Source organism: Amycolatopsis keratiniphila, from assembly GCF_000400635.2.
Lineage (GTDB): Bacteria > Actinomycetota > Actinomycetes > Mycobacteriales > Pseudonocardiaceae > Amycolatopsis > Amycolatopsis keratiniphila.
The window spans coordinates 4,566,609-4,622,799 of sequence record NC_021252.1 but is presented as its reverse complement, the minus strand read 5'-3'; the positions used below and the strand labels follow the sequence as shown (position 1 = coordinate 4,622,799).

The 56,191-nt window shown below is 69.5% G+C and carries 54 protein-coding genes and 1 pseudogene (2 of these 55 only partly in view); 23 read left to right on the top strand and 32 right to left on the bottom strand.

The window, feature by feature from the left end; genetic code table 11:
• Window positions 1-853: the 5' portion of a sensor histidine kinase gene (locus AORI_RS62070; RefSeq protein WP_016334560.1), read on the bottom strand. 347 nt of this gene lie to the left of the window's left edge; only the first 853 of its 1,200 coding nucleotides appear in the window; its start codon is at window positions 851-853; the stop codon falls past the left edge of the window.
• Window positions 854-928: 75 nt separating this feature from the next.
• Between AORI_RS62070 and AORI_RS62065 the strand changes: the two genes are divergently transcribed.
• Window positions 929-1,255: a putative quinol monooxygenase gene (locus tag AORI_RS62065; protein ID WP_016334559.1), complete on the top strand. Its 327-nt coding sequence runs from the start codon at window positions 929-931 to the stop codon at window positions 1,253-1,255.
• On the opposite strand, the gene AORI_RS62060 is transcribed toward AORI_RS62065, so the two are convergent.
• On the bottom strand, window positions 1,239-2,102 hold the full coding sequence (locus tag AORI_RS62060; protein WP_016334558.1) for an alpha/beta fold hydrolase: 864 nt from the start codon (window positions 2,100-2,102) through the stop codon (window positions 1,239-1,241). The two genes, AORI_RS62065 and AORI_RS62060, sit on opposite strands and share 17 nt — an antisense overlap.
• A gap of 109 nt (window positions 2,103-2,211) precedes the next feature.
• Here AORI_RS62060 and AORI_RS62055 point away from each other — a divergent pair, with 109 nt between their 5' ends.
• Window positions 2,212-3,120 (top strand): AurF N-oxygenase family protein, encoded by a 909-nt coding sequence (locus AORI_RS62055; RefSeq protein WP_016334557.1) that lies wholly within the window; start codon window positions 2,212-2,214, stop codon window positions 3,118-3,120.
• 1 nt (window position 3,121) lies between these two features.
• Window positions 3,122-4,627 carry an FAD-dependent oxidoreductase gene (locus AORI_RS62050; protein ID WP_016334556.1) on the top strand — a complete coding sequence of 502 codons (1,506 nt, stop codon included), beginning with the start codon at window positions 3,122-3,124 and terminating at the stop codon, window positions 4,625-4,627.
• A 208-nt stretch (window positions 4,628-4,835) separates the two neighbouring features.
• Here AORI_RS62050 and AORI_RS62045 read toward each other — a convergent pair whose 3' ends face one another.
• The 7 genes from AORI_RS62045 to AORI_RS62015 form a co-directional block, all read right to left on the bottom strand.
• Window positions 4,836-6,059 (bottom strand): cytochrome P450 family protein, encoded by a 1,224-nt coding sequence (locus AORI_RS62045; protein ID WP_016334555.1) that lies wholly within the window; start codon window positions 6,057-6,059, stop codon window positions 4,836-4,838.
• An 86-nt stretch (window positions 6,060-6,145) separates the two neighbouring features.
• A complete protein-coding gene (locus AORI_RS62040) occupies window positions 6,146-7,099 on the bottom strand; it encodes a PDR/VanB family oxidoreductase (protein ID WP_016334554.1) in 954 nt (317 codons plus the stop codon).
• Between the two features lie 15 nt (window positions 7,100-7,114).
• A complete protein-coding gene (locus tag AORI_RS62035; RefSeq protein ID WP_016334553.1) occupies window positions 7,115-7,864 on the bottom strand; it encodes an SDR family NAD(P)-dependent oxidoreductase in 750 nt (249 codons plus the stop codon).
• Window positions 7,861-8,355, bottom strand: coding sequence for an aromatic-ring-hydroxylating dioxygenase subunit beta (locus AORI_RS62030; protein WP_016334552.1), 495 nt, complete (start codon window positions 8,353-8,355; stop codon window positions 7,861-7,863). The genes AORI_RS62035 and AORI_RS62030 overlap by 4 nt, the downstream gene beginning before the upstream one ends.
• The gene (locus AORI_RS62025) at window positions 8,348-9,643 is read right to left on the bottom strand and encodes an aromatic ring-hydroxylating oxygenase subunit alpha (protein WP_016334551.1); all 1,296 of its coding nucleotides are present in this window, start codon (window positions 9,641-9,643) and stop codon (window positions 8,348-8,350) included. The genes AORI_RS62030 and AORI_RS62025 overlap by 8 nt, the downstream gene beginning before the upstream one ends.
• 5 nt (window positions 9,644-9,648) lie before the next feature.
• On the bottom strand, window positions 9,649-10,020 hold the full coding sequence (locus AORI_RS62020) for a hypothetical protein (RefSeq protein WP_016334550.1): 372 nt from the start codon (window positions 10,018-10,020) through the stop codon (window positions 9,649-9,651).
• 37 nt (window positions 10,021-10,057) lie between these two features.
• Window positions 10,058-11,197, bottom strand: coding sequence for an acyl-CoA dehydrogenase family protein (locus AORI_RS62015; protein ID WP_016334549.1), 1,140 nt, complete (start codon window positions 11,195-11,197; stop codon window positions 10,058-10,060).
• Between the two features lie 159 nt (window positions 11,198-11,356).
• On the opposite strand from AORI_RS62015, the gene AORI_RS62010 reads away from it, so the two are divergent.
• The 5 genes from AORI_RS62010 (at window position 11,357) to AORI_RS61990 (ending at window position 15,544) form a co-directional block, all read left to right on the top strand.
• On the top strand, window positions 11,357-12,844 hold the full coding sequence (locus tag AORI_RS62010) for a PAS domain-containing sensor histidine kinase (RefSeq protein ID WP_016334548.1): 1,488 nt from the start codon (window positions 11,357-11,359) through the stop codon (window positions 12,842-12,844).
• Window positions 12,845-12,914: 70 nt separating this feature from the next.
• The gene (locus tag AORI_RS62005) at window positions 12,915-13,415 is read left to right on the top strand and encodes a flavin reductase (protein ID WP_016334547.1); all 501 of its coding nucleotides are present in this window, start codon (window positions 12,915-12,917) and stop codon (window positions 13,413-13,415) included.
• Complete coding sequence (locus tag AORI_RS62000) at window positions 13,412-13,672, top strand: hypothetical protein (protein ID WP_016334546.1); 261 nt, start codon at window positions 13,412-13,414, stop codon at window positions 13,670-13,672. The genes AORI_RS62005 and AORI_RS62000 overlap by 4 nt, the downstream gene beginning before the upstream one ends.
• Window positions 13,673-13,677: 5 nt before the next feature.
• Window positions 13,678-14,889 carry an amidase gene (locus AORI_RS61995; RefSeq protein ID WP_043848859.1) on the top strand — a complete coding sequence of 404 codons (1,212 nt, stop codon included), beginning with the start codon at window positions 13,678-13,680 and terminating at the stop codon, window positions 14,887-14,889.
• Window positions 14,890-14,902: 13 nt separating this feature from the next.
• Window positions 14,903-15,544 (top strand): response regulator transcription factor, encoded by a 642-nt coding sequence (locus tag AORI_RS61990; RefSeq protein ID WP_016334544.1) that lies wholly within the window; start codon window positions 14,903-14,905, stop codon window positions 15,542-15,544.
• Window positions 15,545-15,615: 71 nt separating this feature from the next.
• On the opposite strand, the gene AORI_RS61985 is transcribed toward AORI_RS61990, so the two are convergent.
• A complete protein-coding gene (locus AORI_RS61985; RefSeq protein WP_016334543.1) occupies window positions 15,616-16,164 on the bottom strand; it encodes a nuclear transport factor 2 family protein in 549 nt (182 codons plus the stop codon).
• Entirely contained in the window at window positions 16,161-17,483 is a 1,323-nt protein-coding gene (locus tag AORI_RS61980; RefSeq protein WP_016334542.1) for an MFS transporter, read from the bottom strand. The genes AORI_RS61985 and AORI_RS61980 overlap by 4 nt, the downstream gene beginning before the upstream one ends.
• 160 nt (window positions 17,484-17,643) lie before the next feature.
• On the opposite strand from AORI_RS61980, the gene AORI_RS61975 reads away from it, so the two are divergent.
• The 3 genes from AORI_RS61975 (at window position 17,644) to AORI_RS61965 (ending at window position 22,475) form a co-directional block, all read left to right on the top strand.
• Window positions 17,644-19,050: an amidase gene (locus AORI_RS61975; protein WP_016334541.1), complete on the top strand. Its 1,407-nt coding sequence runs from the start codon at window positions 17,644-17,646 to the stop codon at window positions 19,048-19,050.
• Window positions 19,051-19,162: 112 nt separating this feature from the next.
• Window positions 19,163-19,903 (top strand): ABC transporter ATP-binding protein, encoded by a 741-nt coding sequence (locus AORI_RS61970; protein ID WP_043848137.1) that lies wholly within the window; start codon window positions 19,163-19,165, stop codon window positions 19,901-19,903.
• A 4-nt stretch (window positions 19,904-19,907) separates the two neighbouring features.
• Entirely contained in the window at window positions 19,908-22,475 is a 2,568-nt protein-coding gene (locus AORI_RS61965; protein WP_016334539.1) for an FtsX-like permease family protein, read from the top strand.
• A 17-nt stretch (window positions 22,476-22,492) separates the two neighbouring features.
• Here AORI_RS61965 and AORI_RS61960 read toward each other — a convergent pair whose 3' ends face one another.
• Window positions 22,493-23,842: a DUF2252 domain-containing protein gene (locus tag AORI_RS61960; protein WP_016334538.1), complete on the bottom strand. Its 1,350-nt coding sequence runs from the start codon at window positions 23,840-23,842 to the stop codon at window positions 22,493-22,495.
• 51 nt (window positions 23,843-23,893) lie between these two features.
• A complete protein-coding gene (locus tag AORI_RS61955; RefSeq protein WP_016334537.1) occupies window positions 23,894-24,751 on the bottom strand; it encodes a DUF1206 domain-containing protein in 858 nt (285 codons plus the stop codon).
• Between the two features lie 49 nt (window positions 24,752-24,800).
• On the opposite strand from AORI_RS61955, the gene AORI_RS61950 reads away from it, so the two are divergent.
• Window positions 24,801-25,160, top strand: coding sequence for an antibiotic biosynthesis monooxygenase (locus tag AORI_RS61950; RefSeq protein WP_016334536.1), 360 nt, complete (start codon window positions 24,801-24,803; stop codon window positions 25,158-25,160).
• Between the two features lie 96 nt (window positions 25,161-25,256).
• A complete protein-coding gene (locus tag AORI_RS61945; protein WP_043848136.1) occupies window positions 25,257-26,204 on the top strand; it encodes an Acg family FMN-binding oxidoreductase in 948 nt (315 codons plus the stop codon).
• Here the strand turns inward: AORI_RS61945 and AORI_RS61940 are convergent.
• The 5 genes from AORI_RS61940 to AORI_RS61920 form a co-directional block, all read right to left on the bottom strand.
• Complete coding sequence (locus tag AORI_RS61940) at window positions 26,138-27,505, bottom strand: DJ-1/PfpI family protein (protein ID WP_016334535.1); 1,368 nt, start codon at window positions 27,503-27,505, stop codon at window positions 26,138-26,140. The genes AORI_RS61945 and AORI_RS61940 overlap by 67 nt on opposite strands.
• Window positions 27,506-27,507: 2 nt before the next feature.
• Window positions 27,508-27,906: a hypothetical protein gene (locus AORI_RS61935; protein ID WP_016334534.1), complete on the bottom strand. Its 399-nt coding sequence runs from the start codon at window positions 27,904-27,906 to the stop codon at window positions 27,508-27,510.
• A gap of 391 nt (window positions 27,907-28,297) precedes the next feature.
• Entirely contained in the window at window positions 28,298-28,939 is a 642-nt protein-coding gene (locus AORI_RS61930; protein ID WP_016334533.1) for a response regulator, read from the bottom strand.
• Window positions 28,936-30,039 carry a sensor histidine kinase gene (locus AORI_RS61925; RefSeq protein WP_043848857.1) on the bottom strand — a complete coding sequence of 368 codons (1,104 nt, stop codon included), beginning with the start codon at window positions 30,037-30,039 and terminating at the stop codon, window positions 28,936-28,938. The genes AORI_RS61930 and AORI_RS61925 overlap by 4 nt, the downstream gene beginning before the upstream one ends.
• A gap of 48 nt (window positions 30,040-30,087) precedes the next feature.
• Window positions 30,088-31,086: a LacI family DNA-binding transcriptional regulator gene (locus AORI_RS61920; RefSeq protein WP_016334531.1), complete on the bottom strand. Its 999-nt coding sequence runs from the start codon at window positions 31,084-31,086 to the stop codon at window positions 30,088-30,090.
• Window positions 31,087-31,247: 161 nt separating this feature from the next.
• Between AORI_RS61920 and AORI_RS61915 the strand changes: the two genes are divergently transcribed.
• The 6 genes from AORI_RS61915 to AORI_RS61890 all read left to right on the top strand — a co-directional run bounded on the left by AORI_RS61915 (window position 31,248) and on the right by AORI_RS61890 (window position 39,349).
• The gene (locus AORI_RS61915; protein WP_016334530.1) at window positions 31,248-32,315 is read left to right on the top strand and encodes an ABC transporter substrate-binding protein; all 1,068 of its coding nucleotides are present in this window, start codon (window positions 31,248-31,250) and stop codon (window positions 32,313-32,315) included.
• A gap of 2 nt (window positions 32,316-32,317) precedes the next feature.
• On the top strand, window positions 32,318-33,793 hold the full coding sequence (locus AORI_RS61910; RefSeq protein ID WP_016334529.1) for a sugar ABC transporter ATP-binding protein: 1,476 nt from the start codon (window positions 32,318-32,320) through the stop codon (window positions 33,791-33,793).
• Window positions 33,794-33,827: 34 nt separating this feature from the next.
• A complete protein-coding gene (locus AORI_RS61905; protein ID WP_016334528.1) occupies window positions 33,828-34,784 on the top strand; it encodes an ABC transporter permease in 957 nt (318 codons plus the stop codon).
• A complete protein-coding gene (locus AORI_RS61900) occupies window positions 34,781-35,773 on the top strand; it encodes an ABC transporter permease (protein ID WP_016334527.1) in 993 nt (330 codons plus the stop codon). Before AORI_RS61905 ends, AORI_RS61900 begins: the two co-directional genes overlap by 4 nt.
• Window positions 35,774-35,783: 10 nt before the next feature.
• Complete coding sequence (locus tag AORI_RS61895) at window positions 35,784-38,507, top strand: AbfB domain-containing protein (protein ID WP_016334526.1); 2,724 nt, start codon at window positions 35,784-35,786, stop codon at window positions 38,505-38,507.
• 89 nt (window positions 38,508-38,596) lie between these two features.
• A complete protein-coding gene (locus AORI_RS61890) occupies window positions 38,597-39,349 on the top strand; it encodes a LysR family substrate-binding domain-containing protein (protein WP_016334525.1) in 753 nt (250 codons plus the stop codon).
• A gap of 98 nt (window positions 39,350-39,447) precedes the next feature.
• On the opposite strand, the gene AORI_RS61885 is transcribed toward AORI_RS61890, so the two are convergent.
• Genes AORI_RS61885 through AORI_RS61870 form a run of 4 tightly spaced genes read right to left on the bottom strand, consistent with a single transcriptional unit; the run spans window position 39,448 to window position 41,615 of the window.
• On the bottom strand, window positions 39,448-39,804 hold the full coding sequence (locus tag AORI_RS61885; protein WP_063751880.1) for an SCO4402 family protein: 357 nt from the start codon (window positions 39,802-39,804) through the stop codon (window positions 39,448-39,450).
• Between the two features lies 1 nt (window position 39,805).
• Window positions 39,806-40,183 carry a DUF5997 family protein gene (locus AORI_RS61880; protein WP_063272525.1) on the bottom strand — a complete coding sequence of 126 codons (378 nt, stop codon included), beginning with the start codon at window positions 40,181-40,183 and terminating at the stop codon, window positions 39,806-39,808.
• 23 nt (window positions 40,184-40,206) lie between these two features.
• Complete coding sequence (locus tag AORI_RS61875) at window positions 40,207-41,223, bottom strand: DUF1648 domain-containing protein (RefSeq protein WP_016334522.1); 1,017 nt, start codon at window positions 41,221-41,223, stop codon at window positions 40,207-40,209.
• On the bottom strand, window positions 41,220-41,615 hold the full coding sequence (locus AORI_RS61870; protein WP_016334521.1) for a GntR family transcriptional regulator: 396 nt from the start codon (window positions 41,613-41,615) through the stop codon (window positions 41,220-41,222). The genes AORI_RS61875 and AORI_RS61870 overlap by 4 nt, the downstream gene beginning before the upstream one ends.
• Window positions 41,616-41,685: 70 nt before the next feature.
• Between AORI_RS61870 and AORI_RS61865 the strand changes: the two genes are divergently transcribed.
• Entirely contained in the window at window positions 41,686-42,036 is a 351-nt protein-coding gene (locus tag AORI_RS61865) for a hypothetical protein (protein WP_043848856.1), read from the top strand.
• On the opposite strand, the gene AORI_RS61860 is transcribed toward AORI_RS61865, so the two are convergent.
• A complete protein-coding gene (locus AORI_RS61860) occupies window positions 42,033-42,527 on the bottom strand; it encodes a hypothetical protein (RefSeq protein WP_016334519.1) in 495 nt (164 codons plus the stop codon). The two genes, AORI_RS61865 and AORI_RS61860, sit on opposite strands and share 4 nt — an antisense overlap.
• 211 nt (window positions 42,528-42,738) lie before the next feature.
• On the opposite strand from AORI_RS61860, the gene AORI_RS61855 reads away from it, so the two are divergent.
• Window positions 42,739-43,875 carry a serine hydrolase domain-containing protein gene (locus tag AORI_RS61855; protein WP_016334518.1) on the top strand — a complete coding sequence of 379 codons (1,137 nt, stop codon included), beginning with the start codon at window positions 42,739-42,741 and terminating at the stop codon, window positions 43,873-43,875.
• A 27-nt stretch (window positions 43,876-43,902) separates the two neighbouring features.
• Here the strand turns inward: AORI_RS61855 and AORI_RS61850 are convergent, their stop codons facing one another.
• From AORI_RS61850 to AORI_RS61840, 3 genes are all read right to left on the bottom strand, one after another.
• Complete coding sequence (locus AORI_RS61850) at window positions 43,903-44,652, bottom strand: isocitrate lyase/PEP mutase family protein (RefSeq protein ID WP_016334517.1); 750 nt, start codon at window positions 44,650-44,652, stop codon at window positions 43,903-43,905.
• Window positions 44,649-46,034: an MFS transporter gene (locus tag AORI_RS61845; RefSeq protein WP_016334516.1), complete on the bottom strand. Its 1,386-nt coding sequence runs from the start codon at window positions 46,032-46,034 to the stop codon at window positions 44,649-44,651. Before AORI_RS61845 ends, AORI_RS61850 begins: the two co-directional genes overlap by 4 nt.
• A 74-nt stretch (window positions 46,035-46,108) precedes the next feature.
• Complete coding sequence (locus tag AORI_RS61840; protein WP_016334515.1) at window positions 46,109-47,128, bottom strand: sigma-70 family RNA polymerase sigma factor; 1,020 nt, start codon at window positions 47,126-47,128, stop codon at window positions 46,109-46,111.
• Window positions 47,129-47,511: 383 nt separating this feature from the next.
• Here AORI_RS61840 and fusA point away from each other — a divergent pair, with 383 nt between their 5' ends.
• Entirely contained in the window at window positions 47,512-49,551 is a 2,040-nt protein-coding gene (gene fusA, locus AORI_RS61835) for an elongation factor G (RefSeq protein WP_016334514.1), read from the top strand.
• Between the two features lie 252 nt (window positions 49,552-49,803).
• Here fusA and AORI_RS61830 read toward each other — a convergent pair whose 3' ends face one another.
• From AORI_RS61830 to pdhA, 6 genes and pseudogenes are all read right to left on the bottom strand, one after another.
• Complete coding sequence (locus AORI_RS61830; protein WP_016334513.1) at window positions 49,804-50,577, bottom strand: PE-PPE domain-containing protein; 774 nt, start codon at window positions 50,575-50,577, stop codon at window positions 49,804-49,806.
• Between the two features lie 78 nt (window positions 50,578-50,655).
• Window positions 50,656-50,931: pseudogene (locus AORI_RS61825) on the bottom strand (VOC family protein); the annotation flags it as partial.
• The gene (locus AORI_RS61820) at window positions 50,840-52,228 is read right to left on the bottom strand and encodes an MFS transporter (RefSeq protein WP_016334511.1); all 1,389 of its coding nucleotides are present in this window, start codon (window positions 52,226-52,228) and stop codon (window positions 50,840-50,842) included. The gene AORI_RS61820 and the pseudogene AORI_RS61825, both read right to left, overlap by 92 nt.
• 81 nt (window positions 52,229-52,309) lie before the next feature.
• On the bottom strand, window positions 52,310-53,503 hold the full coding sequence (locus AORI_RS61815) for a dihydrolipoamide acetyltransferase family protein (protein WP_016334510.1): 1,194 nt from the start codon (window positions 53,501-53,503) through the stop codon (window positions 52,310-52,312).
• Window positions 53,496-54,494 carry an alpha-ketoacid dehydrogenase subunit beta gene (locus AORI_RS61810; RefSeq protein WP_016334509.1) on the bottom strand — a complete coding sequence of 333 codons (999 nt, stop codon included), beginning with the start codon at window positions 54,492-54,494 and terminating at the stop codon, window positions 53,496-53,498. Before AORI_RS61810 ends, AORI_RS61815 begins: the two co-directional genes overlap by 8 nt.
• On the bottom strand, window positions 54,494-55,582 hold the full coding sequence (pdhA, locus tag AORI_RS61805) for a pyruvate dehydrogenase (acetyl-transferring) E1 component subunit alpha (RefSeq protein WP_016334508.1): 1,089 nt from the start codon (window positions 55,580-55,582) through the stop codon (window positions 54,494-54,496). Before pdhA ends, AORI_RS61810 begins: the two co-directional genes overlap by 1 nt.
• A gap of 135 nt (window positions 55,583-55,717) precedes the next feature.
• Between pdhA and AORI_RS61800 the strand changes: the two genes are divergently transcribed.
• Window positions 55,718-56,191, top strand: the 5' portion of a protein-coding gene (locus tag AORI_RS61800; RefSeq protein ID WP_016334507.1) for an Lrp/AsnC family transcriptional regulator. Its footprint extends 9 nt past the window's final position; only the first 474 of its 483 coding nucleotides appear in the window; its start codon is at window positions 55,718-55,720; its stop codon lies off the right edge, out of view.

Below are 56,191 nucleotides of genomic sequence, written 5' to 3'. Positions count from 1 at the left end.
CGGCGCCGTCGAGGCCCCGGTCGCTCAGCAGCGGCGGATGGATGCTGCGCACGACGGTCCGGAGTTCGGCGAGCGCGCCGGTCGCGGTGTCCTGCGCCTTGCCGAGCAACTCGCGCGCCCGCTGCGGATCCTTGTCGAAGAGCGAATCGGCGATCCCCAACTGCAGGACCACCGCGGCGATCCTCGCCTGCGTCCCGTCGTGCAGGTCGCGTTCGAGGCGCCGGAGCTCGGCGCCGTGCGCCTCCAGCGCCGCGGCCCGCGACGCGGCCAGTTCGACGACGCGGTCGGTCAGCACCACCCCGGGCGCCGGCGCGAGCAGCCTGCGCGCGATGGAAGCCTGCCAGCGGGCCACGCCGGGGAACAGGAAGATCAGCGCGATCATGCCGGCGCCGGTGATCGCGCTGAGTGCCGCCAGCGGCCACGACGTGACCATGAATCCGAGGGAGCTTTCCACCCCGCCGGGGACCGTCGGCCAGACGAACGCCGTGACTATCTGCCGGAGCCCGCCGAGCGGCAGGGCGATGGCGAAGATGCCGATGACGAAACCGGTGGCGCCGTGGAAGACGAGCCAGCCCAGATCCCGTCGCGAGGCCGGGTCGGTCACCGGGTTCCCGGACCGGTACGGCTCGGGGATCGGCTCACCGAGCAGGCGGGCGGCCCGGCGGCGTTCGAAGTTGACCGGACGCCGGATCAGCTGGAGCGCGACGGGCAACGCCGGGATCCCGACGCCGAACGGGCACATCAGCAGCACGAACAGCATGCCGACCAGGACGAACCAGGCGAACATGGAGGAGGCCGCGCCGACCGCCAGGTACCGGATCGCGGACCAACAGGACCGGAGCCGGGTGATCACCCCGTCAGTCTTTCATCCCGCCCTCTGCGGTGTCGGAGCGGAGCGCGTGAAGACCCGCTTTGCGATACTCGGGCCATGATCCTGATCGTTCTCAAAGCACAGATCCGCCCCGAGAAGCGCACCGAATGGCTCGCGGGTATCGAGCGCTACACGCAACAGGTGCGCAGCGAACCCGGGAACATCTCGTTCGACTACTACCAGAACGCCGGCGACGAGAACGAGTTCGTCCTCGTCGAGGTGTTCGCCGACAGCGCCGCCGGTGACGCGCACGTCGCCACCCAGCACGCCCAGGACTTCTTCCCGTTCATGTCGACCGTCGTCGCCGAGAAGCCCCGGATCAACTACCAGAACCTCGACGGCGACGCGTGGTCGGAGATGGCCGAGGTCACGCCGGTCGACTGACGGCGTCCGTGGCGGTGCGGTCGATGATGGCGGCCAGGGTCGTGGCCGCCTCTTCGGGGACCCAGTGGCTGACGCCGGTCAGGATTTCGAGCCGGTAGGCGGCGTCGACGTACTGGCCGGCGAGTTCGGCGCTGCGCCGGGACAGGGCGGTGTCGCCGTCGCTCCAGACGTGGGTGGTCGGCACGGTCACCCGGGCACGGAGGGCGGCCGGGTGCTGGAAGAGCATCGCGCGGTACCAGTTCAATCCGCCGGTGAGGGCGCCGCCGTCGATGATGTCCTGGCGGACCTGGCCGATCTGGGCGGGTGTCATGCCGGTGCCGGCCAGCGTGCGTTCCAGTACGCGTGGCCGGCTCCGGATGGCGAGTTCGGGCAGCCAGGGGAGCTGGAACAGGAACATGTAGTACGACCGGAGGAGCTGGTCGCTCCCGAGCATCGCGCGGAGGAACGCCCCGGGATGGGGGACCGACACGGTGGTCAGGGACCGGACCAGGTCGGGTCGCCGGGCCGCGGTCGACCAGGCGGCGACGGCACCCCAGTCGTGTCCGACGAGGTGGACCGGCCCGGTGCCGAGGGTGTCGATGAGGGCGACGGTGTCGGCCACGAGACGGCCGGCCCGGTAGGCGAAGCGGCCTCGCGGGCGTGCGCGGGGTGAGTAGCCGCGCTGGTCGGGCACGATCGTGCGGTATCCCCGCTGGTGGAGCAGGGCGGCGGTGTCGGCCCAGGACCTGCCGGTCTGCGGGAAACCGTGCAGCAGGACGACGACGTCGCCGTCGAGCGGGCCGGTGTCCCGGACGTCGAAGACGAGTCCGTCGTGGTCGAAGGTGGCGATGCGGCGGGGCGCGGTCATGGGCGGGTTCCCCTTCTTTCGTGGGCTGCTCCTATATGTTACCTTGAGTAACAGTGAATCGCGGTAACAGGTAGCCGCGCACTCTGTCGACGTCGTCAGGGAGGTCCGTATGACCAGCACCGATGTGCCACGAACGGCCGGGGCAGGCCGCCACGAGACCGCGCAGCGGCTCCTCGATTCGTCCGCGATGCTGTCCTACGACCCGGCCACCGAAGTGGACTGGGAGACGCCGCTGGACAAGGACTTCCACGGTGCCAGCCCGGAGTGGAGCACGCTCTACGGCACGAGCTACTGGGCCGAGATGAGCCCGGAGCAGCAGAAGGAGCTCACGCGCCAGGAAGCCGCTTCGGTCGCGAGCACCGGCATCTGGTTCGAGATGATCCTGCAGCAGATGGTGCTGCGCGACTTCTACGCCAAGGACCCGACCGATCCGGCGTTCCAGTGGGCGCTGACCGAGATCGCGGACGAATGCCGCCATTCGATCATGTTCGCCCGCGGTGCGGCGAAGCTCGGCGCGCCGCCGTACCGCCCGCGCAAGCTCGCCGTCGAACTCGGCCGGATCTTCAAGGCGACGGCCAGCGGCGAAGCGGCGTACGCGGCGATCCTCGTCGCCGAAGAGGTCCTCGACGTCATGCAGCGCGACTGGATGCGTGACGAGCGTGTGGTCCCGTTCGTGCGCACCATCAACAATATCCACGTGGTCGAAGAGTCCCGGCACATGAAGTTCGCCAGGGAGGAGACGCGCGAGCAGCTGGAGGGCGCGGGCTTCCTGCGCCGCCGGATCAACGCGCTGGTCATCGCGATCGCGTCGTACTTCATCGTCAGCAGCATGATCAACCGCGACGTCTACAAGCACGCGGGGCTCGACACCAAGCGCGCGTTGCGGGAGGCGAAGGCCAACGAGCACCACAAGTCGATGATGCGGTCGAGCTGCGCCGGGCTGATGGAGTTCCTCGGCTCGTGCGGTCTGCTGACCCGCCCCGCGCTGGTGTTCTACAAGCGGGCGAACCTGATCTGACATGGCCTTCGCGATCACCCAGACCTGCTGCAATGACGCCACCTGCGTGTCGGTCTGCCCGGTCAACTGCATCCACCCGACGCCGGACGAGCCCGATTTCGGCACCACTGAGATGCTCTACGTCGATCCGGCCACGTGCATCGACTGCGGGGCCTGCGCGGACGCCTGCCCGGTGGACGCCATCTTCCCGGCGGATCTGCTGACCGGACCGCTCCAGGTGTACGCGGGAATCAACGCGGCCTTCTATGCCGACCGCGAGCCCGTCGCCTCGGTGGACCCGGCGCCGAACTTCCACCGGTGGGGCCCGCCGACGTTCGACCGGGCCATCCCGAGCGACTTCGCGCCGCCGGACATCGCCGTCGTCGGCACCGGCCCGGCCGGGATGTACGCGGTGGAGGACCTGCTTCTCCACACGAACGCGCGGGTCACGCTGATCGACCGGCTGCCGGTCGCGGGCGGGCTCGTCCGCTACGGCGTCGCCCCGGACCACCCGGCCACGAAGCGGATCGGCGAGACTTTCTCGCGGCTTCACGAGCATCCTCGGCTGAAGATGCGCCTGGGCACCGAGATCGGCCGCGACGTGTCGGTGGACGAGCTGGCCGAGCGGCACGACGCCGTCGTCTACGCGGTCGGCGCCTCGTCCGCACGTCGGCTCGGGCTGGACGGTGAGGACCTGCCCGGCAGTATCGCCGCGACCACCGTCGTCGCCTGGTACAACGGCCATCCGGACGTGCCTGCGAACGCGGTGGACCTGTCCGCGGAACGTGTCGTCCTGGTCGGCACCGGGAACGTCGCGCTGGACGTGGCCCGGATCCTCACCGCCGACCCCGACGACCTCGCCGGGACGACGATCGCCCCGCACGCGCTGGAACGCTTGCGTACCAGCAAGATCCGGGAGGTCGTACTGCTCGCCCGGCGCGGTCCGGAGGACGCCGCGTACACGTCGCCGGAGCTGCTCGCCTTGGCGGGACGCGCTGGTGTGCCGCTCGTCGTGGACGACGCCGACCCGCGCACCACGGCCGCGATCGATGCGGGCAGCGGCAAGGCGGCGCTGCTGCGGGAACTCGACCGCGAGGCCGTCGACTGGACCGTGCCTCCGGAGTCGGACGCTCGCCGGATCGTTCTGCGGTTCCACTCCGCGCCCACCGAGATCGTCGGCGACACCCAGGTGCGCGGCCTGCGCGTCACAGGACAGGACGGGACGGTGGAGATCGCCGCCGGTCAGGTCGTCCGCGCTGTCGGCTATCGCGGAGTCCCGGTGCCGGGGCTTCCGTTCGACGACGACCGCGGCACGATCCCGAACACGGCCGGTCGCGTCGATGGGCGCAGTGGCGCGTACGTGGTCGGCTGGATCAAACGTGGTCCTTCGGGCGGAATCGGCGCGAACCGCACTTGCGCGCGGGAGACCGTGGCGACCTTGCTGGAGGACATCACTTCCGGCGCGCTTCCGGTGCGGGGGCGGCGGTCGCCGGTGGCCGCGTTGGCGGCGCGGTTCCGCGGTCGGTGACGCGACGGTTTCCTTGCTGTCCTGCGTGGGGTGAATATGGGTCGTGAGCGGCGATTCAGATCAGAACCGTCAGGCGCGGCGTGCGCAAAGGCGTGACTCGCGTGATCAGGCACGTATCTCGCGTGATTGGAGGCCGCACTCGAGTGTTACGCCGCTGATCACGCGAGTTACGGCTTCAATCACGTGAGTGCGGTGCCGCGGCACAGGGCTACGGGGCTGACGCCGGGCGCTTGAGCGAGACCGGGAGCGATCGATGGCCGTTGGAGATGAACGAGTCGAGATGCCGTAAAGCGTCCGGCGAGGCCGCGAGGGTCATGTCCGGGAAACGCTCGAACAGGGCCGGAAGCGCGATCGCCGCCTCCAACCGGGCCAGCGGTGCGCCGATGCAGAAGTGCGCGCCGTACCCGAAAGCGATGTGCGCTTTGTCCTTCCGTTTGATGTCGAACGCGTCGGCGTCCTGCCCGTGCAGTGCCGGATCCCGTCCAGCGGCGGCGTAGCCGGCCAGGATCGCGTCGCCTTGCCGGATCACCACGTCGGCGACGGCGATGTCTTCGACGGCGTAGCGCAACGGCAGGTTCGCCACGGGAGCCTGCCAGCGCAGGGTTTCCTCGATCGCGTCGGTCCAGGAGGCCTGTCCGGCGCGGAGCAGCGCGAGCTGATCGGGATGGGTCAGCAGCGCGGTGATGGCCTGGTCGAGGAGATTCACGGTGGTTTCGTGGCCCGCCGAGATGAACAGGATCAGGGTGTCGATCAGTTCCGTTTCGTCGAGCCGGGCGCCGTCGTCCTGTGCGGCGATGAGCGCGGTGGTGAGATCCTCGCCCGGGTTCTCCCGCTTGGCGGCGACGAGTTCGGTGAAGATCGAGTGGATGTCCTGGTAGGCGGCCAGCATCGCTTCTTGGCTGGCCGAGGTCCGGAAGAAGACGTCGACCGAATGACGCAGTCTGCCGCGGGCCGCGTCCGGTACGCCGAACAGGTGGCAGATCACTTCGATGGGCACCGGATAGGCGAAGTTCTCCCGCAGGTCGACGGGTTCGCCCTCGGGCAGCGCCGCGAGCCCGACCAGCAGATCGGTGACGATCCGGGTGATCCAGGGCTCCAGCGTGGCGATCCTGCGTGCTGTGAAGGCCTGCGTGACGAGGGATCGGAGCCGTTTGTGGTCGGCGCCGTAAGCGGTGAACATGTTCCGCACGTTGACCCACACCAGCAACGGCCAGTCCGCGCTGACCTCGGCAAGCGCCGGCCAATGCTGCCGGGCGTCCTTGGAAACACGCGGATCGCTGAGCAGGTCACGCAGCAGCTCATAACCCGTCACCGACCAGGCCACGACACCGCCCGGCAACTCGACTCGGGTGATCGGGCCTCGTTCGCGCAGTCGTGCGTTCTCGGCGTGGATGTCTTGGCCGTTCGGGTCCAGAACCAGGGGACGCGTCACCGGGGATCACCCTTTCTCGGCGGAGCGGACCGGGTCCAGCCTGCCAGCGGTGGCCGTCGCCCGGCTATTCGCCAAACGGTGGTCGCTCAGTAAAGCTCGATGACGAGCCGGTCGGTCAGCGCGCGTGAGACGCACAGCGCCATTTGGCCTTCGCGGTCGGCGGCGGTCAGGCAGTTGTCCCGATGGTCCGGGGTGCCTTCGAGCACGCCGGACACGCACGAGCCGCAAATCCCTTCCTCGCAGGACTTGAAGACCTCGATGCCGTTGTCTTCGAGCACAGCCAGGATCGATTTTCCGGCCGGTACATCGAATTCCTCGCCGGTGTCGAGTTCGACGGTGAGGGGACGGTCGCCGGAGGTGTCCACTTCGGCGGCTTCGAAATGTTCGACGTGTACATGGTCGGCGCCGACGACCGGGCCGAGCACGTCGCCGACCTGTCGCATGAAACCGTCGGGACCGCAGGTGTAGACGTGGGTCGACGGGGTCAGGTCCTCGGCGATCGTCCGCAGCACGGCGGGATGTTCGGCGCGGGGGACGCCGAAATGCGGCCGGATCCGGTCGGCGAACTCGACCCGTTCTTCGAGAAGTGCTACGAACGCCGCGGTTTCCCGTGAGCGCGCGAAGTAGTGCAGCTCGAATTCGCTGCCCCAGGTGTAGAGCTCGTAGGCGATCGAGAGCAGCGGCGTGATGCCGATACCGCCGGCGACGAGGACGTGCCGGTCCGCGTCTTCGGCGACGGCCAGCAGATTGCGCGGCTCGCTGATCTTGAGGTGATCGCCGACGGAGACTTGGTGCATCGCCACCGATCCGCCGCGCGAGTCCGGTTCCCGTTTGACCGCGATCAGGATCGAGCGCGGGTCGTCGGGGGCGCCGCACAGCGAATACTGCCGCAGCACCCCCGTCGGGCCGACCACGTCGACGTGCGCCCCCGCCCGGTAACGGACGCGTAGCGGCTCGTCGTCCTGCCGGACCAGCCGCAGGGTACGGATTTCCGGTGTCTCTTCGGTGATTTCGACGACGCGGAAGAGGACGTTCGTCATCTGGATGCCTCCTGGTCAGCGCATGAACAGGCCGCCGTTCGCGTCCCAGCAGGCGCCGGTGACGGAGGCGGCTTCGGGGGAGGCGAGCAGCGCCACCATCTCGGCGATGAACGTCATGCTGCCCAGCCGTCCGACCGGGATGCCGGCCGTCAGCTTCGCGAGGTTCTCCTCGCCGACGATGCGGTGGACCATGGGGCTGTCCTGCGGTCCGGGGGAGACCGCGTTCACCGTGACTCCCCGTGCGGCGAGCTCGCGGGCGAACACCTTGGTCGCCGTGAGGATCGCGCCCTTGGAGGACGCGTAGTGCCCGCCGGTCGAGGTGCCGCCGTTCTGCCCGGCCAGCGAGGCCAGATTGACGATCCGGCCGTATCCGGCTTCGGCCATGTGCGCGCCGAACAGCTGACAGGCGTGGAAGGTGCCGTTGAAGTTCACCGCCATCACCTCGTCGAGCTCCTGCGGCGTGATCTCCAGCAACGGTCGTGCCTGGGTGCGGGCGGCGTTGTTGACCAGCACCTGCACCCCGCCGAAGTCACCGAGCACCGACGCGAGCAACTGATCGATGTCCGGGCGGCTGGCGACGTCGACGCGGTAGCTCTGGGCGTGCGACCCGGTCCGGTCCAATTCGGTCGCGAGCCGTTTCGCGGCCGCCTCGTCGAGGTCGGCGATCGCCACCCGGTGGCCACCGCTGTGCAGGCGCCGCGCGATCTGCTCGCCTAGCCCGGTCGCCCCGCCGGTGACCACGGCGACCGGCGCGTTGCCGCTCACAGCAGGAATCCCGCGGCGGGAACGGCTTCGTCGGCGTTGACCAGCCGGACGACCTTGCGGGCGAAGCGGTCTTCGCCGGCACTGGCGCCGAGGCGGACGACGTAGTCGACGTCCGCGGCCCAGAGGTCGTGACGGCCGCGTTTGTACGCCACGATGATCTGGGCGGCCTTGAGCGTGACCGACCGGTCGTCGACGTCCGTGGGGATGAAACGCGAGACGGTCCGCACGGTGATCGCCGAGTCCACCGCGGCGATCGCGTAGCCCTCGGTCATCCGCCGCACGCGCAATCCCCGCATCCGGGCGTCGTCGTTGACCATGTTGAGGACGTCGTCGAAATCCTCGGCGTCGCGTTCGATCGGGATCACGTACCTCGCGTCTTCGGCGTAAAGCCCTTGCCAGGTCTCGTATTCCTTGGCGTCCAGCAGCGCGGCCTCGCGCCACGCCAGCTCGATCGCGCGAACCACGCGGGGATCGGTGAGGGTCTCAGTCATCGCTCATCATCCGCTTCCATTGGGCGTACGCCGCCCGCATCCCGGTCTCGTCGGTGACATGGCTGGTCGGCCAGCCCTCGGCGGAGGGCTTCTCGCGACCCAGGCCACGGTTGACCATGATCGGCAGTTCGGGGGCGCCCTGGGCGCCGCGCTGCACCCGGTCCCAGCCCTCGGAGTCGTCCGGGGTGCCGAACCCGAACGGCCCCTGGAAATGCTCGTGGGCGCGCAGCCGCTCGCGGTTGACCGGTCCGACGATCTCGGCGGGGCCGTCGCTGCCGAGGGCGACGTGCTCGATCACGGTCTCGTCGACGCTGATCGGCCGCAGCACCCGGAAGAACGAGATCGACATCGACACGTTCGGGAACAGGTTGAGGTTGAACCCGGTGCCGTGCACGGCACGGACGAGCCTGCGGATCTCGGCCTCGTCCGCCCCCGCGGCTTCGAGGCGGGCGACCAGCCCGTCGAACCGCGGCTGGAGCGGCTCGCTGCCGTCGTCCGCGTTCAGATCGGAGTGCTCGGGAACCATCTGCATCACCGAGTGGCCGTTCCCCAGATCGTGGGTGACCGCCGTCGGATCGGTCATGAACGACATCATCTCGGCGGTTTCCGCGTCGACCGAGGCCATCCATGAGCGGTGCACGATGGGGAAGTGGTACCCGTCGGTGGTGTTCTCCAGCTGGATCTTCCAGTTGCCCCGATAGGTGAACCGGTGGGTGCCCAGCACCTTCACCGGATAGCCGCCGCCCTGCGCCATGAAGCGATCGATCCACAGCTTGACGTCGCCGAGGAAGTCGGCCAGCGGTTCGGCGTCGGCGTTCAGGGTCGCGAAGATCATCCCTCCGTAGGACTCGGTGCGAAGGGTCTTCAGCCCGAGATCTGCCTTGTCCATGACGCCCTCGTACCCGTCGGGGTACGGGATGCCGCGCAGTTTGCCGTCCAGCCCGTAGGACCAGGCGTGATAGGGACAGGTAAACCCGTTGGCATGACCCGACTTCTTCTCGCAGAGCGACGCGCCCCGGTGGCGGCAGCGGTTCACGAGCGTGCGGATCTCGCCCTTGCGGTCCTTGGTGACGATGACCGGATGGCGCCCGACGTGGGTCGACTTGAAGCTCCCGGCCTTGGGCAGTTCCGATTCGTGGGCGACCCAGATCCAGGACCGCTCGAAGATCTTCGTCATCTCCTGGTCGAAGATCGCGGGGTCGGTGTACATCCGGCCGGCGACCCGGTCGCCGAGGACGAGGTCCGCGGGCGGGAGGTCGTACACGGTGGCGGCGGTGAATTCGGTCATCGCGATCAGCCCCGGTATTCGCGCGGTGTGAGGGCGCGGCCGATGCGCGCTTCGATCTTGGCGTACTTCCACAGCTTCCACGGACTGTCGCCGACCGGTGTGGTGCGCAGGAAGTCGCACGCCTTCTTGACGGTCTCCTGCGTGTCGACGTCGCAGAGCAGGTAACAGGTCCACGGCCAGCCGTCGGAAGGGCCGACCATATGCGAGTCGTCGTCGATGTCGCCGATGAAGTCCACGCCGGGCAGGCCCTTGATGCCGTCCATCAGCGCGACGAAGGCGGTCCAGACGTCACCGGCGGCGACGCCGCCTTCGGGCAGGTCGAAGAAGTTCTGGTTGATACCGATGCAGAACAGCACGCGCAGCGGGGTATCGCTCATGGTGGTGGTCCAACTCCTCGTCAGCGGTCGTGGTGGGTCACTGGAAGCCGGGAACGGTGGGCGGATGGCCCATCAGCACGGCACCCGCGGCGTCGTACATGGCCGGTCCCAGGAAGGCGTGCTGCTGCGGGACCAGGGCGTCGCCGAGCAACCACTGCAACGGATGGTCCGTGGCGATGGCACCCGTTCCGGACAGGCCGATGACCCGGTTGACGGTCTCGGCGGCGGTCTTCGCGAGATGGGTCGAGGCCAGCCGGAGATGGGCGTTCTGGTGTGGCGCGACAGGATCGCCGTCCAGCACGGTCTGCCACGCCTCGTCGGTGACCTCGTAGAAGTACGCCCGCGCGGAACGCATCGTCGCCTCGGCTTCGGCCAGTCCCGTGCGGTAGTAGGCGCGGTCGGCGAGTTTCGGCGCGCCCGTGACGCCCGAACGGCCGCTGCCGACCTCGGTCGCGAAGTCGAGTGCCGCGCGGGCGACCCCCGCGCCGACGACCGCCAGCACCTGGGAGGCGTACGCGAGCGTGGGGTAGCGGTACAGCGGCTCGTCGATGGTGGGCTCACCGCCGCGGATGAACGTCCATTCGCGTGGCACCTCGACCTTGTCGACGACCAGATCGAAGGAACCGGTGCCCTTCATCCCGACGACGTCCCACTCCTGGACGATCTCGACCTGCTCGGGCCGCAGCAGGGCGGTGCGCGGCTTGCCGTCGGTCGTGTCGTCCCCCGGGATGCCGACGCCCAGGACGTCCGCGCCCATGCAGCCACTCGCGAACTTCCAGCGCCCGTCGACCAGGAAACCGGAGGCGGTCGGCTCGGCTCGTTGCACGGGGAAGAGCCCACCGGCGAAGCACACGTCGGGACCGTCGGCATACAGCTCGGCCTGCGTCTCGACGGGCAGCGCCGCGAGATAGACCAGCGCGGAGCCGAAGCTGGCCACCCAGCCGGTGGATCCGTCGACGACGGAGATCCGCTCCACCGTCCGCAGGAATTCGGCCGGGGGCAGGGGCCTGCCGCCGAACCGTTCCGGCGTCGCGGACCGGTAGACGCCCGCCGCCTTGAGCCGGTCGACGAAGTCGCGGGAGACGTACCTCTGATCCCGGAACTCCTGACGGCGCTCGAGGAGTTCGGCCAGGACATCGTCGAGTGTCACGGCCGGGCTCTCCTGGATCTGGGCCATCGGGCGCTCCTCGCGTCGTAGGGAAGATGTCTCCGACGCTAGGGATCATCGCCGCGGGTGGCCATTGGTCATTGCCTGCCGGCGGCCGGGGATTCCCACGCAGAGGGGTAGGGGAAATCCTTACCGGAGGGTCCGGCGGCGAACTCCTATGCTGAGCCCGTGGAGGTCGACCCGATCGCGCCCGAGCTGGCCACCGGCGACTTCGTGGCGATGATGAACGCCTCGAAGGTGTGCGTGCTGGTCCACGACGCGGCGACCAAGAACATCCTGTGGGCCAATCCCGCCGCGTGCGAAATGCTCGAATTCAGTCTTTCCGAGCTGCGCCCGCTCAAGGCCAACCACATGAGCAGCTCCGCCCAGCAGTACGACCGGGTGATCGGACGGGCGTGGCTCCAGGCGGCGGTGGAACACGGTTCGAGCCGGATCGTGTGGCACTACCGGAGCAAATCCGGCCGGGTCATCCCCACCGACGCGGTCGCCATCCGGGTCGAGCTGGAGCGCGGGCCCGCGGTGATGGTCCAGTTCCGCGACATCCAGCGCGCGGAGGAGATCGAACGAGAGCTGAAGCTGACCACGTCGTACGTCGACGCGCTGGCACGGCACACCTCGACCGTGGCGTTCATGCTCGACGCCGCCGGCGCGGTGCGGTTCGCGACGGACAGCGCGCTGACCTTCCTCGGCCTGACCGGCGACGACGACCGTCTGGCAGGCGAGCCGCTGACCGAGTACGCGCGGCTTTACCTGGGCGGCAGGCCGGTGCGCTGGGCCGAGGTCGTCGCCGGCGCCGAGCCGATCGGGCCGGTGCAGCTGGAGTTGCCGGGGGAGAGCTCGACCTGGCTGGAAGGGAGCCTGGAGCGGCTTTCCGAGTCCGAGGTCGACGCGTATCTGATGATCCTGCACGACGTGTCCGAACGCGTCCGCGGCGAAGCACGGCGAGAGCTGGAACTGCGGCACGAGAACTACCTGGCGCGCTACAACGCCATGGGGGACATGGCGATGGCGATCGCGCACGAACTCGGTCAGCCGCTGGCCGCCGCCGCGAACTTCATCGCGGGTATCCGGGCGCGTGCGGCCACGATGGCGGACGGCGGCGACGTCCGCGAGCAGATGGGCTACGGCCTGGACAGCGTCGCCCGCCAGATCGACCGGGCCAAGGACATCGTCGGTTCGCTGCGGTCCTTCGTCGGGCATCTGGAACAGGTCGAGCAGGTGGTCGACCTCAACGAGATCGTCCGGGAGTGCCTGTACTTCATCGAGCTGAGCGCCGCGCCGAACTCGGTCGCCGTCGAGGTCCGGCTCGATCCGGCGCCGGTGCTGGTGCGGTGCGAACGCGTCCTCACCGGGCAGGTGGTGATGAACCTCTGCCTCAACGCGATCGACGAGACCACCGAATGCGAAGCCGTGCAGCGGCGGATCACGGTGGGCACCCGGGCCAAGGAGGGGGTCGGCGTCCTCACCGTCGACGATCACGGCCGCGGCGTCGCCAGGGATCCGTTCGCCGAGTCGTTCACCAGCAAACCGGGTGGCAGCGGGATCGGGCTGGCACTGAGCCATCGCATCATCACCCGGCAGCACGGGAGCATCTGGGCCGAGCGGCGGGACGGCGGCGGCTCGCGGTTCGGGTTCGCCCTGCCGCTGGCCACGTAAGGGAAATCCTCAGGCGGCGCGGTGGAACTCGGGATATCGCCGGTTTCGGCCACGGCTCTAGCGTCGGGGTATGCCCGATGAGCTGACCACCACCCAGCGACGGTTCCGCGCGGCGATGGCGAACCTTTCGACGGCTGTCAACATCGTCACCACCGACGGCGTCAGCGGCCGCGCCGGCATCACGGTGAGCGCGGTCTGCTCGGTCACCGACTCGCCGCCGACGCTGCTGGTCTGCGTCAACCAGTCGAGCTACACACACGACATCTTCCGGACCAACGGCCGGATGGCCATCAACGTCCTGGCCGCCCACCACGAGGATCTCGCCCTGCAGTTCGCCGGCGCGACGGACGTGCCGATGCTCGACCGGTTCCGGTTCGAGGTCTGGGATCACGACAGGTTCGGCATCCCCGTGGTCCGTGACGCGGCCGCCGTCCTCATCGGAGGAGTCGGCGCCGAGTTCACCCAAGGGACGCACACGGTGCTCTTCGTCGAGGTCGAAGACGTCTTCGTCGACGAGGAGGCCGGAGGTCTCGCCTACTTCCGGCGCGAGTTCCACCGGATCGCGCCATGAGCGAGCGCACCACGTTGATGTGTTACAACGACAACCACGGCTACGGCTGGCGCCATGTGGACCTGTTCGTGCACGACTCCGAGGGCCGTGAGCTGAACTGGGTCCATTGGCAGGCCCCGGCGGACGGTCCCGACGCCGCCGACGAGGTGACGGCGCGGGTCGAGCCCCGGCTGAAGCGGACGTCGGAGTGGCGGCACGCGGTCAGCGCCGGTGGCGTCGACTATTGGGAAGCGGATGCCGCGTGGGAGGACGAGTGAACCTCATGCGCCCGTGGTCGCTGCGGGAACTCGTCCAGGACCTGCGGCTGGGGCGGACCACTCCGGAAGCGGCCGCGAAACGCGCGCTCGCCCGGATCGCCGAGACGGACTCGCAGCTGCGCGCCTGGGTCGACCGGACGGACTTCCTGCCGGGCGCGGGTGTGCCACTCGGGGTCAAGGACATCATCGATCTGGCGGGTGTGCCCACCCGTTGCGGTTCCACACTGCGCGCGGAAGCCGCTCCGGCGGCCTCGGACGCGACGATCGTGACCGCGTGGCGCGCGGCCGGAATGGCTCCGCTCGGAAAGACGGTCACGACCGAGTTCGCGTTCTTCGCGCCGGGACCGACCCGGAATCCCGCTGCTCCCGGTCACACCCCGGGCGGCTCGTCGAGCGGGTCGGCGGCCGCGGTCGCGTCCGGTCAGGTGCCGTTGGCGCTCGGTTCGCAGACCGCCGGGTCGGTCACCAGGCCGGCGTCGTACTGCGGGGTCGCGTCGCTGGTTATGAGCCACGGCCGCTATCCGGTCACCGGGGTGACGGGATTGAGCCCCAGCCTGGACAGCCACGGTGTCTTCGCGGCCACGGCCGCCGACCTCACGATCGCGTGGGCCGCGCTGACCGAAGAGCCCGCGCAGGAAGCGCGTCCGCCGCGGATCCTGGTGTGGTCGGCCGACGCGCTCGACGTCGTCGAAACACCGATGCGGCATGCGTTGAACCAGGCGGCGAAGCGTCTGCACGAAGCAGGGGCGATCGTCGAGCCGTTCCGCGACGAACGGCTGATGGCCGAGCTCACGGCCGCGCATCCCGTGGTGATGGCCTACGAGGCGGCGCGGGAAAGGGCCGCGGAACTCGCCGTGGCTGAGCGGTTGAGCGCGCCCTTGGCACAGCTGCTCCGGGCCGGGGCCGCGACCTCGGCCGACGAGTACGAAACCGCCCGCGCGACCATCGCCGACGGCGCGGTGCGGCTCGCGGAGACGTTCGACGTCGTGCTCGGCCCGGCTGCCCCCGGCGCGGCGCCACGCGGACTGGAGGCGACGGGGAACCCGGTGCTGAGCCGGGGCTGGCAGGCACTCGGCCTGCCCGTGGTCGCCTTGCCCGGCTTCACCGACACGGCGGGGCTGCCGCTGGGTCTGCAACTCGTCGGCCGCCACGGCGGGGAGAACGAACTGCTCGGCCACGCGTGCTGGGCGGAGCGGGTGCTCGCCGGGGATTCATGATAGGGAGCTCTCCATGGTCACCACCGATTCCGCGTCCGGCGGCGAGACGTCGCCGGTGGTCTACATCGTCGACGACGACGAGGCCATCCGCCAATCCCTGGTGTTCCTGCTGGAGAGCGTCGGCATCCAGGCGCTCGTCTACCCGGACGGGCCGACGTTCCTGGAGGAGTTCGACCCGGACGAGCCGAGCGTGCTGATCATCGACGTCCGGATGCCGGGGCTCAGCGGCCTGCAACTGCAGGAGAAACTGGTCGCCCGCGAATTCCCGGCCCCGGTGATCTTCTGCTCCGCGCACGGCGACATCCCGATGTCGGTGCGGGCGCTCCGCCTCGGCGCCGTCGACTTCCTCGAGAAGCCGTACGAGCCGCAGCGGATGCTGGAGGTCGTCCAGGCGCAGCTGGTGGTCGCGGCGGAACGGTTCGCGGAGGCCGCCTGCCGCAAGGCCGTCACCGAGCGGGTCGCGACGCTGACCCCGCGCGAACGCGAGGTGCTCCGGCTGGTGATCGACGGTCTGCCCAGCCAGCTGATCGCGCGGCAGCTGGGCACGAGCGTGAAGACCGTCGATGTGCACCGGGCCCGGATCAAGGCCAAGACCGAGTCGGACAGCCTGGGCACATTGGTGCGCGATGTGCTTCAGCACCAGGTCACCGTGTAGGTGCCGATCGGTCCAGGTGGTCGTGAGTGGCGATTCGGGTTAGAACACGAATCGCCACTCACGACACGCGATCAAGCCATCAGCACCGAAGCCGCCGGAAAGTCCGAAGCGAACCCCGCGGGCAGCGGAGCGATGAAGACGTTCTCGGTCCGCGTACGGGTGATGAGCCAACGCCCGTCCTGACGCCGGAACGTGTTGTTGAGCCTGCTCGATCGCAGCAGCCCCGTCCCGTCGGCGTACAGCCAGGGCTGGACGTGGATCCACTGCCCGTCGGCCCGATCGCCGTCGACGTGGATCTGCTCCGAGGTGAGGTAGTGCGCGTTGAGGACCAGCGCCGGGTCCCGTTTCTCACCCCAGAACCGCCCGAAATGCGCCCGGATCGCGTCCTTGCCCACCGCACGGCCGAACTGCCCGTCGTAGTACTCGCCGACGCCCTCCCAGACCGCGTCCTCGGCGTACAGGTCGAGGATCAGGTCGATGCGCCGGTCGTCGTCGGTGACGCCGTACTCCGGGCACGGCGTGTCGCAGAGGAACATGTAGCGCGCTTGCACGCGGCGGATCTCCGCCTCGGCCTCCAGCACCTCGACGCGGCGCCGGAGTTCGGTGAGTTCGTCGTTCATCGGTCGGTCCTCACGGGTGCGGTTTCGGGAAGGGCCAGCAGACAGACGACGGTCAGGGCCATCCCGCCCGCCAGGTAGTAGCCGACCGACGTCGACGAGCCGGTCCATTCGATGAGCCGGTTCGCCATCGACGGCGCGAGGCCGCCACCGAGCACCGCACCGATCTGGTACGCGAGCCCGGCGCCGGACTGCCGTTGCTCGGGCGTGAACAGTTCCGTCAGATAGGTGATCAGCGGACCGAACAGGAATCCGGTGAGCGCGAAACCGCCGGCGATGGCGAGCGCCCAGGCGGTCAGCGTGCCGACCCGCGCGATCGGGAAGAGCACGAACATGTACGCCAGGACCGCGACGGACGCCGCGAGCATCACCGGTTTGCGGCCGAGCCGGTCGGAGAGCCGGGCGCCGAGCACCACCGTCACCGCGTGGATCGCGAGCCCGGGCAGCGTGCACCACAGCACGTCCTGGATGTCCAGGCCGAGACCCTTCGGCGCGGGGCCGGCGGCGTAGGAGAGCATGAACCCGGCCAGGACGAACATGACGCCGTTGAGCCCGGTGTTCGCGCCGGCCGCGAGCAGCAGCCTGCCCCAGTTGTCACGGATGACGTTCCAGATCGGGATCTTGACGATCTTTTCGTCCAGTTTGCTGGCCGCGAGCTCCTGGAACACGGGCGATTCCTCGAGCGCCCGCCGCGCCCAGACACCGATGGCGAGGACGACCGCGCCCGCGATGAACGGGATCCGCCAGCCCCAGCTGGTGACGACCCCTTGCGGCAAGTAGAAGATCAGCACGAAGGCGAGGTTCGCCAGCAACGCGCCGAGCGGTGAGCCCAAGGCGACGAAGGCGCCGAACGCCGCCCGTCGTGACGGCGGCGCGTGCTCGACGGCGAGTACCGACGCCCCGCCCAGCTCGCCGCCCCGGGAGAAGCCGTGCACCAGACGCAACAGGACGAGCAGGAACGGCGCCGCGACACCCATGGTGGCGTACCCGGGCAAGAGTCCCATCAGGACGGTGGCCGCGCCCATGAGGTAGAAGGTGATGAGCATGGCGCGGCGGCGGCCGTAGCGGTCGCCGACCCAGCCCATCACGATCGCGCCGAGCGGCGCGACGACGTAGCCGATCGTGTAGGTCGCCAGGCTCATGAACGAGGCGAACCAGGGATCGGTGTCGCCGGAGAAGAACACCTTGGGGAAGACCAGCGCGGAGGCGACGGTGTAGATGGAGAAGTCGAAGAACTCCAGCGAGGTCCCGGCACCCGCGCCGATCGCGAGCCTGCGGGTCTGGGTCGAGGTGGTCCTGGATGGAGCGGTGGATGCTGTCATGCGCGCTCTTCCTTGAACGGTGACGGGCGGTCGACGTTGCACCCCTCCCGGCAACGTTCGTCTCAAGGTAGGAAGGTCGAAGTACCGCGCCAAGTGGAGGAACCCGTTCCCCGGCTGAAGGTTTTCCCTACCCGGTTCCCGACATAGAGGAGGTCCGCGCGTGAGCGCCGTCAACGATCTGCCCGCCACCACCCAGGCCGAATTGCTGGCCACCGGTGAGTTGTCGGCGAGGGAACTGCTCGACGCCACCCTCGGCCGCGTGGCGGAGCTGAACCCGGCGCTGAACGCCGTCGTCAGCATCGACGAGGAGAGCGCGCGAGCCGCCGCCGCGGCGGCCGACGAAGCACGGGCGGCCGGGCGGTCGCTCGGACCGCTGCACGGGCTCCCGCTCGCCGTGAAGGATCTCCACGCGACGGCCGGGATGCGCACCACCTTCGGCTCGCCCGCGTTCGCGGACAACGTTCCCGACGCCGACGAACTCGTCGTCGCCCGGATGCGCGCCGCTGGTGCGATCGTATTCGGCAAAACGAACGTCCCCGAGTTCGGCGCGGGCTCCCACACCTTCAACCCGGTGTTCGGCCTGACGCGCAATCCCTACGCGCCGGACCGTTCGGCGGGCGGTTCGAGCGGGGGCGCCGCCGCCGCGCTCGCGGCCGGGATGACGTCGCTGGCCGACGGCAGCGACATGGGCGGATCGCTGCGGAATCCCGCCTCGTTCTGCAACGTCGTCGGCCACCGCCCGAGCCCCGGGCGGGTCCCGACCTGGCCGGCGCGGGACGCCTGGTTCGCCCTGGGCGTCCAAGGCCCGATGGGACGCACGGTCGCCGACACGGCGCTGCTGTTGTCGGTGCAGGCGGGTCCGGACGATCGCGCTCCGCTGTCGCTGGCCGAATCCGGCAGCGTGTTCGCGGCCGGATTGCCGACCCGGCTGGACGGGCTGCGCGTCGCGGTCTCGCCCGACCTCGGCGGCCGGGTGCCCGTCGACCCCGAGGTCGCGGCGATCGTGGAAGCCCAGGTGGACGTCCTGCGCCGCCTCGGTGCCGAGGTCGTCTCGGGCTGTCCGGATCTGACCGGGGCGGAGGAGGTCTTCCGTACCTTCCGCGCCCTGAACTACGCGCAGTCCGTCGGTGATCTCGTCGACGGTGAACCGGACAAGGTCAAGGAGACCGTCCGCTGGAATGTCGCGAAAGGACGCGCGCTCACCGGCGCGGACATCGCGACCGCCAACCGGCTGCGCACCGGACTGTTCCACCGCGTCCGCGCGTTCTTCTCCGAAGTGGACGCCGTCGTTCTCCCCGCCAGCCAGGTCCTCCCGTTCGACGCGGAGCTGGAGTACCCGAAGAGCGTGGGCGGGACCGAGGTCGAGGACTACCTGCACTGGATGCGGGCGGCCTATCTGATTTCGGCCACGGAGTGCCCGGCCACGGCCGTCCCGGCGGGATTCACCGGCGACGGGCTGCCGGTCGGGGTCCAGGTGGTCACGCCGCACCATGCCGATCTCCGCGCGCTCGGGATCGCGCACGCGCTGGAGCAGGCGAACGGTCACACCGCTCGCAGGCCGGTCTGACCGTCTCGTGGTGGTGCCAGCGCTACCACGAGTCTTCCCTCACGCGGGATCGATCACGGCCCTCGCCGCCCGTACGTTTGGCGGGACAGATCACCACCGCTAAGGGGAAACAATGACTTCAGGGGGCGCATGCGCCTTGACGCTGGAATCCGTGAGCAAGGTCTACGGATCCGGCGACGGCGCGGTCACGGCTTTGAACGGGGTGACCGTCGAAGTGCGCCGGGGCACGTTCACCGCGGTGATGGGACCGTCGGGCTCGGGCAAGAGCACCTTCCTGCACTGCGCGGCCGGGCTGGACAAGCCGAGCTCGGGCCGGGTGCTGCTGGGGGACACGGAACTGAGCAGGATGCGTGAGAAAGCACTCACAGAGCTGCGGAGGACGCGCATCGGGTTCGTGTTCCAGGCTTACAACCTGCTGCCGTCGCTGAACGTGCTGCAGAACATCACGTTGCCGATGCGGCTGGCCGGGAAGAAGCCGGACCCGCAGTGGCTGCGCGAGATCGTCGAGGGCGTGGGGATCGCGAAGCGGCTCGAACACCGGCCGTCCGAACTGTCCGGTGGCCAGCAGCAGCGGGTCGCGATCGCCCGCGCGCTGGTCACCCGGCCGGAGGTCGTCCTCGCCGACGAGCCGACCGGGGCGCTGGACACGCGTACCGCGAAACAGGTCCTCGACCTTCTTCGCTCCATTGTGGACGGTATGGGGCAGACCGTGCTGATGGTCACCCACGACCCGGTCGCGGCGTCGGCCGCGCACAGCGTGCTGTTCCTCGCCGACGGCAGGCTGGCCGGTCACCTCCCGGCGCCGACGCCGGACCGCGTCGCCGAGCGCATGACCCACCTCGGGGAGTGGTGACGTCATGTGGGATTTGGCTTGGCAGACGACGAAGACCCGTTTGAGCGGTTTCGTCGGCGCGTTCGTCGCGATCCTGTGCGGGACGGCGCTGGTCGCCGGTTGCGGCGTCCTGATGGAATCCGGTCTGCGCGCCGGTGTCCCCACCCAGCGGTACGCCGACGCGGCGGTCGTCGTGGGCGGCGGGCAGACGGTCGCACCGCCCGGTACCGGCGCGCTCGACAGCCAGCAGGTCGCCGAGCAGGCGTCGGTCCCGGTGACGCTCACCGGGGCGATCACCGCGCTGCCCGGCGTCCGTGGTGTGGTGGCGGAGCAGAGCTTCCCGGCCACCGTGGTGACCGCCGACGGCCGTGCGCTGAACGGGCCGGAAGGCGGCCAGTCGCTCGGTCACAACTGGGACGCCGCCGTGCTGGCGCCGTTCTCCCTGCGTGACGGCCGCGCGCCCGCCGGTGCCGACGAGGTGGTCCTGGACGCGGACCTGGCGTCACGGAGCGGCGTGTCGGTCGGGCAGCGGGTGAAGATCGCCGTCCGTTCGGCACCGGTCGAGTTCCGGGTCTCCGGGATCGCCGCCCCGAAGACGGGCGACGGCCTCACGCGGCAGTCCGCGCTGTTCTTCTCACCGGAGAAGGCCGTCGAACTCGCCGGGACGCCGGGGCAGGCGCACGCGATCGGCGTGCTGGCTGAGCCCGGTGTCACGCCGGGCGACCTCGCCGAGAAGATCAGCGCCGCGGTCGGCGACAAGGTGACGGTGGCGACCGGGGTCGAGCGCAGCACGGTCGAATTCCTCGACGTCAGCCAGACCCGGATGCTGCTGATGGCGCTCGCGGGCTCGTTCGGTGGTTTCGCGCTCCTCATCGCGGTGTTCGTCGTGGCCAGCACGCTGGCGCTCGTCATCAACCAGCGTCGCCGGGAGTTCGCCCTGCTGCGGGCGATCGCGGCGACACCGCAGCAGATCCGCAAGCTGATCGGCGCCGAGACGATGCTGGTCGCCTCGGTCGCCGGGGTGCTGGGCAGCGGACTCGGGGTGGCGGTGGGCTTCGGCCTGCGGAACGCCTTCGGTGCCATCGGGGTGATCCCGCCGGACTTCGAACTGGCGATCAGCCCGATCCCGCTCGTCGCCGCGCTGGTGCTGGGCCTGGGCACGGCACGGTTGGCCGCCTGGTCGGCTTCGCGTCGTCCGTCGTCGATCCGCCCGGTGGAGGCCCTCGAGGAGGCCGCGGTGGAGCGGCGCGAACTCGGCCGGGTGCGCCTCATCGTCGGCTGCGCGCTGGTGGTGGCCGGTCTCGCCGGGTCGATGGTCCCGATCTTCGTGCGCGGTGAGGCGGGGCTCGCGGCTTCGGGCAGTTCGGCGCTGGTGATCGTGATCGGGCTGGGCGTGCTCGGCCCGAAGGTGGTCGCCCTCATGACGAGGCTGATCGCCCCGGTGCTGAACCGGACTTCGCGGATCAGCGGCTACCTGGCCGCCGCGAACAGCCAGGCCAACTCGCGACGGCTGGCGGCCGCGGTGACGCCGGTGATGCTGGCGGTCTCGTTCGCGCTGACGATGTTCTACAGCCAGACGTCGGCGGCCGCGGCTCGCCAGGAGGAGACCGTCGAGTCGACCACGGCGGACTACGTGCTCGCCAGTGGCGCCGGTGGGCTGTCCCCGGAGGTCGCCGAGGCGGCACGGCGGGTCCCCGGTGTCTCCGCCGCGACGCCGGTCGTGCGCACCGAGGTGCTGAACACGGTGCAGGAGCAGGACAAACTGCGCGTCGAGCGGTACGCGGCGCAGGGACTGGACGGCGCGCAGGTCCGCGGGAACGTCGATCTGGGTGTCGTGTCGGGCAAGATCACCGACCTGACCGGGAACACCGTGGCGATGAGCGAGTCGGAAGCCGATTGGTACGAGAAGAAGATCGGCGACGAGGTCGAGTTCTTCTTCGGTGACGGCTCTCCGGCGAAGCTGCGGCTGGTCGCCACCTACACCCGTGAGCAGGCTTTCGGCCGGTACGTGCTGCCCGCCGATCTCGCGAGGGCGCACACCGGCGACCGGATGGACGATTCGGTGCTGGTGCGGCGGCAACCCGACGCGGATCCCGCCGCCGTGACCGCCGCGCTGAACGAACTCGGGGCCCGCTATCCCGGCCTGGCCGTGACGCCGGGGTCGGCGGTGGCCGCGCCCGCGAACGGGCAGCAGGACGCCCAGTTCTACGTGAACCTGGTCGCGGTCGGGGTGATCCTCGGCTACGTCGTGATCTCGGTGGCGAACACGCTGGTGATGAGCACGGCGCAGCGCTCGCGGGAGTTCGCGCTGCTGCGCCTGATCGGCACCACGAAACGCCAGGTGGCGCGGATGATGCGGTTCGAGGCGCTGGCGACGGTCGGGGTCGCGGCCCTGCTCGGCACCGTGGTGGCGGGGATTCCCCTGATGCTGCTGAACCTCGGCCTGCGCGGGACACCGCTGCCGTCGGGCACGGTCACCGTCTTCGGCGGGGTCATCGCCGGCGCGATCCTGCTCGGGGTGCTCTCGCTCGGCCTCGCCACCCGTGTGGCGCTGCGGTCGAAGCCGATCGAGGCGATCGGTCTCCGCGAATAGCCGGCCCCGTCGTCCGGTCAGCCCTCCGCGGCGGGCCGGACGGCGGGGATCTTCCCGCCGCGGAAGGCGTCCACGAACAACCGGTGGTCGTCGCGCGACTGCTCGGCGTAGGCCATCCCGAACTCGGTCAGCGTGCGGACGAACTCGTCCTCGCGGTCGCCGATGACCCCGGCGATGGCCTCTTCGCTCTGGAAATCGACCAGCGTCTGCTCGGAGTCCGAATCGGACACACAGTGCATCTTCGCGGTGGCGCGGCCGAGATAGTCGAGGACCGGCCCCATCTCCGACGGTTCGGTCAGCTCCGACCAGTCCAGGTCGTCGACGTAGGGCGACAACTCCGAGACGACGAAACCGGTCCCGTCGATCTCCGTGTACCCGAGCCACGGGTCCGCGTGCGCCTGCAACGCGCGCTGGGAGACGGCGGTGCGGTGCCCCTCGTTGGTGAAATAGCCGCGGATGCGCTCCTCGGCGACGATGCGGCTCGGCGCCGCGACGTTCCCCTGCTTCATCGACAGGACGACGTCGTTCTCGAGCGCCTGGGTCCGGCCTTCGACGAGGATGTTGTACGCGGGCAACCCGGCGGAGCCGATGCCGAATCCGGTCCGGCCGACGATGTCCTTGACCCGGTAGGTGATGCTGCCGAACCGCTTGTTCTCCGGGATGGTGTCCAGATAGGACTCGAAGGCCTTGGTGGCGATCTCGCGCTCGGCCCGGTCGAGGACCCGGACGCCCGGCCCGTGCCGGAACCTGCGGTCGTAGTCCTCCACGGTGGTCAGCTCGTCGAGCAGATCGATCCGGGTCTTGAGCCGGGCCCGGAGCAGGACGTTGTGCAGGACGCCCTCGGTGCTGTCCAGCTGGAGCCGGACGAGTTCGTCGCCGGGGCGCTCGGCGTACTCGCGGACCTGTTTGACGTAGGCACGTAGATAGGTGCCGATCAGCGCCTCGATGTCGTCGTCGGAGATCGCCTTGCTCCACGCCAGCAGCGCGACACTGGCGGCCAGCCGTTTGAGGTCCCAGGTGAAGCAGCCGAGGTAGGCCTCGTCGAAGTCGTTGACGTCGAACACCAGCGTCCCGGACGAATCCATGTAACTGCCGAAGTTCTCGGCGTGCAGGTCGCCCTGGATCCACACGCGACCGGTCTCGGCGTTCGACCACGGGTCGTCCTCGTGCGCCATGTCCGCGTAGAACAGGCACGCCGAGCCCCGGTAGAAGGCGAACGGGGCGGCGGCCATCTTGCGGAACTTGCGGCGGAACGCGTCGGCGTCCGCGCGCATGAGGTCTTCGAAAGCCTCCACCAGCACCTCGACGATCCGCGCCTGACGAGCGTCCTCGCCCTGCTCGCGGATCGACTCGACCACACCTGCCATCACGACCTCCAGACGTCGTTCACGGTGCCACAGGTCGGTTCGCCGGGCAGATCAGATCTTGCGGAAACGCGCGTCCAGCAGCGCGAAGACACCGAACGCGGCGATGCCTGCCGCGAGCGCGAGGAGCATGGGGCCGCCGTACGGCTGAGCGGAGAGCGTCTTCAGCGCGGCGTCGAGGCCGCTCGCCTTGGCCGGGTCGAAGGTGACCGCGGCGACGATCGTCAGCACGCCGATGGTCCCGTACGCGGCGGAGAGCGCGATCCAGCCGATCTGCCCGAGCCGGATCGTCAGCGTCCTGGCCGTCCCGGTGGCGCCGCCGAAGTCGAGCTCCCGCACGAAGGTCTTCCGGAGTCCGCGTTGGGCGAGGAACACCGCCACCGCGACGACGGCGACTCCGGCGACGGTCACCAGTGCAGGTCCGTAGGACTCCGCGAGGATCCCGGCCACGAGGGAGCCTTGGCCGTCGTCGGTGCCCGCGAGGGCGATCTTCACCGCGCTGTAGGAGACCAGGCCGTACAGCACCACCTCGATCCCGCTGACGATCCTGCGCACGGTCCGCCGCCGCGTCTTCACGTGCCGGTGCCCGGTGATCGCCTCGCTGAGCTGCCACATCGCCAGCACGGCGAGACCGGCCGCGATCAGCCACAGCAGCCACGCGCCCCCTTCGGCGACGACCATCTGCAGTGCCCCCGCCTTGTCCGCCCGCGCGTGGTCGCCGAGCGCGACCTGCGCCGCGAGCCACGCCACGAGCAGGTGCACGACGGCGTAGCAGACCAGCCCACCCCGGGCGATGAGGCCGAACATCTTGCTGTCGCGCATCGGGCGATCCTCGCCGAGCGGCCGTTCGCTCGCCAGGTCCGGCCGGAGCAATGTGCCCGGAATGTCGGGCAGGTCACTCTTGATCTCCACCGAGGTCGAGGGTGAAGGCTGGGCTCATCAGCTGCTTCGAGGAGTGAACATGAATGAGGACAAGGGTTTCTACTCGATCATCGAGTACGCGGTCGACGGGCCGGAGACCCAGGCGGCGTTGGTGGAGGCCTTCGCCGAAATCCAGGACCGCTGGGTGCGGTTCTACCCGGGCTACGTCTCGGCCCGGTTCCACGCGAGTGTGGACGGGACGCGGGTCGTCAACCTGGTCAGCTGGGCGAGCGAGGCGGACTACCGGCATTTCGAAGAGACGTCGGACACCGCGGGCCGGCTCGCGGCCATCCAGGCGGCACTCGACGGCCTGCCCGGCGAGGTCGAGTCGCGGGTGAGCGCGAACCCCCGTTACCGCGTCGTCCGGGAAACCGGCCCCGGTCCGCGGGTGGGCGGCTGAGGGCCGAAGGTCCCGATCCGGAAAGGACCACGGCCACTTCCGGCCCCCGCTCCCGCACGAAAGGGTGAGGTCACCCCCTCCGGCTAGGGAGCCGCGATGATCCTCACCGAAACACCGGTCGTCACCGCCGCGCTGGAGGCCGCCGTCCGGGCACCGTCACCCCACAACACCCAGCCGTGGCTCTTCGAAGTCGGGCCGGACGTCATCGGCGTGGTCCTCGACGAGGAGCGCGTGCTCCAGGTCTGCGACCCGGACCGCCGTGAGGCGCGGTTGTCCTGCGGCGCGGCGCTGCTGAACCTCGAACTCGCGATCGCCGTCGCGGGGCGGTCCTGCGACGTGGAGTTCCTGCCCGAGAAGGACCGGCCGGAACTGCTGGCCAGGGTGAGGATCGGGCCGCGGCACCGGGCGAGTGCGGCCGAGCAGCGCCTGGCGGCGTCGATCCGCGTGCGGTATAGCAACCGGCGGCCGTTCGCCTCGACCCCGGTCCCCGCCGGGGTCCGGCACGCGGTGCGGCGGGCGGCCGGGGACGAGGGCGCGAAACTGATCCTGCTCGACGAGGTGGGTCTGCTGGAGGCCGTCGCGGGACTGATCCGGCGGGCGGATCACCTGCAGACCCTCGACGACCGCTTCCAGGCGGAACTCCGGGAGTGGACCAGGGAGCAGGGGAGTCACGACGGCGTCCCGGCGTACGCAGGCGGGCCGCGACCCTCGGGTGGGTTGCTGCCCGTCCGGCATCACGGGGAGAGCGACCAGGTCCGGGAGTTCGAACAAGATCCGGTCGTCGCGGTGCTGACGACACCGACCGATGGACCGCTCGCCCAGATCCGGGCCGGGCGGGCGATGCAGCGGGCGTTGCTGACGGCGACTTCGCTCGGCCTCAGCGCGTCGTTCTACTCGCAGCCCATGGAGATCCCGTCCGCTCGGGCCGTGCTCCGGTCGCTGGTCGGGGACAACGCGCAGGTCGTTTTCCGGCTGGGTTACGGCTTCCCGGGGTCCACCACACCTCGCCGCCCGGTGGGCGACGTCCTCCGGATCCTGCGGTAGAGGGCCCGGATCCCGAAGGCCGCGAGCAGGCCGAGAACGGCCAGCCCGATCGGGCGCAGCGAGACCGTCCACGGCCATGCCTCGCCGTCCAGCGCGAGATGCCCCGTCTCGTATTCCAAGGTTCTGGCCGTCCACCGCGTGGTCGCGGTGTCGGTGGTGCGCACCAGGTCTTCGAGGACGGCGTCGAACGGGAACCCGGGCCCGGCGTGCAGGTACACCGGAGAGAGCGCGGAGTACCGGTCTGCAACGTGACTCGCGGCGGCTTCCGCGCCGGGGACGACCAGCCGGTCTTCCGGTACCGGCGTGCCGCGTGGGACGAAGGTCAGTCCGTGCCGGGACCGGATCGGCGAGCCGTCGAGCCCGACGGCCGTCGTCTCGACCGCCAGCGACTGGCCGTAGGTGTCGAACACCGCCGCGAGTTCAAGTTCACGGATCCCGGAAGTCAGCAGGACCCCCAGCATCGGCTTGTCCCACCGGAACGCGGTGTTGAACCCGACGACGGTGTCCGCCGCTTCGAAGCCGTTCTGCGTCATCGGCGCGCTCGAACCGGGGGAGTAGTGGGTCCAGCCGACGGCTTCGGCCGCCTTCCGCGCGGTTTCGGTGCCGGCGAACCGCTCGGTGACATGGAGCGCCCCGTCGATCCCGGAGAGGATCCCCGCCGTGGTCACGATGTCCCCGTCGTCGACGTAACGCGTGCCGCGGATCCAGTCCACGGCGGGGAATTCGTCGTCGAAGCCGCCGATGCGGATCCAGTGCGCGGTGGCCTTCCGCCCGTCGAGGAGGCCGGCCGAGGCGAGGACACCCGAACCGTTGCAGACGCTCATGAGCAGCGAGCCCCGCGACAACTGCCGCTTCAGCCACTCGGTCACCGGCCGCGTGGTCGGCTCGCCGAGATCCGGCAACGCGGGTACCACCACGACGTCCGGGGCTTTGGCCGAGAGCAGCCGATCGAGAGCGGCGAAGTCCAGGTCCGGGCTCAGATCGAGCCCGCCGGTCAGGGTGACCGGCCGGGCCTGTGGGGCGACGGTGTAGACGTTGAACGCGCCGGACGCCGCCAAGACCTCGTACGGTGCGAGCGCGTCGGAGACGACGGCGCCTTCGTTGCCGACGACGACCACCGCGGTCGGCTTGGCGGGATCATGAGCCTTGCGTACCGGCGGCGGCGCGATCCCGTCGGTTCTCTGCGTGTAGCGGTTCTCGAAGCTGGCGTCGAGCGTGACGGCGCCGAGCGTGACCGGCAAGGCGAGCGCGGCGACGGTGAACGCCAGCACGGTCAGCGTGACATGGACTATGGAGCGCATGGTCAGGCTCCGTACTCGGCGCGGCGGCGGAACATGGCGGCGAGCATCGCGGGCACCATCAGCACGTGCCCGGCCGTCATCAGGGCCGATCCCGAGATCAGACCGGTCCAGAAGAACGGCAGGAACAGCAGATAGGGCACGTACATCGCGGCCGACATCTCCGCGATCGAAGCCCAGCCGTGACGCCGGATCCGCATCCACAGCGCCATGCCGAGCGACATGTTCGTCGCCATCACCAGCGCGTTCGCGGTCACGTTCCCGGCGAGGTCCGGCCACAGGAACGACCAGACCGGTTCGAGGACGATCATCCCGGCCACCATCGAGATCAGCATCTCCACAGCGTGACGGGTGAAGTGCAGGACGGCCTGCTTGCGGGACTTCTGTTCGGTCGTGTGGTTCATTTCCGGCTCCCTCGGTCGTTGCGACGGGAGCAATGTTCGGCCGCGGCGGGGCACGAACGCAGGTGCCGGAAGTCATGTGCGAGGTCATGTGACCGGGTCTTCGGATCGGTCCAGGTGGTCGTGAGTGGCGTTTCGGGTTAGAACCCGAAACGCCACTCACGAGGACGTGGCACCGCACTCACGTGATCGAAGCCGCAACTCGTGTGATCAGGGGCGGAACACTCGAGTGCGGCATCCAGTCACGCGAGTTACGTGCCTGATCACGCGAGTCACGCCTTAACTCACGCCGCGCCCTGCGTTCCTAGTCCGTGAAGGCCTCCTTGAGGGAACCAGAGTCCCTCAAGGAGGCCTTCACGGACTTCCGACCGAAACGCCACTCACGACCCAACGCTCAGAACAGGCCGAGTTCCTTCGCGCGCAGGGCGGCCTGGGTGCGGTCGCGCACCTGGAGCTTGGACAGGACACTCGTCACCAGGTTCTTCACAGTGCCCTCGGCGAGGAACAGCGTCTTGGCGATCTCACGGTTGCTGCGGCCGTCCGCCAGGAGCCGGACGACCTCCAGTTCCCGGTCCGAAAGCGGTGTCACCGACGGTCGGGGTGTCTCGGCGGGCAGCCGGGCCACGCGCGCGACGAGTTTCGCCGCGACGGAAGGCTGCAGCACCGATTCGCCCCGTTGGGCCGCCACCAGCGCTTCGACCAGCCGCGTCGACGAGACGTCCTTGAGCAGATAGCCGACGGCGCCCGCGCGCAACGCGGCGAACACGTCTTCGTCGTCGTCGAACGTCGTCAGCGCCAGGACGCGCACGCCGGGTTGTTCGGCGCGAAGCCGTGCGGTGGCCGCGATCCCGTCCAGCACGGGCATCCGGAGATCCATCAGCGCGACGTCGGGGCTGAGTTCGGCGCAGAGCCGCACGGCCTCCTCGCCGTTCGCCGCCTCGCCGACGACGTCGATCTCGGGCTGGACCTCGAGGAGGGTCGCCAAGGCCTCGCGGAACAAGGCCTGGTCGTCGACGATCAGCACGCGGACGGTCATCCCGGCACCTCCACGGTGAGCGTCAAGCCTTGCCCTTCGGCGGAGTCGACGGAAACCCGGCCGCCGAGGCCGGCCACCCGTTCGCGGAGCCCGACGAGACCGAAACCCTTGTCCGGTGGGGAATCCGCGGCGATCCCGAGACCGTCGTCGCGAACCTCGATGCGCACACGGTCGGCGACGGCGTAGTCGAGCACCACGGTCGCGGTCTTGGCCCGCGCGTGCTTGCGCACGTTGGTCAGTCCCTCCTGCGCCGCCCGGAACAGCGACTCCTCGACGTCGGCGCGCGTGTCCCGCGCGGTGCCCTTGACCTCGAACCCGGTCGGCACGCCCGCCGCGGAAGCCTCGTCCGCCAGCGTCCGCAACGCGTCCGTGAGCGGCTCGGAACGCGGCTCCCGCAGCGCCGACACCGACCGGCGGACCTCCGCCAGCGCCTCGCGCGACTGATCCTGCGCCTTGGCGAGCATCCCGTCGGCCCGCTCCGTGTCCCCGGCGCCGATCACCGCGCGGGCCGCCTGCAACATCATCTGGACGACCGTGAGGTGGTGGCCGAGCCCGTCGTGGATGTCGCGCGCGAGCCGGTTGCGTTCCTGGATGGTCGCGAGTTGTTCGGCTTGGGCGGCGTGGTCGCGAAGCCGTTCGTGCGCCTCGGCCAGTTCCTCGCGCGCCCGCTTCTCCCGGACGACCAGCTCGGTCACCACGGCGGCGAAGACCATGACCGCGAGCGTCCCGAGTCCTTCACGGAGCCCGTCCATCGGCGCCATCGGCAGGTGGATGAGCGGGATCACGACCGCGACCCCGAACGCCACCGGCAACGGCAGCAGCAACACGGTGTGGCAGACGAGGACCACGAGAAGCAGGACCGCCCCGACGGCGGCGCCCGACAGCGAGAACAGGGTGAAGCCGAGCGGTAACTGAACGCAGACGTACGCGATCGCCCACGCGCGTCCGTGTTCCTGCACCCACGGGAAGCCCACGATCGCGATCGCCGCGTAGACCAGCCCGGCGAGGAGCGTCGGCAGCACGAGCGTCTCGTACTTGGCCGAGCCGAGTGGCAACGTCACGTAAGCGACGAGGGTCAGCACCGCCAGGGCCCGGTTCACGGACACACCATGCCATGCCTCCCGCATTAAGAGGACGAAATGCGGGGATCAGGCGATGGTGCTGTTCCGGATTTCGAGCGAGAAGGGGGTCTGGACGTCTTCCGGTTCGAGGTCGCTTCCGCCGGAGATACGGCGGCGGAGGAGATCGACGGCGGCCCGCGCGATCGCCGCCTTGTCCGGCGCGATCGTCGTCAGGGACGGCAGGCTGTACGCGCTCTCCTCGTTGTTGTCGAAGCCGACGATCGCCATGTCCGACGGCACCTGGACGCCGCGTTCGGCCGCGGCGCGAAGGGCGCCGATGGCGAGGAGGTCGTTGAAGCAGAAGACCGCGTCGGGCGGTTCCGGCAGCGCGAGGAGATGCGCCATCGCCTCGGCGCCGTTGGCGCGGTGATACCGCAGAGCGGGCAGGACCAGTTCCGGGACGGGCGCGAGCCCCGCCTCGGCGAGCGCGGAGTGGTAACCCTCCAAACGCTGAGCGGCGGTATGGCGCTGCGGATGCGCGCCGATCGCGGCGATCCGCCGGCGGCCGAGCGAGATCAGATGCCGCACCGCGATCCGGGCGGCCTGGACGTTGTCGATACCGACGTGGTCGATCGGGACGTCGACGACGTGCTCGCCGAGCATCACCAGCGGGACACCCGGCGCGAGGTCTTCGAAATCGTTGGTGTGCAACGCTTCCGGGCTGATGATCGCCCCGTCGATCAGATGCGGGCCCAGCGCGGACAGCGCGTTGCGCTCACGTTCCCTGGTGCCGAGGGTCTGTTCGATGAGGACGTTCCACTCGTGCTCCTGCGCCGCCTGCAGCACCAGGCCCGCCAGCTCGCCGAAGTACGGGATGCTCAGCTCGGGCAACATCAACCCTAGGAACCCGGTACGCCCGCGGCGGAGGTTGCGGGCGCCGAGATTGGGCCGGTACCCGGTCGACGCCAGTGCCTCTTCGACGCGTTTGCGGTTCTCCGGCTTGACGAAGTCATAGCCGTTGACCACGTTCGACACGGTCTTGACCGAGACGCCCGCAAGCTTGGCGACGTCCTTGAGCGTGGCCACCCTCGCTCCCCTCCACAGTGCTCCGGTACCGATCCGGCACAGCCTAGCCGCGCGAACGGCGGATTTACAACGTTGTACCAACGATGTAAATCTGGCATCGTCCCTATGAGTGACATGGGTCACCGCAGATCCGTGTGCTCGACTTCCCCGAGGAGCGATCGATGTCCCTGCCCATCCGCCGCACCCTGCTCCTGGTGACCGGCCTCGCGCTCGCGCTGACGGCCTGCACCAGCCGTGAGACCCAGCAATCCGCCCCGTCGGGGGCGGGTCCCGCCGCTTCGGCGGCGCCGAACCAGGCCGCGGGGCCGGGCTGCGCCCGCGAGAAGACCGGCTACCCGCAGGTGGACGTGAAGAACGCGGTCATCGGCTTCTCCCAGTCGGAGAAGGAGGCGAACCCGTTCCGGATCGCCGAGACACAGTCCATCAAGGACGAAGCGAAGAAGCTCGGCGTCCCGGACGACAAGCTCCTGGTCACCAACGCACAGAGCGATCTCAACAAGCAGGTCAGCGATATCAAGTCCCTGCTGGACCGAGGTGCGCAGCTGCTCATCGTGGCCCCGTTGAACTCCGACGGCCTCCAGCCCGCCCTCGACGCGGCGAAGGCCAAGAAGGTCCCGGTCATCACGATCGACCGCAAGGTGACCTCGCAGCCGTGCGCCGACTACCTGACCTTCATCGGCTCGAACTTCGTCGAGCAGGGCAAACGCGCGGCGCAGGAGATGGTGAAGGCCACCGGCGGCACCGGGAAGGTCGCGATCCTGCTCGGCGCGTCCGGCAACAACGTGACCACCGACCGCACCAAGGGGTTCAAGGACGAGATCGCCGCGACCACGGGCATCCAGGTCGTCGCCGAGCAGACCGGCGAGTTCGACCGGTCCAAGGGCCAGGCGGTCATGGAGCAGCTCATCCAGAGCAACCCGGAGATCACCGCGGTCTACGCCGAGAACGACGAGATGGGCATCGGCGCGGTCACCGCGCTCAAGGCCGCGGGCAAGACGCCGGGCAAGGACGTCAAGATCGTCTCGATCGACGGCACCCGCAACGCCGTCCAGCTCATCGCCGACGGCAGCTACAACGCGGTGATCGAGTCCAACCCGCGCTTCGGTCCGCTCGCCTTCTCGACGCTGCAGGACTTCGCCGCGGGCAAGGAGATCCCGCCGACCGTCGTGATCTCCGACGACCAGTACGACTCGGCGAACGCCGCGCAGAAGCTCGGAAACGCGTACTGACGATGGAACCGGTTCTCGAGGTCGAAGGCGTGACGAAGACGTTCGCCGGGGTGCGCGCGCTCGACGACGTGTCGTTCGCGCTGCGGCCGGGCGAGGTGCACGCGCTGGTGGGCGAGAACGGCGCCGGCAAGTCGACGTTGATCAAGGTGCTCACCGGCGTGCACGAACCGGATTCCGGCACGATCCACGCGCGGGGCGAGATCTCCACGATCTACCAGGAGGTCAACCTCATCCCGCTGATGAGCGTGGCGAGCAACGTGTACCTCGGCCGCGAGCCGAGGAAGCGGTTCGGGCTGGTCGACTGGGCGCGGATGAACTCCGATGCTGCGGCCCTCCTGGCGGATTACGGCATCGACACCGACGTCCGTCGTCCACTCGGGACACTCGGTGTCGGCGCGCAGCAGATGGTCGCGCTGGCCCGCGCGGTGTCGGTCGACGCCGACGTCGTGATCATGGACGAGCCGACGTCCTCGTTGGAACCGCGCGAGGTCGAGACGCTGTTCGAGGTCATCGGCAGGCTGCACGAACGCGGGATCGCGATCGTGTACGTCAGCCACCGCATGGACGAGCTGTACCGGATCTGCGAACGCGTCACGGTGCTGCGGGACGGCAAGCGAGTCCACACCGGACCGCTCGCCGACCTGCCGAGGCTGGAGCTGGTGTCGATGATGCTCGGCCGCAGCGTCGGTGACATCCGCTCGCACGGCGCGACGGCCTTCGAGGGCGACCACGAGGCGGGCCGGGAACCGGTGCTACGCGCGGAGAACCTCACCAGCGGCAACCGGTTGGGCGGCGTCTCGGTGGAGATCAAACCCGGCGAGATCGTCGGCCTCGCGGGGCTGCTCGGCTCGGGCCGCACGGAGACCGCGCGGGCGATCGTCGGCGACCTGCCGCTGTCGGGCGGCACGGTGCTCGTCGGCGGAAAGCAAGTGCCACAAGGGAATGTGGCGGCCGCGATGCGCGCGGGCGTGAGCATGCTCGCCGAGGACCGCAAGATCGAAGGGATCATTCCCCATCTTTCGGTGCGGGAGAACATCGTGCTCGCCGCGTTGCCGAAGCTGTCCCGCTTCGGCCTGGTCAGCCGGGCCCGGCAGGACAGGATCGTCGACACGTTCGTGAAACGCCTGCGGATCAAGGTGTCGAGCCCGGATCAGAAGGTCGCCGAGCTCTCCGGCGGCAATCAGCAAAAGGTGTTGCTGGCCCGCTGGCTGTGTACCGAGCCGAAGGTGCTGCTGCTCGACGAGCCGACCCGGGGTATCGACGTCGGTGCGAAGGCCGAGGTGCAGGCGCTCATCGACGAACTCGCGAAAGAAGGGCTCGCCGTCCTGCTGATCTCGTCGGAGATGGAGGAGCTCCTCGACGGGGCCGACCGGCTGATCGTGCTCAAGGACGGCGCGGTGGTCGGGGAACTCGCTGGGGAGCAGCTGACCCAGGACCACGTGCTGGCCGCGATCGCCTCGGGCGGCATGGATGACTAGCACCCAGCGGAGAACGGAGGAACCGGGACCCACCATGACGGACACGGCGAAAACGGTGGACCGGACCCGGGTGGCGCGGTGGCTGCAGGAGTACGGCGTGTACGTCGCCGTCGTCGCGCTCGTGCTGTTCAACATCGCGTTCACGGCGAACTTCCTGACCGTCGGCAACTTCCGCACCCAGCTCATCCAGGCCGCGCCGGTACTGGTGGTCGCGCTCGGGATGGCGCTGGTGATCGGCACCGAAGGAGTCGACCTGTCGGTGGGCGCGGTGATGGCGCTCTCGGCCGCGCTCGTCCCGCTGTACCTCGGCGCCGGGACCCTGCCGGCGGTGGCCGTCGCGCTCGCGGCGGGGCTGGCCGCGGGGACGCTGAACGGGGTCCTCGTCGCCAAAGTCGGGATCCAGCCGATCGTGGCGACACTCGCCTTGCTCGTCGGCGGGCGCGGGCTGGCGCTCGTCCTCGCCGACGGCCAGCTGATCCAGTTGCACGACCCGGATTTCCTCGCGCTCGGCAACGGCGACGTGCTCGGGATCCCGGTGAGCGTGCTCATCGCGGCCGTACTGGCCGTGCTGGTGGCGGCGCTGGTCGGGAAGACGGCGTTCGGCAGGCGGCTCGTCGCCATCGGCGGCAACCGGCGGGCCAGCGTGCTCGCCGGGCTGCCGGTCAACCGCGTCCTCATCGGCGTCTACGCGATCTGCGGGTTGCTGGCGGCGCTGGCCGGGGTGCTCTCCACCGCGCGGCTCGGCGCCGGTGACCCCGCGGACGCCGGGCTGCTGATGGAACTGTCCGCGATCACCGCGGTCGTGGTCGGCGGCACCCCGCTGACCGGCGGCCGCGTCCGCATCCTCGGCACGGTGATGGGGGTCCTGCTCATGCAGCTCGTCCGCGCCACGCTCATCAAGCACAACCTGCCGGATTCGACCGCGCAGATGATCCAGGCCGCGATCATCGTCGGCGCGGTGTACGTCGCACGGGAACGGAGCAGCCGATGACCGCGGCGCCCACGATGGCCGCCCAGGACTCCACCCGGCGCGAGCTCATGACCGGGGTCCTGCAGAAACAGGGCGCGGCGATCGCGCTCGTGCTCATGGTCGCCGTCGCGTGGCTGCTGTTCCCGCGGTTCGGCAGCCTGGACAACCTGCGCGACATCGCGTTGCAGAGCTCCTTCCTCGCGATCATCGCGCTCGGGATGACGTTCGTGATCATCACCGGCGGCATCGACCTCTCGGTGGGTTCGGTCTACGCGCTCGGCGGGGTCCTCGCGGCCTATGGGTCGCAATGGGGATTCCTCGTCGCATTGCTCCTGCCGTTGGCGGTGTGCGGGCTGATCGGCCTGATCAACGGGTTGCTCGTCGCGAAGACCGGGATGGCTCCGTTCATCGTCACGCTGGCGTCGCTGCTGTTCGCCCGCGGGCTGCTGCTCGCGATCACCACCGAGGGCGCGACGACGTACAAGATCCCGGAGGGCGAGGCGTTCGTCGAACTCGGGCGCGGCACGCTGTTCGGGTTCGGCTATCCGGTGTTCATCGCGGCGGCGCTGTGCCTGCTCGGCGGGCTCCTGCTGCGGCGGACGCGGTTCGGGCAAGCGGTGTTCGCGACCGGCGGCTCGGAACAGTCCGCGAAGCTGATGGGGCTGCCGGTGGCGCGGACCAAGGTCACCGTCTACGTGATGAGCGGGGTGCTCTCCGGGCTCGCGGGCGCGCTGACCGCGGCCTATCTGCAATCCGGTGTCACGGTGATCGGGGTCGGCCTCGAACTGGACGCCATCTCCGTCGTCGTCATCGGCGGCACCCTGCTGACCGGCGGGATGGGCACGATTCTCGGAACGGTCATCGGCGTGGGCATCCGAACGGTCATCCAGAACGTCATCAACCAGATAGGAACTCTCGACAGCAACTACCAATCGGTGGTCAGCGGTGCGTTCCTGCTGGTGGTCGTTGTGCTGCAGCGGTCGCTGGCCCGTACGACCGCCCGGAGATAGGGGAGATCGCATGCACCGAAGAACCGCGCGGGCCCTGAGCGTCGTGGCCGGCCTGCTGGCCGCCGCGACGACATTCGTCCCCGTCGCCCAAGCCGCTCCTGTCCCGCTCCCGACCCCGTGGACGGACCAGGTCTCACCGTCGAACGCGCTGCCCGAGTATCCGCGCCCACAGCTGGTGCGCTCGGAATGGCTCAACCTCAACGGAACCTGGGGTTTCACCGGCGCGCCGAACCTGAATTCGCCGCCGATCGGCAGGCCGTTGAGCGAAAACGTACTCGTGCCTTACCCGATCGAGTCGATGCTTTCGGGGATCAAACGGCATGAGGACAACATGTTCTACCGGCGGACGTTCACCGTTCCGTCCACTTGGGACGGTCGCCGGGTGAAGCTGAACTTCGGCGCCGTCACCTGGGAGACCAAGATCTGGGTCAACGGGACGCCGGTCGGCGGCCACACCGGTGGCTTCGACGCCTTCTCCTTCGACATCACCCCGGCGCTGAAGGCCGGGGAGAACGAGATCGTCGTCGGCGTCGCGTCGCCGGTCGACGGCAGCCGGTACCCGGTGGGGAAGCAGCGCAAGTCGCCCAGCGGCATCTTCTACACGGCGGCGTCGGGAATCTGGCAGACGGTGTGGCTGGAACCGGTCCGGGCCGAGCACATCACGCGGCTCGACACCACTCCCGACGTCCCAGGCGGTGCGCTCGACCTCGTCGTCCAGGGCACTCCCGGGCAGCAGGCGACCGCCGAGGTGCTTTCGGGAGGCCAAGTGGTCGGCACCGCCACCGGTGCCGTCGGGTCCCATCTGCGGATCCCGGTGCCGAACGCGCGACTGTGGTCGCCCGAAGACCCGTTCCTCTACGACCTGCGGGTGCGGCTGCCGGGTGGCGACGTCGTCACCGGGTACTTCGGCATGCGGTCGCTGGGCAAGGCGATGGTCGGCGGCGTGATGCGGCCGCTGCTCAACGGCAAGTTCGTCTTCCAGCTGGGCACGCTGGACCAGGGATACTGGCCGGACGGCATCTACACCGCGCCGACCGACGAGGCGCTGCGGTTCGACCTCGAACGCCAGAAGGCCTTGGGCTTCAACATGGTCCGCAAGCACATCAAGGTCGAGCCGGCGCGGTGGTTCTACCACGCCGACAAACTGGGGCTGATGGTCTGGCAGGACATGCCGTCGCTCGACTCGATCGACGAGGTCCCGAACGGGCGCGCGAATTTCGAGTCCGAACTGCGGCGGATGATCGAGCAGCACAAGGGCATCACCTCGATCGTGCAGTGGGTGCCGTTCAACGAAGGCTGGGGCGAGTACGACGCCGGCCGCATCGTGGATCTGGTCCGCTCGATCGACGACACCCGGCTGATCAACCACAACTCGGGATCGAACTGCTGTGTGTCCGATCCGGATCCGGGCAACGGCGACGTGATCGACGACCACGCGTATCAGGTCTCCACCGGCACGAGGCAACCCGACGCGCGAAGGATCGCGGTGCTGGGGGAGTACGGCGGCCTCGGGCGGCGTGTCACCGGGCACGAATGGGAACCGGGCAAGGGCTTCGCGTACGGCGCGCTGTACCCGGACGAGACGTCGTTGACGAACCGGTACGTCGAGATCACCAAACAGGTCGGGCGGTTCGTGCACGGCCGGGGGCTTTCCGCGTCGGTCTACACCGAGCCGTACGACGTGGAGAACGAGGTCAACGGCTTCTACACCTACGACCGTCGCGTGCTGAAGATGACCGAAGCGCGGGTGCGCGAGATCAACCAGAAGGTGCTCGCCATCGCCAAGGGCACCGAGGTCGGCCGAGGCGAACTCCTGTCGCTTCGCGTCACGACGGCCGGGTACACGGATCGCTATCTACGGCACCAGGACGATTTCGTCCGCACGGACGTCCTCGGCGAAGGCAGTGCGGACCTCGGCAAGAAGGACGCGACGTTCTGGGCCCGGCAGGGATTGGCCGACGCGTCGTGCCTGTCGTTCGAGTCGCGGAACTACCCCGGGCACTTCCTGCGGCACGCGTCGTCGCGGATCCGCAAGGACCCGAACGACGGTTCGGCGTCGTTCGCCGGTGACGCGACTTTCTGCGCGAGGGAAGGTGCCGGAGGAACGGCGCTGGAGTCGTTCAACCAGCGTGGCGCCTTCATCCGCCACTACGCCGCGACCGTCTACCTCGCGCGCAGCGGCGGGCCGAACCCGTGGGACACGCCGTCGAGCTTCGCGGCGGACACGACGTGGGCGGCGTCGGTCCCGCTCTGGCGCAGCGGCGCGGATCTGCCACTGGACCAAGCGAGGTCGTTCAAGGTGACCACGCCCGGCTTCACGGACCGCTTCCTGCGGCACCGTGACGGCCTCGCGCGGACGGACGTGGTGAACGCGGGGAGCGCGGCGTTGCTGAAGGCGGACGCGACGTTCGTCGTGCGGCGCGGTCTCGCGGATCCGTCGTGCTACTCGCTGGAGGCGCGGAACTATCCGGGCAATTTCCTGCGGCACGCGGACTTCCGGGTGCGGCTGAGCGGGAACGACAACACCGACCTGTTCCGGAAGGACGCGACGTTCTGCGCCCAGCCCGGGGCCGGCGGCGTGCGGTTGGCGTCGGTGAACGAACTGGGCACGAACATGCGGCATTACGCCGAGGAGGTCTACGTCGCCACCAGCGGCGGCGGCCACCCGTTCGACAACCCGGTCTCGTACGACCAGGACGTCACGTGGGCGGTCTCCGCGGCCTGGGCTTCGTAGCCGGTCCGGTGGGTCGTGAGTGGCGATTCGGGTTAGAACACGAATCGCCACTCACGACCCTGCCGACCACGCCCGGTAACCTTGCCCCCATGACCGGCCCGGACACCCCCGCCTCCTTCAAACTCGCGTACGTCCCCGGCGTGACGCCCTCGAAGTGGGTCCGGATCTGGGAAGAGCGGTCGCCCGACGTCCCGCTCGAACTCGTCCAGACGACGGCCGCCGACGCGGTCGCGCTGGTCCGGGAGCGTGAGGTGGACGCCGTCCTGCTGCGGCTCCCGATCGACCGCGAGGGCTTGCACGCGATCCCGCTCTACACCGAGACGACGGTCGTGGTCGTCCCGAAGGACCACCTGGTCGCCGCCGCGGACGAGGTCTCCGTCGACGACATCGCCGACGAGGTCGTGCTGCACCCGCTCGACGACACGCTGGACTGGGAAACGCCGCCGGGCAAGCCCGCGCTGGAGCGGCCCGCCACCACCGCGGACGCCATCGAACTGGTCGCCGCCGGGATCGGGCTCTTGATCGTCCCCCAGTCGCTCGCGCGGCTGCACCACCGCCGTGACCTGACCTACCGTCCGATCTCCGGCACTCCCGAGTCCGGGGTCGCGCTGTCCTGGCCGGACGACGAGACCACCGACCTGATGGAGCAGTTCATCGGGATCGTCCGCGGCCGGACGGTCAACAGCACGCGCGGGCGCCAGCAGGCTCAGGAAAAGCAAGCGCCGGTGAAGAAGACCCCGGCGAAGGGCAAACGCCCTCTGGCCGCCGGCCGGAAGCCGCAGGCCGGGAATCGCCGCGCTCCCCAGGGCGGGAAACGCGGCAAGCCCCGTCGTCGCGGGTAGCGCCTTCGGCCGGCCTCGCAGGGCCGGGGTTGCGAAAGCCACTTTCGCAACCTTCAACGTTGCGAAAGTGGCTTTCGCAACTCAGCCGAACAGCGCCTTCACCGCGTCAAGCAGGTGAGCGCCGTCGTAGCGAGCCGCCGGACGTCGCTCCAGACACTGTCCCCGAACCACGCCGCATCCGAACTCGCGGCGCCTTGACGATCCGACACGGCGACGACCGCGGCCACGACCTCGCGAATCACGTCGCTTTCATGGCTGTCACGGAGGATGGTCCCGATCGAGGTGGCCGGATCCACCAGGTCCCACGGGGTGTCGTCCACCAGCCAATGGACGGCGTTCGTGAGGTCCGGCAATCGGTCGTCCCGGCCCACGCCGTCCAGCACCGGAGGCTCTGCCGCGAGCACTCTGAGTGCGTTGAGTACGTCCTCACGCCGACCGGGCCATGCGACGTCCATGTCAGCTCTCGCTGCGGGCGGCCTTGAGGCGCGCCTCCTCCTTGCGGACCTCGGCCTGGGTCTCGCGCTCCCGCTGCAGCCAGTCGGGGTTCTCGGACTTGATGGCGTCGATCTCTTCGGTGGTGAGGGCGCCGGTGATCCCGCCGCGCGCCAGACCACTGATGGAGACGCCCAGCTTCGCCGCGATGACCGGACGCGGATGCGGCCCGTTGCGGCGCAGGTCCCGCAGCCACTCTGGCGGCTCGGTCTGCAGTGCGTTCAGCTCGTCGCGGGAGACGACACCCTCCTGGAACTCCGCCGGGGTCGCCTCCAGGTACACACCCAGCTTCTTCGCCGCTGTCGCGGGCTTCATCGTTTGAGGGGTTTTCTGCGACGTCATTGCCTCAGGGTAACGCCCTGTGATCAGGTGCCCTTCTCGGGCAGTGTGACGATGCCGAGCGCGGTGAGCACCCCGGCCACCGCGACCGCGGCGAGGACGACCCAGGCGATCGGATGCCCGAGGTTGAGCGTCCAGTAGGTCCCGACCCGCCGGTGCACCAGCAGCGCCGGATCGTTCCGGTTCAGGTAGACCATCCCGGCCGCGTACCAGTGGCGGTCGTCGTCACGCTGTTCGTAGCGGGTCTCCGGTTCGTCGCCGGCGCGCGGCAACCGATGCCCGGCGTCCCCCGTCCGCACGGTGAAACCGAGCCACGCGATGAACGCGGCGGCGAGCGGGAGGTACGCCACGATCGTCACCGGCACCGTCGTCTCGACGACACCCCACCGCTGAAGCGAGACGACGAGCAGGGTCGCGTTGACACAGCCCGCCGAGATCAGCAGCAGTGCGAGAACGCCGTGCAGATACTCCCGGTATCGCGAGGCCGAAACCGCAGGTTGTGCGGCATCGATCTCCGGCCTGGCCCGTGAGATCGCGACGGCCATGAGCGAGGTCAGCACGATGACGGCGATCGGCGCGAAGACCGTCGAGAAGCCCGCCGCACCGGCGAGCCATCCGCTGACCGCCGTGGCGACCGCGAGCACCACCGAGGGCGTCAAAAGTATCCACTGTGGACGGACTGGATCCGAGCGCAGCGAGGTGTCGGTGCTGACTGCCTGGCGCGTGCCGGAATACCAGCCTTCCTCGCGTTTCGCGGCGGCGATCGAGCGGTGGGCCAGGCCGCCGAGCAGCGAGTAGACGGCGGTGAGAGCGAGCACGACGACCTCGGGCGCGAGCCAGCCGAAGAGCACCACGGCGCAGGCCACGATCGCACCCAGCCCGATACCCCGGTTGTAGCGACGGCGAGCGAGAAGGATGACGGCCTCTCCGGACCGCTTGGCCGGAATCCGGACACCGAAGGGGAGTGTCGGCCGGGCGAGCGTGGGCGCGGAGCCGAAGGCCGCCGCGATGAACGCGATCAAGGCCAGGTGCAGCCAGATCATCGCCGCGCGCTCACCGCGAAGGAGTCCAACACCGCTTCGCATCGGCTCGTCACTTCGCGCGGGCCCACGCCGAGAGCGACGGCTTCGGCGAGCAGGGTGCGCAGACGCTCCTGCCACTCGTCCGCGTAACCGTCGTCCGCCGGACCGGAGGTCGCGTCCCGCCGGACGACCGCGCCGGTCTTGCGGTTGATGCGGATGAACCCCTGCGTCCGCAGCAGGTCGTAGGCCTTGTTGACGGTGTGGAAGTTGATCGCCAGGTCGGCGCCGAGCTGCCGGGTCGAGGGCAGGGCGCTGCCCTCGGTGAGCGTGCCGTCGGCGACGGCTTCGACGATCCGGTCGCGGATCTGCTGGTAGATCGGAACCTCGCTGTCGAGGTCGAGAGTCAGCAACACCCGCCAAGGATATCTGCTATACACTTGATATAACAACTACATCAGCTGGCTGGAGTGGAAGGTGGTCATGATGGCGACGATCGACATCGCCGATGGCGGGATGCGGGTGAGGTTCTCGTCCTGGGAGCGGCTGGCCGTGTGGCGTGACGAAGTGGTCGTGCCGCCGTCGGCGATCAAGGCTGTCGAGCTCGTCGAAGAGCCCCTGCGACGGACGCGTGGGGGACGGGCCGGGGCGCTGATCAGCGGAGTGCTGAAGGTGGGTTACTGGGGGCTGGGCACGGGGACGCGCCAGCTGGTGTCGGCGCGCAGGGGTGTGCCGGGGTTGCGGATCGAGATCGACCGCGGGCTCGCCGGGCTCCCGTTCGACGAGGTGCTCGTCAGCGTGCCGAACGCGGCGGATCTCGTCGGCGTGCTCGTCTAGAGATAGTCGAAGAACCGGTCCCACCACGAAGGCGGCCGGTCCGGTGGATACAAGGCGTCGAAACCGCTGATCCCGGTGTACTTGGTCCACAGCGGGTGTTCGGAGACGGGCAGGTAGCCGAGCGCTTCCAGCTCGTCTTCGAGCCGTCTTCGCACCGACGCCGGGAAGAACTCGCGTTCCTCGTCTTCGTCGTAGCTGCCCGGATTTCCCAAGGTCACCGCGACGAGGCCGCCGAAGTTGCTGACCGTCACGGTCACCTGGTCCAGTGCGGCGGTCGCGTCCGCGGGGATCACGATCCGGCCGAGGTGGCTGGCGTCCTGGACATGACGGTCGACTTCGCAGGAACAGTCGAAGAGTCGCTCGAGCCGTTCGGCCAGCCGCTCGAACCGGGCCCGAGCGGCCGGTCCGTCGAAGTCGTGCGGCACCTCCCAGTGGCCGGGTTCGTCCAGCTCTCGCAGCAGTGCCCAGGTCTGCTGTTCGTCGAGGGGCATCGTCGCCTCCCGGCCTCGGGTGGTCTAGTCCACTTACCGAACTGACCTTAGCCAGCCGCGTCCCGCCCGGACAATGGTGGGACGAATTCCGGTCGAAAAATTTCGTGGGGTAGCGCCTGCACCACCCCGGATTCGGGAGCCTGCACTGCTGATCTTCGCGCCAGGTTCGGCCAAGGTCGTCAGTGTCGATCTCGTCGGAGAAGGAGTGCGAATGACGGTACGCAAGGGTGTGGTGGTCCTGACGGTGGCGGGGCTGATGGGCGCCGCGTGGACGACGGCGGCGGACGCGGCGCCGACCAAGGGAGCGGAGCTGCGGAAGAGCCTCGACTCGTTGGTGCGTCAGGAGAAATTCCCCGCCGCGCTGGTCGCCGTGAGCGACGGCAGGCGGACGACGTCGCTGGTCGCGGGCTCGTCGCGGATCGACCGCCAGGTCCCGGTCCCGCGTGACGGCAGGGTGCGGGCGGGCAGCAACACCAAGACGTTCACGGCGGTCGCCGTCCTGCAACTGGCGGCCGAGGGCAAGGTCGAACTGGACGCGCCGATCGAGAAGTACCTGCCCGGCATCGTGCGCGGGGAGGGCATCGATGCCACCAAGATCACCATCCGGCACCTCCTGCAGCACACCAGCGGGCTGCCGAACTACACCGAGTACCTGGGACTTCAGGATTTCGAGCGGATTCAGCACCGGTATTTCCCCACGCACGAACTGCTCGCCGCGGCCTTGAGCCACCCGGCGAAGTTCGCGCCCGGCACCAAGTGGGAGTACAGCAACACCGGGTACCTGCTGGCGGGCATGGTGATCGAGAAGGTGACCGGGCGCCCGCTCCAGGAGCAGATCACCGAACGCGTGATCAAGAAGGCGGGTTTGAAGAACACCTACTGGCCGCAGGTCGGTGACCAGACCATCCAGGGGCGGCACCCGCAGGGCTATGCCATCGGCAACTCCGCCACCGGCAAGGTGATCGACGCGACCGAGCTGGATCCGTCCTGGGGCGGTGCCGCCGGTCAGCTGATCTCGACGCCCAGTGACCTCGGCGAGTTCTTCCGGGTGCTGCTCGAAGGGAGGCTGCTGCCCGCCGCGCAGCTGGCCGAAATGCGGAAGACGGTCGACGCGCCCCTGTTCCCTGGCACGAAGTACGGCCTCGGCCTGATGAGCAACCAGCTCAGCTGCGGCGGTGTGTACTGGGGCCACGGCGGGGACATCCACGGGTTCGAAACCCGCGGTGGCGCCACGGACGACGGCCGCACCGTCGGGCTCGCGGTGACCGCGATGCCGGGGACCTTCGGCGACGGGGAGAAGGGCTCCAACGCCGTCATGGCCACTGTGGACACCGCGTTCTGCAAGTGACGACGCGAAGGCCACTTTCGCAACGCCTCACCCCACTAGATTCCCGATCGCGGTGCGGAATCCCTCCAGCGCCGCGCGATAGAAGCGCGGGCCGTAAGACACCCGTGCCACACCGAGTTCGCGCAGCGCGGCCAGATCCAGTTCCTCGCCGACGTTCCCGTTCACCGGGCACCCGAGTTCGGTGACCAGCGCGGCGAGGTCGTCCCGGCGCCGGACCCCGATCGGGTACACACAGTCGGCACCGGCCTCCCGGTAGAGCCTGCCTCGCCGGACTGTCTCGGCGAGCCGGTCGGGCTCGGGGATCCCGCGGTCGCCCAGGAACGTGTCGACCCGGGCGTTGACGACGATCGGGACCCCGGTGCCGGTCGCGGCCGAGCGGATCTCGGCGATCCGCTCGGCGTGCGCGTCCGCGTCGGCCAGGCCGCCCGACCGGTGATCGGTGTCCTCCAGGTTGCAGCCGACGGCTCCCGTCTCCAGCAGCCGGTCCACGAATTCCCCCGGTGCCAGGCCGTAACCGGCTTCCGCGTCCACGGTCACCGGCACCGGGACCACGCGGGCGATCCGTGCCGCCGCCGCGAACATCTCTCGCCACGGCGCGCCTTCGCCGTCGGGGTACCCGAGCATCGCCGAGACGGCGGCACTGGCCGTGGCGATCGCGGGGAAGCCCGCGGCCACCACGATTTCGGCGCTCGCCGCGTCCCAGACGTTCGGCAGTACGAGCATTTCCCCGTTGTGCAGGCCTCGGAGTGTTTCGGCCAGCGTCTTCGGATCGGTCATCGGTTTCCTCCTCGATCGGTACTGGACAGGGCGGCCGGCATGCGCAGAGCGACGAGCATGCCGACGAAGGCGAACGCCACGACAGCGGCCATCGCGGCCGTGAAACCGCTGCCGAACTCCTCGGGCGACAGATGGCTTCCGGCACCGGCGAAGACGGCGACCGCCACCGCCACCCCGAAGACCCCGCCGAAGATCCGCAGCGTCATGAACGCGCCGGAGGCTTGACCGATCTCGGCGGGCCGGACCGCTCCGACGGCCGAGCGCTGTGCGGCGGGCATGGCCGACGTGATCCCGGCGCCGCTGACGATCAGCCCCGGCAGCAGGATGGCGTAACCCGCGCCGGGTTCGGCGACCAGCACGATCCAGCTCATGCCGATCGTCTGCAGAAGCAATCCGATGGTGACGAACGTCCGCGCGCTGTACTTGTCCGCCAGCTTGCCGGCGAGCGGCGCGCAGATCATCAGGGTCGCGGTCCAGGGCATCATCCGCAGTCCCGCGTCGAACGGTCCGAGACCTTGCGCGGTCTGGAAATACTGGGGCAGGAAGAACAACGTGCCGTACAGCGAGGCGAAGACGCAGAAGTTCGCCCCGTTGGCCGTCGAGAAGGCGCGCAGCCGGAAGAACCGCATCGGCAGCATCGGCGCTTCGCTGCGGCGCTCCCACCACACGAAGGCGATCACCAGCGCGACGCCGAGGGCCAGCGAGCCCAGGACCTCCGCACTGTCCCAGCCCGCGAGGTTTCCCCGGACCAGGCCCCAAACGATGCCCAGCGATCCCAGTGACACCAGGACGACGCCGCCGTGATCGAGCCGGTGGCCCGGCCCGGTGCTCTCGTCGACGCGCCGGAGCGTCAGCAGGACCGCGGCCACGCCGACCGGCAGGTTGAGCCAGAAGATCCACTGCCACGCCAGCCCTTCGGCGATGACCCCGCCGATGAACGGGCCGCTGAACGTCGCCAGTCCGGTGAGCCCCAGATACAGTCCCATCGCCTTGCCCCGCCGCTCGGGCGGGAAGATCGCGCTGATCAGGGTGAGCGACAGCGGCAGCACCATCGCGGCGCCGGCGCCCTGCACCGCCCGCGCGACGATCAGCGCGCCGATGTCCTCGGACACCGCGCAGCCCACCGAGGCGAGGGTGAAGACCGTGAGCCCGGTGACGAACATGCGGCGGCGGCCGAACCGGTCGCCGAGTGCCGCCCCGGTGAGCAGCAGGACGGCGAAGCTGAGGTTGTAGGCGTTGACGATCCATTCGAGCTGCTCGATCGACGCGGACAGATCCTCGCGGACCGTGCCCAGCGCCGTCGTCACGACCTGGCTGTCCAGCGCCATCATGAACGACGCCAATGAGGCGAGCGCCAGGACCCACGCCTGTTTCGGGGTCAAGATTTCTCCTTGGAAGGGTTTCCGGGCATGACGAGGCACACGCCCCGCGGGGCGTGGCCAGGGGAACGCGGGCGTCAGCCGCGCAGCGAGCGGGGCAGCCCGAAGGCCGCGAGCAGTGAGTTGTCGAGGAACCGGGTCACCGCGGTGACCCGGTCGCCCGCGAGCTCCAGGACGAGCACGCCGTGCGCGTGGCCGATGGGCGTCCTCGGGTCGCGGAGGTAGCAGCCGAAGGCGGGCTGGCCGTTGGCGCGGGTCGGGATCAGCGAATACCGGCGGCCATCGCAGAGCGCGACGGTCGCCAGGAAGTGCCCGACGGCCTCCGGGCCCTGGTACTCCAACGGAAGCGGGGGCATGGTCAGCCAGGCGTCGTCGGTCAGAAGCGCCACGATGGCCTCGACGTCGCCGTTCTCGAAGGCACGGGTGAACTCGTCGACGATCCGGCGTTCGCGCGGGGAATCGGGCAGGGGAGCGGACTCCCGTTCACCTGGCGGCATCTCCTTGGCCAGCGCCGAACGGGCCCGGTTCAGCGCGCTGGTCACGGCGTTCTCGGTGGTGTCGAGGATGCCCGCCACCTCGGCGGCGCGGAACCCGAGGACGTCACGCAGGACCAGCACGGCCCGCTGCCGGGGTGGAAGTCGCTGGAGCGCCGCCAGGAACGCGAGCGAGATCGACTCCCTGGCCTCGTAGCGCGCCTCCGGGCCGGGCACCCGATCGGCGATCTCGGCGAGCAGCAGGTCCGGGTACGGCTCCAGCCAGCTGGGTTCCGGGCGGCGGCGCGTCGGCTCGGGCAAGGGGACCTCCGGTCGGTAGGCCGCGTGGTCGTGCGGGCGGCGGTCGCCCGCACGCAGCGCGTTGAGGCAGCGGTTGGTCGCGATCCGGTACAGCCAGGTCCGGATGGACGCGCGTTCCTCGTACGCGTCGATCCCGCGCCACGCGGCCAGCAACGTCTCCTGCAGCAGGTCCTCGGCGTCCTGCACCGAGCCCAGGATGCGGTAGCAGTGCACCTGCAGTTCACGGCGGTACGGCGCGACGAGGTCACGGAACGCCTCGCCGTCACCGGTCTTCGCCAGGGCCAGCAGCTCGTCCACCCGCATACCGGGTTCCCTCCTCTTGTGGTGTCTCTCGAAGGGATGGACACCGCCGTCGCCGGAAACTGGTCGGTCGGCGACCAGTTTCCCCCGGAATCGCGGAAAACCGGTTCGCGGTCCACATCGGAGTGGCTACACTCGCCACGAAATCACCCCGGCGAGGAAGGACAGGACCGTGCGTCATCACCACGCCGTCGTCGTCCCCTCGGCTCGCTACGAGGTGATCCTGGTGTCTCCGCGCATCCGGTGCCAGCCGCGCGGCTAGCACCGGCCCGTCTCACGAACGCCTGCCCCCTTCCCGTTGCCGCGCAACGGTGAAAGGCGCCTGTCCGCGTTCGCCGAATCGCGCCGTCGGAGTTTCCGCCAGTTCATTTCGAAAGGCCCGCGCCATGCGCACCGTCCCGCTGTCCGCCGTCCGCAACCTGGGCATCCTCGCCCATGTCGACGCCGGCAAGACCACCCTCACCGAACGGATCCTGTACGTCACCGGCACCACCTACAAACGAGGTGAGGTCCACGACGGCACGACCGTGACCGACTTCGATTCCCAGGAGCGAGACCGTGGCATCACCATCTTCGCCGCCGCCGTCAGCTGCACGTGGGACGGCCATCGCGTCAACCTGATCGACACCCCCGGCCACGTCGATTTCTCCGACGAGGTCGAACGGTCGCTGCGGGTGCTCGACGGCGCGATCGCCGTGTTCGACGGTGTCGCCGGCGTCGAGCCGCAGAGTGAATCGGTGTGGCGTCAGGCCGATCGGCACGGCGTGCCGCGGATCGCGTTCGTCAACAAACTCGACCGTGCGGGTGCCGACCTGGACGCCGCCGTGGCGTCCATCCGGGAGCGGCTGCATCCGCGTCCGCTGGTGGTTCAGCTGCCGATCGGGGCGGAAGACGGCTTCGTGGGCGTCGTCGACCTGCTGCGGATGCGGGCACTCGTCTGGGCGGATGGTGCCGAGACCGCCGAGGAAGGTCCGATTCCGGAGTCCCTTGTGGACGAAGCGGACCGGCGACGGCGTCTGCTCGACGAGGCCGTGGCGGAAGCCCATCCGGGCGCGCTGGAGGAGTTCTGTGTGTCGTCGGCGGTGTCGACGATGACGCTGGTCTCGGCGCTGCGCGAGCTGACCCGGAGCGGCGACGGCGTCGTGGTCCTGTGCGGCTCGGCCTACCGCAACCGCGGGGTGGAACCGTTGCTGGAAGCCGTGGTGGCGTATCTGCCCGCACCGTCGGATGTTCCGCCGGTCCAGGGCGAGTACGACGGCGCGACCCAGGAACGTCCCGCCGATCCGTCGGCGCCGTTCGCGGCACTGGCGTTCAAGGTGAACGCGACCGCCACCGGGCGGCTGACGTTCCTGCGGGTGTATTCGGGCACGATCCGGACTTCGGAGGCGGTGATGGACGTGGGCAGTGGCCGTATCGAGCGCATCGGCCGCATCCTGCGGGTCCAGGCCGACCGGCACACCAGGGTGGACAGCGCCGTCGCGGGCGACATCGTCGCGGTGGTCGGGCTCAAGACGGTCCGTCCCGGCGCGACGCTGTGCACGCCGTCGGAACCGCTCCTGCTCGAACCGCCCGTCTCGGCCGATCCGGTCGTCTCGGTCGCCGTCGAACCACGGACGGGTACCGACACCGAACGCTTGATGTCGGCGTTGGCACGGCTGGTCGAGGAAGATCCGTCGCTGCTCGTCCGCACCGATCGCGAGACCGGTCAGACCCTGTTGTCGGGCATGGGCGAACTGCATCTGGAGGTGGCGGTGGAGAAGATCCGGCGCGACCACGGGCTGGACGTCGGTGTCGGGCGGCCCCGGGTCGCCTACCGCGAGACGGTCGCGCGCGGCGTGTCCGGATTCGTGCACCGGCATGTCAAACAGGATGGCGGTGCCGGGCAGTTCGCCCACATCGTCATCGACACGGAACCGTTGGAGGAAGGGGAATTCGAGTTCGAGTCCACTGTGGTCGGTGGGCGGGTGCCGCGGGAATACGTCCGTGCCGTCGAAGCGGGTTGCCGTGACGCGCTGGCGGAAGGCCCGCTCGGCGGGCATCCGGTGACCGGTGTCCGGGTCACGCTGACGGACGGGGCGACCCACCTGAAGGACTCTTCGGAACCGGCGTTCCGGGCGGCCGGGCGGTTCGCGCTCCGGGCGGCGTTGGCCGCCGGCGAGATGACATTGCTGGAGCCGATCGCTGAAGTGACCGTGACGGTGCCCGAAAGCGCCGTCGGCGTGGTGCTCGGCGACCTCGCTGCCCGGCGCGGCCGGGTGCTGGGGTCGGTGGTGCGCGCGGGAACGACCGTGGTCACCGCGACCGTGCCGCTGGCCGAACTTTTCGGCTACGCGACGCGGCTGCGCAGCCGGACCCAGGGGCGGGGCACGTTCACCGCCCGGCCGGTCGGCCACGCTCCGGCACCGGAGGGCCTGCCGGTCCGGTAGTTCGCGCCTTCGCCGTGGTCCGAAGTCCGTCATTCACGTGATCAGACACGTAACTCGCGTGATCGGGCACGTAACTCGCGTGATTGGAGGCCGCACTCGGTGTTTCGCCTCTGATCACGCGAGTTCCGGCTTCAATCACGCGAGTGCGGTGCAGTGTTCCGACGATGGCCCGCCCACGACACTGTGGGCGGGCCGTCGCCCGGATCGCTGTCACCCGGCTATCGGGCGCCGGGCGACAGCCGTCTCAGCCGGTCACACCGAAGGCCACGGAGGACGGCAGTTCTGCCGCGGCAGCGCGTGCGATCCGTTGGTGTACACGCCGTCCGCGATCGTGTCCTCCATGATCGAACGGTGATCGGTGGGACGGGCCCACTGGTAGCAGAGGTGCTGGGCGAAATAACCGCCGGGCGCCTCGATGGTGTCGAAGTGGCAGACACCGTCGGTTTCGATGCAGTAGCGGATGAACGGGATACCGCCGAAGTCGGTGCGGCCGGGCCCGAACGACACGTAGCCGCCGAACGGCGACGGCGCCCCGGTACCCGCCGGGAGCACCGCGCTGATCCCGCGTCCCGGCGGACCGACGGGCTGCATCGGGTCGGCGAAGATCTTCGCCCGGAACCGCGACTTGTCCACGGCCAGTTTCCCGTCGGCGATGTCGTTCAGCACCAGGTTCGCGACGAGGGCGCCCTGCGAGTAGCCGACGACGGTGAATTCCGCCCCCGGGTTCTCGTCGAACGAGCTCTGGACGACACGGCGGGCCTCTTCGTGCCCGCGTGCGACGCTCTGGTCCATGGGCGTCTGGTCGCAGTTCGGTGCTCCGGCGGCCCCTGCCGGGTAGTGGACCACCTTCTTGATCCCGCCCCGCAACCAGGCGTCGTTGTACACGGTCGCGGCCCCGTCGCAAGTGCCGCCGACGAGGATGTAGTAGCGCGCCTGGTCGGCTTGGGCGGACGGCGCCATGACGCTGATCAAGCCGGTGGCCAGTGCGGCCGCCGCCAAGACCCCCCTGAGTTTCTTCACATTCATCGTCCTTTCGTTCGACTACGGTGCGTGGTCGAACGCTAGGGACGAGTCATGAAATTTTGATGAAACCCCCTTCGGGCATCAGCGGTGGGACAGGACGTTGACCACGTGGCCGCTCGGATCCCGGACGAAGAACCGCCGGACACCCCACGGTTCGTCGGTCAGTTCGTGCACGATCTCGGCACCGGAGGCCTTGGCCGCCGCGTAGCGCGCGTCGACGTCGTCGACCTCGATCGAAGCGATCGGCACGACGGGTGCCGTTTCGTCATGGGTCATGAGGCTCAGCTGGACCTCCGGCCGCTCCGGATCGGCCAGGGTCACGATCCAGCCGTGATCCATCACCACCTCGAAGCCGAGAACCTGTACGTAGAAGGCCTTCGCCTCCTCCAGCGTCCGTGTCTCGAGGTCGGTGACCACTCTGTTGATCGACATGCCCGGATACTGGCACAGGGGTCCGACGGTTTCGGGGGAGCAGGAGCGGCGTCGCCAGCATGAGCGCCCCGGCGATGCCGACCGCGGCGCGCGGGCCGGTGAACATGGCGAGCAGACCCCACAGCGCGGTCAGGCCGGCGGTGGTGAGCTTCCCGGCGATCGACCAGGCCGAAAGCGTGCGGGCCGCGCGGTCGAGGGGCACTTGTTCGAGCCTGCTGGTGGCGAGTACCGGGTTGAACACACCGATACAGGTGATCAGGCAGAGTTCGACGACGATGACCAGGATCAGGCCGGGCACACCGGGCTGGATGAAGACGAGCCAAACAGGCCAGCAGACCCGCAGCCAGCCGAAGACGAACAGGACCTTGCCCCGGCCGTACCGCGCGACGAAGGGCCGGGAGAGTCGCGCCCCGATCAGCCCGCCGAGGCAGGGCACGGCGAAGGCGACCGCGTACTCCCATGGCGCGAAGCCGAGCTGCCCGAGCATCAGCACGGCGAACAGCGGCGCGGTCGCCATGATCAGGCCGTTCACCACGATCGTGTTGACGAACAGGGGACGCAGCAACGGATGGGCGAGGATGAACCGCCAGCCCTCCCGCAGGTCGCGGCCGGTCAGCCGGGGACCTTCCGGCTTCGCGGGCGGTGGTTCCGAACCGCCCACGGCACGGATCCCGAGCGCCGAAAGCAGATAGCTGACCGCGTCGGTGGCGATCGTGATCACCGGCCCGAACAGGCCGACCGCGAAACCACCGAGCGGCGGCCCGAGCACGGTCGCCGTCCAGGTCGTCGACTCGAACCGGGCATTCGCGACCAGCAAGTCTTCGCGGGGCAGCAGAGTTTTGAGGAAAGCCCCGCTGGCGGCCAGGAACGTGATGTCGGCCGCCGCGACGACGACCGACACCGCGAGAAGCTGGCCGAAACCGAGCAGCCCGAACGCGTACGCCACCGGCACGGTCAGCAGCGCCCCGCACCGGACGAGGTCCATCGCGATCATCACCGGCCGTTTGCGCCGGAACTCGACCCACGGGCCGAGCGGCAGCGCGACCACCGCGCCGACGACGAGGCCGGTGGCCGCCAGCAGCGACACCTCGGCGGTGCCCGCGCCGAGCACCACGATCGCGATCAGGCTGAACGCGTCGAACGCGAACCTGGTCCCGAACGCGCTCGCCGCGTATGCCGCCCACAGCCAGCCGAACCGTCGCCCCAGCGATCTCCCACCCACGCGCGAGATCAAAGCAAGCCGTGGCCCCGAAGTCGAACAACGCGTCGTTGGCGGGTCACAACCGCGGGTTGTGCGACCCGCTCAGAGCTCCCCGAGCGCGGTGACCGGCGATTCGACGCAGTCGGCGACGAACCGCAGGAACCCGCCGGCGGTCCCGCCGTCGCACACCCGATGGTCGAACGCCAGCGTCAGCTCGCAGATCTTCCGCGCCACCAGTTCGCCGTCGACCACCCAGGCGCGGTCGATGATCCGGCCGATACCGAGGATCGCCGCCTCCGGGTGATTGATGATCGCGGCCGAGCCGTCCACCCCGAACACCCCGTAGTTGTTGACCGTGAAGGTCCCGCCGGTGAGGCCCGCCGGGCCGAGCTTTCCCTCCCTGGCCTGTGTGGTCCGGTCGCCGATCGCCGCCGAAAGCTCCCTTGTGGACAGTGAGCCCGCGTCGCGGACCACCGGCACGACGAGCCCGCGGTCGGTCTGCGCGGCGAAACCGAGGTTGATGTCCCGGAGCTGGACGATCTCGTCGCCTTCGACACGGGAGTTCAGCTCGGGGAACTTCCGCAGGCCCGCGACGGCGAACCGGGCGACGAGGCCGAGCAGGCTGACCGGGCGATCCGGCGCCGAGGCGTTGAGCGACTTCCGCGCGGCGACGAGCCCGGTGGCGTCGACGTCGACCCAGACCGTCGCCTCCGGGATCTGCCGCCGCGAGGTCGTCAGCTTGTCCGCGACCGCCTTGCGGACCCCGGTCAGCGGGATCCGTGTCTCGCCGTCTCGCTGCTCCGGGACGGCGAGGGCCGCTTCGACGTCGGCGCGCCGGATGATGCCGCCCGGTCCGCTGCCGGTCAGCTTCGTCAGGTCGATCTTGTTGTCCGCGGCCATTTTGCGGACGAACGGCGAGATCACGCCCGGCGTTTTCGACGGCTTCTCCGGGGTGGCGACGACGGTGCGTGTCCGGCGGCGCCTGGTCGTGGTGGTCGTGCCGTAGCCGATGAGGACGTTGCCGCTGCCCTCGCTCGCGGTCGTCACGCCGGGTTCGGTGAACCCGGGGCCGATGGTGAGCAGGGGAGCGCCGACGGGCAGCGACTGGCCGGGTTCGCCGTGGAGGCGGGTGACGACGCCGGCGAACGGCACCGGCACCTCGACGGCCGCCTTCGCGGTCTCGATTTCGACAACGGGCTGGTCGACGCCGACAGTGTCGCCCTCCGCGACGAGCCAGGTGACGATGGTGCCCTCGGTCAGGCCTTCACCGAGGTCGGGGAGCAGGAAGTCAGGCACCGGCCACCACCGGTTCGTCGTTCCACTGCAGCCGGGCGACGGTGTCCAGGATCCGGTCGACGTCCGGAAGCTGATGACGCTCCAGCTTCGGCGGCGGGTAAGGGATGTCGAGCCCGGTCACGCGCAGGACGGGCGCGTGCAGCTGGTGAAAGCACTGCTCGGTGATCCTGGCGACCACCTCGGCGCCGTAGCCGCCGAACCCGGCGGCCTCGTGGACGACGACCGCGCGTCCCGTGCGGCGCACCGAGGCGGCGACGGTCTCGTCGTCGAACGGGCTCAGCGACCGGAGATCGACCACCTCGACGTCCCAGCCCTCGGCGGTCGCGGCCTCCGCGGTCTCCAGCGCGGTGGCGACCATCGGGCCGTACGCGATGAGCGTGACGTCCTTGCCCTCGCGGCGCACGACCGCGCGGTCCATGGCCGCGCCCTCCCGGGTGAAGGACACGGGTTCCTTCGACCAGTAGCGGCATTTGGGTTCGAGGAAGATCACCGGATCCGGCGAGTCGATCGCGTCGCGCAGGAGGTCGTAGGCGTCCTGTGGAGTGCCGGGCGTGACGACGCGCAGGCCGGGCGTGTGGGTGTAGTAGGCCTCGCTCGAATCGCAGTGGTGTTCCACGCCGCCGATCCCGCCCGCGTAGGGGATCCGGATGACCATCGGCAGTGACAAGGCACCGCGGGTGCGGTTCCGCAGCTTCGCGACGTGCGAGGTGATCTGCTCGAAGGCGGGGTAGGCGAAGGCATCGAACTGCATTTCGACCACCGGACGGAACCCGCCCATCGCCATGCCGACCGCGAACCCGACGATGCCGGACTCGGCCAAGGGCGTGTCGAAACAGCGTTCCTCGCCGAAGTCGGCGGTGATGCCGTCGGTCACCCGGAACACGCCGCCGAGCGGGCCGACGTCCTCACCGAAGATCAGCACACGGTCGTCGTCCTTCACCGCGTCACGCAGAGCGGCGTTGAGCGCTTGTGCCATCGAGATCTCGGACATCAGGCCTCCAGTTCGGCCGCGACCAGCGCCCGCTGGGCGGCCAGCTGACGGGTCGGGACGGCGTACACGTGCTCGAACAGCGACAACGGATCCGGCTCGACGTCGGCGTTGAGGGTGTCGCGCACTCCGGCGGCGAACGTCTCGGCTTCGGCTCGGAATCGCTCGATGTCGTTGTCGGACAACAGGTTCTCGTTGGTCAGGTAGGTCTGGAGGCGGCGAACCGGGTCGGCCGCGCGCCATTTCTCGACCTCGGCCTGGTCGCGGTAACGGGTGGCGTCGTCGGCGTTGGTGTGCGCGTCGATCCGGTAGGTGTGCGCCTCCACCAGGACCGGCCCGCGACCGGAACGCGCGTGCGCGACGGCGTCGTCCAGCACGGACAGGACGGCGAGGGCGTCGTTGCCGTCGACCTGTTCGGAGCGGACGCCGTAGCCGACGCCCTTGTACGCCAGCGCGGGCGCGGCGCTCTGCTTCTCGAACGGCACCGAGATCGCGAACCCGTTGTTCTGCACGAAGAACACCACCGGCGCCTTGAACACGGCGGCGAAGTTGAGTGCCTCGTGGAAGTCGCCCTCACTGGTGGCGCCGTCGCCGATGAGCGCGAACGCGACGGCGTCCTCGCCCCGGCGTTGCATCGCGTGGGCGAGCCCGGCGGCGTGGAGGGTCTGTGTCGCCAGCGGGGTGCACTGGGGAGCGACCCGCGTCTTGGCGGGGTCATAGCCGCAGTGCGCGTCGCCGCGGAGCAGCGTCAGGATCTCGCCGGGTTCGAGGCCGCGAGCGACCAGCGCGACCGAATCGCGGTAGGTGGGGAAGAGCCAGTCGGCGTCGGTGAGGGCGAGCGCGCTCGCGACCTGGCAGGCCTCCTGGCCGGCGCTGGACGGGTACACGGCGAGGCGGCCCTGCTTGGTCAGCGCGGTCGCCTGCGCGTCGAACCGGCGGCCGAGCACCATCAGCCGGTAGGCCTCGACGAGCCGTTCGGACGGCGGCACGGTGTAGCCACCGTGCTCGTTGACGCGTGTGCCGTCCTCGGCGAGGAACCGCACCGGGGTTCCGGACGGCAGCAACGCGGCGGCAGGGGTCTCCCGCGACATGGCGCAGCACCACCTTTCACAGACATATGATGCTGAGATGGTGGTTTCCGGAGTCCCAGTGTTCAAGAGGCGTGCGAAATGAGCGACAAACTGCCCGCAGAATCGGTTCAGCCGGACCGACCGTCCAGTAGTGGCGTGGCTCACCGGCCGGATCCGGGACGAACGGTCCTTGCCCTCGACGACATCGATCGGGCCATCCTCGCCGAGCTGACCGCGGACGGCAGGCTCGCCGTCCGGGCACTGGCGGAACGGCTGCACATCTCGCGCACCAACGCCTACGCGAGGCTGGAGAGGCTGATGTCCGAAGGCGTCATCACCGGCTTCGGCGCCCGTATCGATCCGCGGCGGGCAGGGCTCGGAACGAGCGCGTACATCCTGATCACCGTCGAGCAGACGTCGTGGCGCACGATGTCCGCCGAGCTGCGGGAAATCCCGTTCGTCGAGCACGTCTCGCTCGTCGGTGGCGATTTCGACATCCTGCTGCTGGTGCAGACGCCGGACAACGCTTCGCTGCGGGACGTCGTCCTGGAACGGTTGCAGGCGCTGGACGGCGTGCGCTCGACGCGGACCTGGCTGATCTTCGAGGAGCAGCCGGGCGTCGCCCCTCGT

Coding starts and splice junctions, on each gene's coding strand:
- AORI_RS62065 (WP_016334559.1), top strand. CDS start 929: ATGATCCTGATCGTTCTCAAAGCACAGATCCGCCCCGAGAAGCGCACC.
- AORI_RS62060 (WP_016334558.1), bottom strand. CDS start 2,102: ATGACCGCGCCCCGCCGCATCGCCACCTTCGACCACGACGGACTCGTC.
- AORI_RS62055 (WP_016334557.1), top strand. CDS start 2,212: ATGACCAGCACCGATGTGCCACGAACGGCCGGGGCAGGCCGCCACGAG.
- AORI_RS62050 (WP_016334556.1), top strand. CDS start 3,122: ATGGCCTTCGCGATCACCCAGACCTGCTGCAATGACGCCACCTGCGTG.
- AORI_RS62040 (WP_016334554.1), bottom strand. CDS start 7,099: ATGACGAACGTCCTCTTCCGCGTCGTCGAAATCACCGAAGAGACACCG.
- AORI_RS62030 (WP_016334552.1), bottom strand. CDS start 8,355: ATGACTGAGACCCTCACCGATCCCCGCGTGGTTCGCGCGATCGAGCTG.
- AORI_RS62025 (WP_016334551.1), bottom strand. CDS start 9,643: ATGACCGAATTCACCGCCGCCACCGTGTACGACCTCCCGCCCGCGGAC.
- AORI_RS62020 (WP_016334550.1), bottom strand. CDS start 10,020: ATGAGCGATACCCCGCTGCGCGTGCTGTTCTGCATCGGTATCAACCAG.
- AORI_RS62015 (WP_016334549.1), bottom strand. CDS start 11,197: ATGGCCCAGATCCAGGAGAGCCCGGCCGTGACACTCGACGATGTCCTG.
- AORI_RS62005 (WP_016334547.1), top strand. CDS start 12,915: ATGCCCGATGAGCTGACCACCACCCAGCGACGGTTCCGCGCGGCGATG.
- AORI_RS62000 (WP_016334546.1), top strand. CDS start 13,412: ATGAGCGAGCGCACCACGTTGATGTGTTACAACGACAACCACGGCTAC.
- AORI_RS61995 (WP_043848859.1), top strand. CDS start 13,678: ATGCGCCCGTGGTCGCTGCGGGAACTCGTCCAGGACCTGCGGCTGGGG.
- AORI_RS61990 (WP_016334544.1), top strand. CDS start 14,903: ATGGTCACCACCGATTCCGCGTCCGGCGGCGAGACGTCGCCGGTGGTC.
- AORI_RS61985 (WP_016334543.1), bottom strand. CDS start 16,164: ATGAACGACGAACTCACCGAACTCCGGCGCCGCGTCGAGGTGCTGGAG.
- AORI_RS61980 (WP_016334542.1), bottom strand. CDS start 17,483: ATGACAGCATCCACCGCTCCATCCAGGACCACCTCGACCCAGACCCGC.
- AORI_RS61970 (WP_043848137.1), top strand. CDS start 19,163: ATGACTTCAGGGGGCGCATGCGCCTTGACGCTGGAATCCGTGAGCAAG.
- AORI_RS61965 (WP_016334539.1), top strand. CDS start 19,908: ATGTGGGATTTGGCTTGGCAGACGACGAAGACCCGTTTGAGCGGTTTC.
- AORI_RS61960 (WP_016334538.1), bottom strand. CDS start 23,842: ATGGCAGGTGTGGTCGAGTCGATCCGCGAGCAGGGCGAGGACGCTCGT.
- AORI_RS61950 (WP_016334536.1), top strand. CDS start 24,801: ATGAATGAGGACAAGGGTTTCTACTCGATCATCGAGTACGCGGTCGAC.
- AORI_RS61945 (WP_043848136.1), top strand. CDS start 25,257: ATGATCCTCACCGAAACACCGGTCGTCACCGCCGCGCTGGAGGCCGCC.
- AORI_RS61940 (WP_016334535.1), bottom strand. CDS start 27,505: ATGCGCTCCATAGTCCATGTCACGCTGACCGTGCTGGCGTTCACCGTC.
- AORI_RS61935 (WP_016334534.1), bottom strand. CDS start 27,906: ATGAACCACACGACCGAACAGAAGTCCCGCAAGCAGGCCGTCCTGCAC.
- AORI_RS61930 (WP_016334533.1), bottom strand. CDS start 28,939: ATGACCGTCCGCGTGCTGATCGTCGACGACCAGGCCTTGTTCCGCGAG.
- AORI_RS61915 (WP_016334530.1), top strand. CDS start 31,248: ATGTCCCTGCCCATCCGCCGCACCCTGCTCCTGGTGACCGGCCTCGCG.
- AORI_RS61910 (WP_016334529.1), top strand. CDS start 32,318: ATGGAACCGGTTCTCGAGGTCGAAGGCGTGACGAAGACGTTCGCCGGG.
- AORI_RS61905 (WP_016334528.1), top strand. CDS start 33,828: ATGACGGACACGGCGAAAACGGTGGACCGGACCCGGGTGGCGCGGTGG.
- AORI_RS61900 (WP_016334527.1), top strand. CDS start 34,781: ATGACCGCGGCGCCCACGATGGCCGCCCAGGACTCCACCCGGCGCGAG.
- AORI_RS61895 (WP_016334526.1), top strand. CDS start 35,784: ATGCACCGAAGAACCGCGCGGGCCCTGAGCGTCGTGGCCGGCCTGCTG.
- AORI_RS61890 (WP_016334525.1), top strand. CDS start 38,597: ATGACCGGCCCGGACACCCCCGCCTCCTTCAAACTCGCGTACGTCCCC.
- AORI_RS61885 (WP_063751880.1), bottom strand. CDS start 39,804: ATGGACGTCGCATGGCCCGGTCGGCGTGAGGACGTACTCAACGCACTC.
- AORI_RS61880 (WP_063272525.1), bottom strand. CDS start 40,183: ATGACGTCGCAGAAAACCCCTCAAACGATGAAGCCCGCGACAGCGGCG.
- AORI_RS61875 (WP_016334522.1), bottom strand. CDS start 41,223: ATGATCTGGCTGCACCTGGCCTTGATCGCGTTCATCGCGGCGGCCTTC.
- AORI_RS61865 (WP_043848856.1), top strand. CDS start 41,686: ATGGCGACGATCGACATCGCCGATGGCGGGATGCGGGTGAGGTTCTCG.
- AORI_RS61860 (WP_016334519.1), bottom strand. CDS start 42,527: ATGCCCCTCGACGAACAGCAGACCTGGGCACTGCTGCGAGAGCTGGAC.
- AORI_RS61855 (WP_016334518.1), top strand. CDS start 42,739: ATGACGGTACGCAAGGGTGTGGTGGTCCTGACGGTGGCGGGGCTGATG.
- AORI_RS61850 (WP_016334517.1), bottom strand. CDS start 44,652: ATGACCGATCCGAAGACGCTGGCCGAAACACTCCGAGGCCTGCACAAC.
- AORI_RS61840 (WP_016334515.1), bottom strand. CDS start 47,128: ATGCGGGTGGACGAGCTGCTGGCCCTGGCGAAGACCGGTGACGGCGAG.
- fusA (WP_016334514.1), top strand. CDS start 47,512: ATGCGCACCGTCCCGCTGTCCGCCGTCCGCAACCTGGGCATCCTCGCC.
- AORI_RS61830 (WP_016334513.1), bottom strand. CDS start 50,577: ATGAATGTGAAGAAACTCAGGGGGGTCTTGGCGGCGGCCGCACTGGCC.
- AORI_RS61810 (WP_016334509.1), bottom strand. CDS start 54,494: ATGTCCGAGATCTCGATGGCACAAGCGCTCAACGCCGCTCTGCGTGAC.
- pdhA (WP_016334508.1), bottom strand. CDS start 55,582: ATGTCGCGGGAGACCCCTGCCGCCGCGTTGCTGCCGTCCGGAACCCCG.